Origin of the sequence: Acinetobacter sp. ME22 (assembly GCF_022012315.1) — a bacterium.
GTDB lineage: Bacteria > Pseudomonadota > Gammaproteobacteria > Pseudomonadales > Moraxellaceae > Acinetobacter > Acinetobacter brisouii_A.
Genome location: NZ_JAKLTL010000002.1, coordinates 288,358 through 346,028, shown reverse-complemented (window position 1 = coordinate 346,028; position 57,671 = coordinate 288,358). Strand labels below are relative to the sequence as shown.

General features: G+C 40.6%; 58 protein-coding genes and 1 tRNA gene (2 of these 59 only partly in view). 28 read left to right on the top strand and 31 right to left on the bottom strand.

The annotated features are described in order from the left end of the window. The 5 genes from LVY74_RS04355 to LVY74_RS04335 all read left to right on the top strand — a co-directional run. Nucleotides 1-1,058, top strand: partial view of a TonB-dependent siderophore receptor gene (locus LVY74_RS04355; protein WP_237813988.1) — the end only. It extends 1,177 nt beyond the left edge of the window; only the last 1,058 of its 2,235 coding nucleotides appear in the window; its start codon lies off the left edge, out of view; it ends in the stop codon at nt 1,056-1,058. 49 nt (nt 1,059-1,107) lie between these two features. Further along, entirely contained in the window at nt 1,108-1,395 is a 288-nt protein-coding gene (locus LVY74_RS04350) for a hypothetical protein (RefSeq protein WP_237813987.1), read from the top strand. After that, nucleotides 1,392-1,688 (top strand): hypothetical protein, encoded by a 297-nt coding sequence (locus LVY74_RS04345; protein ID WP_237813986.1) that lies wholly within the window; start codon nt 1,392-1,394, stop codon nt 1,686-1,688. The genes LVY74_RS04350 and LVY74_RS04345 overlap by 4 nt, the downstream gene beginning before the upstream one ends. Next, on the top strand, nt 1,685-3,322 hold the full coding sequence (locus tag LVY74_RS04340; protein WP_237813985.1) for a PepSY-associated TM helix domain-containing protein: 1,638 nt from the start codon (nt 1,685-1,687) through the stop codon (nt 3,320-3,322). Before LVY74_RS04345 ends, LVY74_RS04340 begins: the two co-directional genes overlap by 4 nt. Nucleotides 3,323-3,574: 252 nt before the next feature. Next, nucleotides 3,575-5,038, top strand: a complete 1,464-nt coding sequence (locus tag LVY74_RS04335; protein ID WP_237813984.1) for a SulP family inorganic anion transporter — start codon at nt 3,575-3,577, stop codon at nt 5,036-5,038. Nucleotides 5,039-5,093: 55 nt separating this feature from the next. On the opposite strand, the gene LVY74_RS04330 is transcribed toward LVY74_RS04335, so the two are convergent. The 3 genes from LVY74_RS04330 to LVY74_RS04320 all read right to left on the bottom strand — a co-directional run bounded on the left by LVY74_RS04330 (nt 5,094) and on the right by LVY74_RS04320 (nt 8,669). Next, nucleotides 5,094-6,608 carry an APC family permease gene (locus LVY74_RS04330; RefSeq protein ID WP_237813983.1) on the bottom strand — a complete coding sequence of 505 codons (1,515 nt, stop codon included), beginning with the start codon at nt 6,606-6,608 and terminating at the stop codon, nt 5,094-5,096. A gap of 114 nt (nt 6,609-6,722) precedes the next feature. Then, nucleotides 6,723-7,202 carry an ester cyclase gene (locus LVY74_RS04325; RefSeq protein ID WP_237813982.1) on the bottom strand — a complete coding sequence of 160 codons (480 nt, stop codon included), beginning with the start codon at nt 7,200-7,202 and terminating at the stop codon, nt 6,723-6,725. Nucleotides 7,203-7,235: 33 nt separating this feature from the next. Continuing rightward, entirely contained in the window at nt 7,236-8,669 is a 1,434-nt protein-coding gene (locus tag LVY74_RS04320; RefSeq protein ID WP_237813981.1) for a gamma-aminobutyraldehyde dehydrogenase, read from the bottom strand. Between the two features lie 246 nt (nt 8,670-8,915). Here LVY74_RS04320 and LVY74_RS04315 point away from each other — a divergent pair, with 246 nt between their 5' ends. The 3 genes from LVY74_RS04315 to yddG (LVY74_RS04305) all read left to right on the top strand — a co-directional run bounded on the left by LVY74_RS04315 (nt 8,916) and on the right by yddG (LVY74_RS04305) (nt 12,885). Further along, complete coding sequence (locus tag LVY74_RS04315) at nt 8,916-10,742, top strand: TerD family protein (RefSeq protein WP_237813980.1); 1,827 nt, start codon at nt 8,916-8,918, stop codon at nt 10,740-10,742. 57 nt (nt 10,743-10,799) lie between these two features. Continuing rightward, a complete protein-coding gene (locus LVY74_RS04310; protein WP_237813979.1) occupies nt 10,800-11,855 on the top strand; it encodes a GlxA family transcriptional regulator in 1,056 nt (351 codons plus the stop codon). Nucleotides 11,856-11,949: 94 nt separating this feature from the next. Continuing rightward, nucleotides 11,950-12,885, top strand: a complete 936-nt coding sequence (gene yddG / locus LVY74_RS04305; protein ID WP_237813978.1) for an aromatic amino acid DMT transporter YddG — start codon at nt 11,950-11,952, stop codon at nt 12,883-12,885. A gap of 9 nt (nt 12,886-12,894) precedes the next feature. Here the strand turns inward: yddG (LVY74_RS04305) and yddG (LVY74_RS04300) are convergent, their stop codons facing one another. From yddG (LVY74_RS04300) to pepN, 13 genes are all read right to left on the bottom strand, one after another. Continuing rightward, nucleotides 12,895-13,815: an aromatic amino acid DMT transporter YddG gene (gene yddG / locus LVY74_RS04300; RefSeq protein ID WP_237813977.1), complete on the bottom strand. Its 921-nt coding sequence runs from the start codon at nt 13,813-13,815 to the stop codon at nt 12,895-12,897. Between the two features lie 149 nt (nt 13,816-13,964). Beyond that, nucleotides 13,965-15,137, bottom strand: coding sequence for a hypothetical protein (locus LVY74_RS04295; protein WP_237813976.1), 1,173 nt, complete (start codon nt 15,135-15,137; stop codon nt 13,965-13,967). A gap of 162 nt (nt 15,138-15,299) precedes the next feature. Next, nucleotides 15,300-16,799, bottom strand: a complete 1,500-nt coding sequence (locus LVY74_RS04290; protein WP_237813975.1) for an aldehyde dehydrogenase — start codon at nt 16,797-16,799, stop codon at nt 15,300-15,302. Continuing rightward, nucleotides 16,799-17,704 carry a dihydrodipicolinate synthase family protein gene (locus LVY74_RS04285; protein WP_237813974.1) on the bottom strand — a complete coding sequence of 302 codons (906 nt, stop codon included), beginning with the start codon at nt 17,702-17,704 and terminating at the stop codon, nt 16,799-16,801. The genes LVY74_RS04290 and LVY74_RS04285 overlap by 1 nt, the downstream gene beginning before the upstream one ends. A gap of 69 nt (nt 17,705-17,773) precedes the next feature. Continuing rightward, complete coding sequence (locus LVY74_RS04280) at nt 17,774-19,105, bottom strand: MFS transporter (protein WP_237813973.1); 1,332 nt, start codon at nt 19,103-19,105, stop codon at nt 17,774-17,776. Between the two features lie 192 nt (nt 19,106-19,297). Continuing rightward, entirely contained in the window at nt 19,298-20,617 is a 1,320-nt protein-coding gene (locus LVY74_RS04275) for an NAD(P)/FAD-dependent oxidoreductase (RefSeq protein ID WP_237813972.1), read from the bottom strand. Nucleotides 20,618-20,678: 61 nt separating this feature from the next. After that, nucleotides 20,679-21,374, bottom strand: coding sequence for a GntR family transcriptional regulator (locus LVY74_RS04270; protein ID WP_237813971.1), 696 nt, complete (start codon nt 21,372-21,374; stop codon nt 20,679-20,681). A 321-nt stretch (nt 21,375-21,695) separates the two neighbouring features. Then, nucleotides 21,696-21,845: a hypothetical protein gene (locus LVY74_RS04265; protein ID WP_237813970.1), complete on the bottom strand. Its 150-nt coding sequence runs from the start codon at nt 21,843-21,845 to the stop codon at nt 21,696-21,698. A gap of 24 nt (nt 21,846-21,869) precedes the next feature. Continuing rightward, nucleotides 21,870-22,106 (bottom strand): hypothetical protein, encoded by a 237-nt coding sequence (locus tag LVY74_RS04260; protein ID WP_237813969.1) that lies wholly within the window; start codon nt 22,104-22,106, stop codon nt 21,870-21,872. Nucleotides 22,107-22,298: 192 nt separating this feature from the next. Then, nucleotides 22,299-22,514 (bottom strand): cold-shock protein, encoded by a 216-nt coding sequence (locus LVY74_RS04255; protein WP_151710846.1) that lies wholly within the window; start codon nt 22,512-22,514, stop codon nt 22,299-22,301. 177 nt (nt 22,515-22,691) lie between these two features. Then, nucleotides 22,692-22,910, bottom strand: a complete 219-nt coding sequence (locus LVY74_RS04250; protein ID WP_151710845.1) for a transposase — start codon at nt 22,908-22,910, stop codon at nt 22,692-22,694. Nucleotides 22,911-23,086: 176 nt separating this feature from the next. Next, nucleotides 23,087-23,163, bottom strand: a tRNA-Met gene (locus LVY74_RS04245). 489 nt (nt 23,164-23,652) lie between these two features. Next, nucleotides 23,653-26,259, bottom strand: coding sequence for an aminopeptidase N (pepN, locus tag LVY74_RS04240; protein WP_237813968.1), 2,607 nt, complete (start codon nt 26,257-26,259; stop codon nt 23,653-23,655). A gap of 260 nt (nt 26,260-26,519) precedes the next feature. Here pepN and LVY74_RS04235 point away from each other — a divergent pair, with 260 nt between their 5' ends. Then, nucleotides 26,520-26,945, top strand: a complete 426-nt coding sequence (locus tag LVY74_RS04235; protein WP_237813967.1) for a hypothetical protein — start codon at nt 26,520-26,522, stop codon at nt 26,943-26,945. 28 nt (nt 26,946-26,973) lie between these two features. Continuing rightward, entirely contained in the window at nt 26,974-27,399 is a 426-nt protein-coding gene (locus LVY74_RS04230) for a hypothetical protein (RefSeq protein WP_237813966.1), read from the top strand. Between the two features lie 74 nt (nt 27,400-27,473). On the opposite strand, the gene LVY74_RS04225 is transcribed toward LVY74_RS04230, so the two are convergent. Both LVY74_RS04225 and alr read right to left on the bottom strand, forming a co-directional pair. Further along, on the bottom strand, nt 27,474-27,833 hold the full coding sequence (locus LVY74_RS04225) for a RidA family protein (RefSeq protein ID WP_151778064.1): 360 nt from the start codon (nt 27,831-27,833) through the stop codon (nt 27,474-27,476). A gap of 11 nt (nt 27,834-27,844) precedes the next feature. Then, complete coding sequence (gene alr, locus LVY74_RS04220; RefSeq protein WP_237813965.1) at nt 27,845-28,942, bottom strand: alanine racemase; 1,098 nt, start codon at nt 28,940-28,942, stop codon at nt 27,845-27,847. A 657-nt stretch (nt 28,943-29,599) separates the two neighbouring features. On the opposite strand from alr, the gene LVY74_RS04215 reads away from it, so the two are divergent. Further along, nucleotides 29,600-30,163: an undecaprenyl-diphosphatase gene (locus LVY74_RS04215; protein ID WP_237813964.1), complete on the top strand. Its 564-nt coding sequence runs from the start codon at nt 29,600-29,602 to the stop codon at nt 30,161-30,163. Between the two features lie 61 nt (nt 30,164-30,224). Here LVY74_RS04215 and LVY74_RS04210 read toward each other — a convergent pair whose 3' ends face one another. Further along, nucleotides 30,225-31,580 carry a nucleobase:cation symporter-2 family protein gene (locus LVY74_RS04210; protein WP_237813963.1) on the bottom strand — a complete coding sequence of 452 codons (1,356 nt, stop codon included), beginning with the start codon at nt 31,578-31,580 and terminating at the stop codon, nt 30,225-30,227. 201 nt (nt 31,581-31,781) lie between these two features. Between LVY74_RS04210 and LVY74_RS04205 the strand changes: the two genes are divergently transcribed. Then, nucleotides 31,782-32,321 (top strand): lecithin retinol acyltransferase family protein, encoded by a 540-nt coding sequence (locus tag LVY74_RS04205; RefSeq protein WP_237813962.1) that lies wholly within the window; start codon nt 31,782-31,784, stop codon nt 32,319-32,321. A gap of 51 nt (nt 32,322-32,372) precedes the next feature. Here the strand turns inward: LVY74_RS04205 and LVY74_RS04200 are convergent, their stop codons facing one another. Beyond that, nucleotides 32,373-33,122 (bottom strand): glutathione S-transferase family protein, encoded by a 750-nt coding sequence (locus LVY74_RS04200; RefSeq protein WP_237813961.1) that lies wholly within the window; start codon nt 33,120-33,122, stop codon nt 32,373-32,375. A 223-nt stretch (nt 33,123-33,345) separates the two neighbouring features. Between LVY74_RS04200 and ychF the strand changes: the two genes are divergently transcribed. Continuing rightward, nucleotides 33,346-34,437, top strand: a complete 1,092-nt coding sequence (ychF, locus tag LVY74_RS04195; RefSeq protein WP_237813960.1) for a redox-regulated ATPase YchF — start codon at nt 33,346-33,348, stop codon at nt 34,435-34,437. Nucleotides 34,438-34,672: 235 nt separating this feature from the next. Beyond that, on the top strand, nt 34,673-35,137 hold the full coding sequence (locus LVY74_RS04190) for a MarR family winged helix-turn-helix transcriptional regulator (RefSeq protein ID WP_237813959.1): 465 nt from the start codon (nt 34,673-34,675) through the stop codon (nt 35,135-35,137). A 42-nt stretch (nt 35,138-35,179) separates the two neighbouring features. On the opposite strand, the gene LVY74_RS04185 is transcribed toward LVY74_RS04190, so the two are convergent. Then, nucleotides 35,180-35,482, bottom strand: coding sequence for a hypothetical protein (locus LVY74_RS04185; protein WP_151710565.1), 303 nt, complete (start codon nt 35,480-35,482; stop codon nt 35,180-35,182). A 187-nt stretch (nt 35,483-35,669) separates the two neighbouring features. On the opposite strand from LVY74_RS04185, the gene LVY74_RS04180 reads away from it, so the two are divergent. Beyond that, a complete protein-coding gene (locus LVY74_RS04180; RefSeq protein WP_237813958.1) occupies nt 35,670-37,064 on the top strand; it encodes an ABC1 kinase family protein in 1,395 nt (464 codons plus the stop codon). A gap of 36 nt (nt 37,065-37,100) precedes the next feature. On the opposite strand, the gene LVY74_RS04175 is transcribed toward LVY74_RS04180, so the two are convergent. After that, on the bottom strand, nt 37,101-38,210 hold the full coding sequence (locus tag LVY74_RS04175; protein ID WP_237813957.1) for an S-(hydroxymethyl)glutathione dehydrogenase/class III alcohol dehydrogenase: 1,110 nt from the start codon (nt 38,208-38,210) through the stop codon (nt 37,101-37,103). Nucleotides 38,211-38,948: 738 nt separating this feature from the next. Here LVY74_RS04175 and LVY74_RS04170 point away from each other — a divergent pair. Then, entirely contained in the window at nt 38,949-40,253 is a 1,305-nt protein-coding gene (locus tag LVY74_RS04170) for a dicarboxylate/amino acid:cation symporter (protein ID WP_237813956.1), read from the top strand. A 54-nt stretch (nt 40,254-40,307) separates the two neighbouring features. Here the strand turns inward: LVY74_RS04170 and LVY74_RS04165 are convergent, their stop codons facing one another. The 3 genes from LVY74_RS04165 to LVY74_RS04155 all read right to left on the bottom strand — a co-directional run bounded on the left by LVY74_RS04165 (nt 40,308) and on the right by LVY74_RS04155 (nt 43,388). Further along, nucleotides 40,308-40,799, bottom strand: a complete 492-nt coding sequence (locus LVY74_RS04165) for a hypothetical protein (protein ID WP_151710568.1) — start codon at nt 40,797-40,799, stop codon at nt 40,308-40,310. 85 nt (nt 40,800-40,884) lie between these two features. Beyond that, nucleotides 40,885-42,279, bottom strand: a complete 1,395-nt coding sequence (gene fumC, locus LVY74_RS04160) for a class II fumarate hydratase (RefSeq protein ID WP_237813955.1) — start codon at nt 42,277-42,279, stop codon at nt 40,885-40,887. A 107-nt stretch (nt 42,280-42,386) separates the two neighbouring features. Continuing rightward, nucleotides 42,387-43,388 carry an SDR family NAD(P)-dependent oxidoreductase gene (locus LVY74_RS04155; RefSeq protein ID WP_237813954.1) on the bottom strand — a complete coding sequence of 334 codons (1,002 nt, stop codon included), beginning with the start codon at nt 43,386-43,388 and terminating at the stop codon, nt 42,387-42,389. Between the two features lie 90 nt (nt 43,389-43,478). Between LVY74_RS04155 and tusD the strand changes: the two genes are divergently transcribed. From tusD to LVY74_RS04135, 4 genes are read left to right on the top strand one after another with little or no spacing between them, the layout of a single operon-like run. Further along, on the top strand, nt 43,479-43,847 hold the full coding sequence (gene tusD, locus LVY74_RS04150) for a sulfurtransferase complex subunit TusD (RefSeq protein ID WP_151777119.1): 369 nt from the start codon (nt 43,479-43,481) through the stop codon (nt 43,845-43,847). A gap of 42 nt (nt 43,848-43,889) precedes the next feature. After that, nucleotides 43,890-44,240, top strand: a complete 351-nt coding sequence (locus LVY74_RS04145) for a hypothetical protein (protein WP_151709154.1) — start codon at nt 43,890-43,892, stop codon at nt 44,238-44,240. A 6-nt stretch (nt 44,241-44,246) separates the two neighbouring features. Next, entirely contained in the window at nt 44,247-44,531 is a 285-nt protein-coding gene (locus LVY74_RS04140) for a hypothetical protein (protein ID WP_237813953.1), read from the top strand. A 9-nt stretch (nt 44,532-44,540) separates the two neighbouring features. Then, nucleotides 44,541-44,852, top strand: a complete 312-nt coding sequence (locus LVY74_RS04135; protein WP_151777121.1) for a TusE/DsrC/DsvC family sulfur relay protein — start codon at nt 44,541-44,543, stop codon at nt 44,850-44,852. Nucleotides 44,853-44,880: 28 nt separating this feature from the next. On the opposite strand, the gene LVY74_RS04130 is transcribed toward LVY74_RS04135, so the two are convergent. From LVY74_RS04130 to LVY74_RS04120, 3 genes are all read right to left on the bottom strand, one after another. Then, nucleotides 44,881-46,749: a SurA N-terminal domain-containing protein gene (locus LVY74_RS04130; protein ID WP_237813952.1), complete on the bottom strand. Its 1,869-nt coding sequence runs from the start codon at nt 46,747-46,749 to the stop codon at nt 44,881-44,883. A 130-nt stretch (nt 46,750-46,879) separates the two neighbouring features. After that, nucleotides 46,880-47,152 (bottom strand): HU family DNA-binding protein, encoded by a 273-nt coding sequence (locus LVY74_RS04125; RefSeq protein WP_151709158.1) that lies wholly within the window; start codon nt 47,150-47,152, stop codon nt 46,880-46,882. A gap of 150 nt (nt 47,153-47,302) precedes the next feature. Next, a complete protein-coding gene (locus LVY74_RS04120; protein WP_228271203.1) occupies nt 47,303-47,731 on the bottom strand; it encodes a phasin family protein in 429 nt (142 codons plus the stop codon). Nucleotides 47,732-47,955: 224 nt separating this feature from the next. On the opposite strand from LVY74_RS04120, the gene LVY74_RS04115 reads away from it, so the two are divergent. The 8 genes from LVY74_RS04115 (at nt 47,956) to fdx (ending at nt 54,063) form a co-directional block, all read left to right on the top strand. Further along, a complete protein-coding gene (locus LVY74_RS04115) occupies nt 47,956-48,603 on the top strand; it encodes a hypothetical protein (protein WP_237813951.1) in 648 nt (215 codons plus the stop codon). A 114-nt stretch (nt 48,604-48,717) separates the two neighbouring features. Next, a complete protein-coding gene (locus tag LVY74_RS04110) occupies nt 48,718-49,191 on the top strand; it encodes an Rrf2 family transcriptional regulator (RefSeq protein ID WP_151709161.1) in 474 nt (157 codons plus the stop codon). Nucleotide 49,192: 1 nt separating this feature from the next. After that, on the top strand, nt 49,193-50,410 hold the full coding sequence (locus LVY74_RS04105; RefSeq protein WP_237813950.1) for an IscS subfamily cysteine desulfurase: 1,218 nt from the start codon (nt 49,193-49,195) through the stop codon (nt 50,408-50,410). 77 nt (nt 50,411-50,487) lie between these two features. After that, the gene (gene iscU, locus LVY74_RS04100) at nt 50,488-50,874 is read left to right on the top strand and encodes a Fe-S cluster assembly scaffold IscU (RefSeq protein ID WP_151709163.1); all 387 of its coding nucleotides are present in this window, start codon (nt 50,488-50,490) and stop codon (nt 50,872-50,874) included. A 31-nt stretch (nt 50,875-50,905) separates the two neighbouring features. Beyond that, nucleotides 50,906-51,226 carry an iron-sulfur cluster assembly protein IscA gene (gene iscA, locus LVY74_RS04095; protein ID WP_004751838.1) on the top strand — a complete coding sequence of 107 codons (321 nt, stop codon included), beginning with the start codon at nt 50,906-50,908 and terminating at the stop codon, nt 51,224-51,226. A gap of 82 nt (nt 51,227-51,308) precedes the next feature. Next, a complete protein-coding gene (gene hscB, locus LVY74_RS04090; RefSeq protein WP_151709164.1) occupies nt 51,309-51,824 on the top strand; it encodes a Fe-S protein assembly co-chaperone HscB in 516 nt (171 codons plus the stop codon). A gap of 25 nt (nt 51,825-51,849) precedes the next feature. Continuing rightward, nucleotides 51,850-53,715, top strand: coding sequence for a Fe-S protein assembly chaperone HscA (gene hscA / locus LVY74_RS04085; protein ID WP_237813949.1), 1,866 nt, complete (start codon nt 51,850-51,852; stop codon nt 53,713-53,715). A 9-nt stretch (nt 53,716-53,724) separates the two neighbouring features. Next, entirely contained in the window at nt 53,725-54,063 is a 339-nt protein-coding gene (gene fdx, locus LVY74_RS04080; RefSeq protein WP_151709166.1) for an ISC system 2Fe-2S type ferredoxin, read from the top strand. Between the two features lie 3 nt (nt 54,064-54,066). On the opposite strand, the gene LVY74_RS04075 is transcribed toward fdx, so the two are convergent. From LVY74_RS04075 to mfd, 3 genes are all read right to left on the bottom strand, one after another. Continuing rightward, the gene (locus LVY74_RS04075; protein ID WP_237813948.1) at nt 54,067-55,476 is read right to left on the bottom strand and encodes an adenylate/guanylate cyclase domain-containing protein; all 1,410 of its coding nucleotides are present in this window, start codon (nt 55,474-55,476) and stop codon (nt 54,067-54,069) included. A 101-nt stretch (nt 55,477-55,577) separates the two neighbouring features. Beyond that, nucleotides 55,578-56,012, bottom strand: a complete 435-nt coding sequence (locus LVY74_RS04070) for an HIT domain-containing protein (protein ID WP_004751830.1) — start codon at nt 56,010-56,012, stop codon at nt 55,578-55,580. A 142-nt stretch (nt 56,013-56,154) separates the two neighbouring features. Further along, on the bottom strand, nt 56,155-57,671 hold the end of the coding sequence (gene mfd / locus LVY74_RS04065; protein ID WP_237814106.1) for a transcription-repair coupling factor. It continues 1,948 nt past the right edge of the window; the window shows 1,517 of its 3,465 coding nt (coding positions 1,949-3,465); its start codon lies beyond the right edge, outside the window — the gene reads right to left on this strand; its stop codon occupies nt 56,155-56,157.

Below are 57,671 nucleotides of genomic sequence, written 5' to 3'. Positions count from 1 at the left end.
AACTTATGCTTGGTGCAAGCTATCAATATGTACGCAATAACAATGACAACTTTAATGGCTGTGACTCAAGCACCGATACCTGTACGGTAGATTTATCGACATGGAATGGTAATGTTGCCGTACCATCAGGAGCAACCCGTGTCATTGGGGTCAATAATAAAGAATATCAACAAGTGGGGTACTATGCGGCAACTCGCTTGAACCCGACTGATCGCTTGCATGTGATTTTGGGTTCACGTTTATCTGACTATACCTATCGTTCACATGTTACCACCACGACCAAAACCACTGACTCACGCATGAGTGCTTATGCCAAGTTAACACCTTATGCAGGTATTACCTATGACATTTCGCCAAATGTCACGGCGTATGCGAGCTATACCAATATTTTCATGCCGCAAACCTATCGGGATTACAACTACAACCTACTTGATCCCCAAGAAGGTAACAACTATGAGGCAGGTTTAAAAGCAGCTTTCTTAGATAACCGAATCAACCTCAGTGCAGCATATTTCCAATCTAAAATGGACAATGTTGCCAACAGTGGGACGGTTTATGGCTCAAATATTCCAAGCAGCCTAACAGGTGTTGTTAGTTCAACCAGTAGTTATTACAGTGCTATTGATGGCGTAATTACCAAAGGTTATGAACTTGAAGCCTCAGGTGAGATTCTCGACGGTTGGAATGTACAAGCAGGTTATAGCCATGCCAAATCCACCAAAAGCGGAATTAAACAAAACACCACCATTCCTGAAGATCAGTTCAAATTGTTTACCACCTACAATTTACCGATTTGGGATAAAAAGCTGACCATTGGCGGTGGAGTAAACTGGCAAAGTGCATTTTATAGCAGCAGTGTTTCAGGCACCAAATATATTGCCTATAAACAAGACGGCTACGCATTGGTCAATTTAATGGCGAAATATCAGCTTACGCCAGCATTAAGCGTTGCTTTAAATGTTGACAATGTCACCAATGAGAAATATCGCCTGAATTATTGGGCAGCCACTTATGGAGATCCGACCAGTTATACCGCATCTCTCAGCTATAAATTTTAATTGAAGTTCCTTAAACGCCCCTGAGCTTATGCTTGGGGGCTTTTTTTAAATGTTAGACCATAATTATCCGAGTATCTTTATGAAAATTCTTGGACTGCTGTTGATTGTGATCGGTTGTGGCGTGCTGTATTGTTGCCACCCAAATCAATCTTTACTCAAGCAACCACTTGCCAAAACATATCGTGGTTTAGGCATTATTTTTTCTGTCAGTAGCCTATTGATTTTGTGGTGGGTTCTACCCAAAGTCGTGGCTGTTTTATCGTGGCTGATCTGTATCACTGTCGTGTGGAGTTTCTTGCCGTTTGTTCCTCTATTTAAGCAAACAGGTCGCTCATGAAAGCTAAAATTCAACACCCGATTCAACCTGATTGGTGGAGCAAAACCATCGCTGGCGGAGTCTTGGGATTTACTCTTGCACTGATGGTCGGTTGTTTGGTTTTTCTGATCGGTCGACCATTTCTTGATGCCAGTGTTTTACCACAAATTGCCATGTGGAGTATTCCGTGGAGTTGGCTCCCGATTTTTTTTGCCTGTTATTTCATTCCTAGAGGTTGGCAAGCCATATTGATGATGCTGTTTGCCAATCTGATTGCGGGTTTAGCTGTGTTCTTACTCAGAGGTGCTGTATGAAAGTCCGTGCAGATATCATGAAGCTTTCAAAAAGCATGCATACATGGGTAGGGATTTTTGCAGGAATTCTGCTCTTTATCTGCTTTTTTGCAGGCGGCTTAAGCATGTTTCAGCATCAGCTGAGCCAGTGGGCAACGCCTCCTAATCAAGTCCTACCCGCCGTACAAGTTCAGCAACTCAATCAGTTAATTGCCAATGTCCAACAGCAACATCCCGCAGCGCAAAAGAGTTTTACCTTAAATTTAAACTCGACTGAATTTCATTATGCCCCCATGATGTGGACAGAAGGTCGCAGTGGTGGACGCCATGCGGTCGATGCAACTCAAAAAACATGGCTTGCCAGCTTAGATGAACACGGTCAGACCCTCATCAAACAAGAACCTTTGGCGCAACCGGGACATTTGATTGAGCAATTACATGAAACCGCAGGCATTCCTGGAACACTTGGACATGACAGTTTAGGGGTGACCTTAATGGGTGTGGTGTGCGTGTTGTATTTTCTCGCCTTATTTTCAGGTTTGATTTTACTACTACCCACTTTGGTCAAAGACTTTTTTGCCATTCGTGCGGGAAAAAATAAAAAACGCTTCTGGCTCGACACTCACAATGTGATTGGAATTACCAGTTTGCCTTTTCATGTCATCATTAGTGTAACTGTGGTGGTTTTTGCATTTCATGATATTTTTTATGACACGCTACAGTTTGCATCTAAACAGAAAAAATCATTTTTCCCGCCCCCAGCAGAACAGGTCGTTGATCAAGCTGTACCAAAATTAGATATCAATCAGATTTTAGCTCAAGTCAAAAAAGTTTCACCTGAGTATTCCGTAAGTTATATTCAATTCAATAACTTGAACCAACCTGAAAAAGCCAATGCACGTATTGCAGTTTATAGTAGTGATCAAATGCTACGCGGTGCAACACAAGACTTTATGACCATGAACCCCTATAAAGTCAGTGAATACAACAACAAATTTCTAAATACTGAAACAGGTGCTTGGAATAAACTCGTTAATTCGATGTTCAGCCTACACTTTGGTAGTTTTGGTGGTATAGGGATTCGCTGGATGTATGTTTTACTGGGCTTGGCGGGCGCATTTTTGTTTTACTCAGGCAATATTTTATGGGTAGAAACTCGTGCTCGTAAACGCAAAAATCCGAATGATGCGATTCCTGAGCAGCGTAAAGATGTTCGTTTATTAGCCAGTTTAACCATTGGCAGTTGCTTAGGTTGTGTCTTGGCGATTTTTAGTAGTATGTTAATCGGTAAATGGAGTTATGCCCTCTTTAATCCATTATCGGTCACTTTAAATCAACTGTTTATTTATATTTATTATGTGGTGTTCTTAGGCAGTATTGGCTATGCATTTGCAATTGGTGCAGCCAAAGCATTACCGCAGTTTTTACTGGCGATTGCAGTAGTTTTGCTCGCAATTCCACTGACTGCAATTGTGTCCTATCTCATGCCAAGTTTAGGGTTGTGGCACTACACAGGTGATCTGATTTGGATTGATATTATTGCCTTACTGATCGGTTTCGTGTTTTTACGTTTTTATCGACAAGCCAAACGGCGCTCTAAAACAGCCGATCAAGGCTCATTATGGGCGGTTTCTGCTTCGACAAGCCTGTCATAAGCATACGCTTTAGATTTGGTAGAAGTTAAGCCAAATCTAAAGCTACCTTTAATCCGACAGATTTGCTATGCTTTACATTCTCTAGAATTGTTCTTCTTTATCTACATGCAAGTTACGCCACCTTAATTTCTCGTTTTCTGCCTGAGTAATTTTTCCATCATTGGCTATTCGGCTCATGATGTGGTGTCGTCTGTGTGTCTATATATCACATCACGAGCCTAATGATTTTTTCTTTTGAATTAGGTTTTTTCTATGTTTTCAACATATCGACAGCAATGGTTCGGTCATATTCGTGCCGATATTTTGTCGGGTCTTGTCGTCGGCTTGGCACTGATTCCTGAAGCAATTGCATTCTCGATTATTGCTGGGGTTGACCCGAAAATCGGTTTGTATGCTTCATTTTCAATGGCAGTCGTGATTGCGATTGTCGGTGGTCGACCTGCCATGATTTCTGCGGCTACAGGGGCAATGGCGCTCCTCATGGTCACGTTAGTCAAAGAGCATGGTTTACAATATTTATTTGCCACCACCATTTTGACAGGGCTTTTACAGATCATCGCAGGGAAAATTCGTCTTGCCAATCTGATGCGTTTTGTCTCTAAGTCCGTAGTGATTGGCTTTGTAAATGCCCTCGCTATTTTGATTTTTATGGCGCAGCTTCCTGCTTTATACAACGTCAGTGCTTGGGTCTATGTCTTTGTTGCACTGGGTCTTGCGATTATTTATCTGTTCCCTTACGTGCCTAAAATTGGCAAGCAAATTCCATCACCACTGGTTTGTATTATTGTGATTACTGCTTTGGCTTTGCTGTTCAATGTACATATTCCAACAGTCGGTGACATGGGTAAACTGCCTGACACACTGCCGATGTTTCTGATTCCAAATATTCCTTTGAACTTGGAAACCTTACAGATCATCTTCCCTTATGCAGCAGCCATGGCAGCCGTGGGCTTACTTGAGTCGATGATGACCGCAACCATTGTCGATGACATGACCCATACCAGCAGTAACAAACATCAAGAATGTGTGGGACAAGGCGTTGCCAACATCGTGACAGGTTTCATGGGCGGCATGGCAGGATGTGCCATGATTGGACAGTCCATGATTAATATTAAATCAGGGGGTCGTGGACGTTTATCAACATTCTTTGCGGGCGTGTTCTTGTTTATTTTGGTGGTGTTTATTCACGACTGGCTGAAAGTCATCCCAATGGCAGCACTCGTCGCAGTCATGATTATGGTGTCCATCAGTACCTTTGAATGGAAATCGCTCACCCAATTTCATAAAAATCCAAGTAGCAGCAATGTGGTGATGATTGCCACCGTGATTGTAGTTTTAGCCACGCATAATTTGGCGCTCGGTGTAATTACAGGTGTCTTGTTATCTTCAGTATTTCTTGCAAACAAACTGGAAAAACAGTTGCAGTGTCAAATTACCGATACGGATGAGCAGCGCATCTATCAAATTCAGGGGCAAGTGTTTTTTAGCTCAGCGAAGAAGTTTGCTCAATTATTTGAATATCAACATAGTCAAAATCGAATTGTGATTGATTTGGAACAGGCATACCTTTGGGATGTAACGTCAATTGAAACGCTAGATCAGGTGATTGGCAAATTTAAACGTAATGGAATGGACTGTGAAATTCGCGGATTGAATGCTGCCAGTGTGCAGTTGCTACAACAACATGCCACACAGGCGCAGTTACATTTGAGTTAAGCTAAATTCAAAACTTAAAATCGAAAATTGCAGGCATTTCCGCCTGCAATTTTTTTTATGAATGAGATTTAGCACGAAGCTGAGCAGCATATTCTACTGCATCACCTTCAGGCGCTTGTGATTTGTTATAAGGTTTTGCCACAAACATATAGACCAAACCACTGCCAATCACAAAACCAAGACCAATCAAGACAATCCAGCGGTCGACAAATGAATTACCCGTTGCTGGTTGAGCCAGTAAGTAAATCGCAAAGATGCCGTATGCCAGTGCCAAGATGTTGATGATCATCCCCCAAGCACCAACAGTCCACTCACCTGCGGGTTTCCAGCCTTTGAAACGTTGACGCAGTGCAGCTAAAACCACCATTTGGAATGAGCAATAAATCCCGATTACAGCAAAGGCAGTAATACGTGCCAAGCTGTCTGGTTGGAAGTAGACCAAGAAACATAGCAAAATCGGCAGGATACAGCTTACAATCATGGCATTGTCAGGGACACCTTGTTTTGACAATTTTGCCATCCAGTGACTATTTGGCAACATTTCATCACGTGCAAATGAGAACACCAAACGGCTTAAAGCTGCTTGTAATGACAAGATACAAGACAGCATCGCGACAATTGCGATCACAATAAAGATATTCGCACCAGTTGTGCCGAGTGCTTCATTTAAAATCGCAGGAATCGGGTCAGTAATTTTACCTGATACGATTTGCAGCAAATTTGGAGATGCCATCAAATAACCAAGTACCGATAAAATTGCAGATACCGCACCGAACACGATACTTAAAATCATGGCGACAGGAATCTGACGGCTTGGGTTTTGTACTTCTTCTGCCACGTTACCGCAAGCTTCAAAACCGAAGAACATGAACAAGCCCAACAAAGATGCTGACATGAAAGCGCTAAAGTAAGAACCATTGCTTGCCAACACGCCCATCGAATCAAATACCACAGAGAATGGTTGTGCGCGGTGGAAAATCAGCAAGTATAAACCTAAGCCAATCACGCTCAAGATTTCACACCAAAACCCGATCCGTGCAACACGTGCCAAGTTCTTTGTGCCTGACATGTTCACCACCATAATCACCAGCAGTAAAATCACTGAAGTGACAAGGTTATTCATTGCGGTTGGAGCTAAATGTAGTAATGACAATACAAAGCCGCTACTGTATTCCACAATCGAAGTGACTGTGACTACCAAAGCCCAGAGATAAATCCATGCTGCCATCCACGCGTATTTACGCCCCCATAAACGCCGCGCCCACGGATACAATCCACCTGTAATTGGATACTGCGATGCGGTTTCCCCAAACACCATCGCCACCAATAACTGTCCAATTGCAACAATTAAAATCCACCAAATCGATGGTGGCCCCGCCAGAGTAATCGCCAGTGCAAACAGTGAATACACGGCGGTCAATGGTGATAAATAGGTAAAGCCCAACGAAAAATTTGAAATCAGACCAATCGAGCGTTCAAACTGGGTGGCTTCTTGATCTACTGCATGTGCGATGTGTTTGACTTCATCGACCACCAGTCCCACATCTTCTTTAATCGAATGTTTTGTCATGTTATTTCCTTATATTGCCCTTATTCTTTGCTCAAAAGCAGACCAGAACAAGTATGCTCGGAATTGCCAAAATGGGAATTGAGTATGCCCCAACCCAATTCCCATATGGCGATCTTACCAACCCAATTGTTTGTTAAAGCCTAAAGCGTCGTAGTAATCGCCCTGATAGGTAATTTTGCCATTATGAACACGGACAAAGCTCACCCCTTCAAAGGATAACGGCTTGCCTGTTGCAGGGGTTTCTTTACTCCATGCCCCTGTATTGATTCCGCTAAAACGCCATTGAAACGAAATACCATCTTTACTGACCAGTGGTTTACTGGTCATTTCCCATTTCAAGTTAGGTACAGCACCCACAAAAACTTTAATGACATTATCGCGTGCGGCTACACGTCCTTTTTGCGGTGTGCCAACGGTGACATCGTAGTACACGGCATCTTGTGCCAAATATTTCGATGCTTTTTCAGCATCGTGTGCATTCCACGCTGCCATATACGCTTTAATGACTTTTTGCGGATCTTCTTGTGCGGCATGTGCTGCGCCAACCAATGCCATTAAGGTCATAAAACTAAACGCACGAACGGTCTGTTGCATATTCCTCTCCCCGATTGGAATGTATTTTTAAAATTAATCTTCGTAAGCACTCATGACATGTTTAATACGGGTATATTCCTCGAAGCCGTAGCCCGATAAATCTTTGCCGTAACCTGATTTTTTAAAGCCGCCGTGTGGCATTTCTGCAGTCAATGGAATGTGGGTATTGATCCACACCGTACCAAAATCCAAATCACGAGATAGGCGCATGGCACGTGAGTGATCTTTCGTCCAGACACTCGATGCCAAGCCATATTCCACATCATTGGCTTTGTCTAAAGCATCAGCTTCGTCGCTAAATTTCTGTACGGTAATGATTGGCCCAAAGATTTCGGTTTGTACCACTTCATCATGCTGCGCCAAACCTGTGATGACCGTCGGCTCAAAATAGAAGCCTGCTTGCTCGGCTTTTTTGCCACCTGTTTCAACTTTGGCATGTGCTGGCAAACGCTCAATAAAACCTTGAATACGTTGAAGTTGCCCTGCATTATTCAGCGCACCATATAAAGCATCTTGATCATCTGGCAAACCAAACTGGGTATTTTTAGCAGCATTCACCAGTTTTTCTACAAACTGATCATGCACCTGATCGGCAACCAAAACACGGGTTGCTGCGGTACAGTCTTGACCCGCATTGAAGTAGCCAGCGAGTGCAATGTGTTCAGCAGCTTTGTCCAAATCGGCATCTTCAAAAATTAATACAGGGGCTTTACCGCCAAGTTCCAAATGCGCTTTGGCAAGATTGGCTGCAGCTGATGCCGCCACTTGCAAACCTGCACGAACTGAACCTGTAATTGACACCAGTGCAGGCACACGATGCGATACCACCAAAGAACCTGCTTCAGCATTGCCGAGTACCACGTTAAATACGCCTTTTGGAAATAATGGCGCTGCCAGTTCTGCCAATAACAAGGTACTTTCTGGTGTGGTATCACTTGGTTTAAGCACCACGGTATTGCCTGCGGCTAAAGCAGGTGCAATTTTCCATACTGCCATTAAAAATGGATAATTCCACGGTGCAACCTGCCCGACCACACCCAACGGTTCACGGCGAATGCTTGAAGTGGTTCCCTGTAAATATTCACCTGTCGATTTGCCTTCCAAGCAGCGTGCTGCACCCGCAAAGAAGCGAATTTGATCTGCTGCGGCAGCCACTTCTTCAGAAGCAATCAAATGTTTGAGCTGTCCTGTATTACGGCTTTGGGCTTCAACTAAACGTTCTGAATGTTGTTCAATCGTATCTGCAAGGGCTAACAGTGCGTTTTGACGAACCGATGGCGTTGCTTTTCCCCACACTGCAAACGCTGATTTTGCCGCCTGATATGCCGCGTTGACTTCGGCTTCTGTGGCATTCGGTGATTGGGCATACACCTCACCTGTCACTGGACTGACAAGGTCAAAGTATGTTCCACCCAGCGATTCAACATATTCCCCATTAATAAAATGTTTTAACTTTTGCATGCTCATTGCGTGTCGTATTCCCTATGTACAGTTATTTAAAATAATACCTATAATGTTATATGTATTATGTTTGAAAATTCCTGTCAATCTCTTTTAGCAAAAATATTTGTTTAAGAAAAAACCATTTTCAACAAGAAAAGCAGCAAAAAAGATTGAAAAATACGCTATCTATGTTTTTATTTTCGCCAAAGCTCGGTAGATTGTGTAAAGAACACAATAACTAGATGACACACTTTCTGACAAGGTAACCCAATGATAGAACTGACGCTTGGCGCCAATACTGCCCTAAATACCACTCAACTGACGGTAGACATCCAAGTGTTTGGTTTAAGTGCGGCAGAATTGGATTTTAGCGTCTATCGCCTTGCTCAGCAGAGCCAGAAAGTCCGTGGTGACGATGACATGATTTTTTACGGACAACCGCAAGATCAAGCCCGTAGTTTAAGTTTGTCTTCAAGCGCAGTGGGTGCATGTTTAATGGTGGATTTATCGCGCCAAGCCCCTGAAATTGAAAAAATTGCGATTTGCGCCACGCTCGCCGATGCTACACGTAATTTCTCAGCGATGAACTTCTTGAAAATTCGATTACTCAATCAAAATGAAGTGCTGGCTCAGGGCAAAATTTTAGGTGAATACCGACAAGAAGCAGCTCTGATTTTAGGAGAAATTTACCGCTATAAAGGTCAGTGGAAATTTCGTTTGGTGGGGCAAGGTTTTAATGGTGGGCTCAAACCGTTGGCAGAGCATTTCGGGGTAGAAATTGTAGAAGAATCCGAACCAAGCTTTGCAACGCCAACGCCAACGCCAACGCCAACGCCAACGCCAACGCCAACGCCAACGCCAACGCCAACGCCAACGCCAACGCCAACGCCAACGCCAACGCCAACGCCAACGCCAACATCCAACTTTTTTACGGATATTTTGTCAAATCCACTCAAGATTTTTGAGAAACGTAAGCATCTCAAAGCCTTTCAACAACTCATTGGCAACCTATTTCAAACTCAAGATCTGTCCGAAAAAACCCAACAACAACTGATTCAGTTTTGTCAGCAGCATCAGCTTGATCTCAAAGAAGCTTTGGAATTTTCTCAACAAGAAACCCATTTATTTTTAATTACCGCGACCAGCAAACAGTCTAAAGTGACCTTAGACCGCTGGATGGCTTTTTTACACCCTGCCGAAAAAACCCGAAACCAAGTCTATGCTTTGCTGAAACAAAGCTCGGAACAGCAATTTCGACAAAAACTGCAACACGCACTTCACTCACGTCAGCTCACTTTGCAGAATATGCAGGCGCTCGATCAACTTTGTCACAGTCAGCAATTAGCGAAAGCACAGCTCATGCAAAGCATGCACAAAGATATCCAAAACTTTTTGCAGTTTCAATTGGCTAGTATGAGCGCTGATGGTTTTGTCGATCAGACTGAACAACAGGAATTACAGCAACTGTGCCAATTTTTACAGGTCAGCGCCCAACTTGAACGTGACTTGCAAGCACGCATTCACAAGGTGAATCAGATTTATCAGATTCGTCAGGGGCAAGTACAACCGATACAAACTAATGAGGTCATTTTAAAAAATCTGGAAATTTGTTATCTGCATCAAACACAAGTCAAAAAATTACATGCCAAAAAAGAACCGCTCATCGGTGATCTGTTTGTGACCAGTGAACGTCTGATTTATATGTCCAACTCAGCGCTCGAAATTCCGATTACACAGATTATGGGGATTGAATGCCATGCTGCTACCATTTACATTACCGCGAAAACCAACAAAGCTTCGGGTGAATTCTGGATTGGGCAAGATGCCGATTTGGTTGAAGCATATATAGATCAAGCAATTAAACGTTTCCATCGTCAACTGGACTTTCAGCAAACCTATGGCAACACACGGCACATCGCTCAGCAGGTGAAAAATGCGGTGTGGGAACGCTGTCAGGGAAAATGTGTCGAATGTGGCGCATCGTCTTATTTGGAGTTTGATCACATTATTCCTTTTTCCAAAGGCGGCTCGAACTCGGAACGCAACATTCAACTGTTATGCCGTTCCTGTAATTTGGCGAAAAGTGATCGTTTATAAGACTGTATTTCACGATATATCGCTATAATAATTTGACCTAGCTTTAGGATAAATGCCATGACCTATTCGACCCAAAATACTTATGATGACATTTCTCCTTCCGCAGAAAGTCTGGCGCAGATCCATCCAGATCTGCGCGTCGCATTTATTCTCATGAATCAGTTTACCCTCGCCCCCGTTGCAGGATTGGTTGAATCTTTACGTTTTGCAGCAGACAAGTCTTTTCGCAGCTTACAAATTTACTGTAAATGGGACTGGATTACCTTTTCAAATCAATCGGTTACTGCAAGCTGTGGTTTATCGGTCAATCCAACAAAAGAATTTAACTTACAAGAACTTAAAGAAAATTATGACTATGTGGTGATCGCGGGTGGCTTACTGACTGAAACGCGTGAACCTTCTCCTGAATTACTAGAAGCCCTCAGAGAGATTCATGCCGCCAAAGTACCGATTATTGCCTTATGTTCAGGCTGCTTTGTCTTGGGCAATGCAGGCTTACTCGATGGTCTAAAGTGTGCCATTCACTTTACCACCCGAGATGAGTTTGCTACACGCTTTCCTCAAGTTATCACCATTGTTGACCAGAGCTATGTGGAAGACCGAGGCATTTTGACTTGCCCAGGGGGAACAGCCATTGATTTGGCAGCACATCTGATACGTCAGCACTGCGGTGATATTCGGGCTCATAAAACTCTGGAATATTTATTGGTCAATAGTGTAAAACCACGTGAACAAAAAGCTGAGAAAATTGCTTTAAACCAACCCAATACTTATGAAAATATCATGCTTCATCAAGCAATTGACTATATGCGTGACAATCTTGCATCACACATCACCTTAAAAGAAGTGGCTGAGCATGTAAAAACCAATCCACGCCAACTGCATCGTATTTTTGTGAGCAATACCAATGAATCTCCCGCACATTACTGGCGAAAACTGCGTCTTGATCATTCTAAAAAGCTGCTTGCCAATACCAATGACTACATCACCAATATCGCCATTGAGTGTGGTTTTTCAGATGCCTCTCATTTTATTTTATGGTTTAAAAAACAATATGGAGAAACACCTTTTTCTTATCGTAAACGCCGCCATGAAGCCGAACGTTTGCAATAATTTAGCTAAACTATTCTATGAATTGTCCTAAAAACACTATTGAATCCCTGTATATTTCTTTATCATATTTCGCCCGTTTTATTGACACTCCCCCATGTCCAGACATCTTGCAACCCTGATTGGTCTGAGCGCCATCATCATGTGGGGGTCTATGGTTGGGCTGATTAAACATATCAGTTCAGCGATTGGCCCACATTTAGGGGTAACGCTCATTTATACATTCAGCGCAATTTTATTGCTGATTGTATTTAAAGTTCCCAACCTTCGTGCCATTCCCAAAAAATACCTGATTCTGTCCACCTTGTTATTTGTTGCCTATGAGCTGTGCTTTTCTTTTGCGATTGCTTTATCTCAAAATGGACAACAAGCCATCGAAGTCAGTATTGTGAATTATCTATGGCCGAGCCTGACCATTGTGGCATTTGTCATATTTAAAGAATTACGCTTTCAGTTCCTCATTGTCTTGGGTTTCTTACTCTCCATCACGGGCATTGTGTTTATTCAAACAGGAGATGGTGCTTTTAGCTTGGCAGAAGTCATGGCACATGTTTCAAGTAATCCGCTGTGTTATCTGCTTGCATTTTTGGGTGCAGTGATTTGGGCTTTTTATTGTGTGATCACCAAGAAAATGAGTCAGGGGCACAATCCTGTTTCAATCTTCTTTGTAGTAATGACCCTGATTTTATGGTTAAAGTTGTTTATTCAGCATGATATCCATATTCCCGCAATGGATTGGTCGGTCTGGCTATCGATTGTTGTTGCCGCCTGTGCGATTGGCTTAGGCTATGCCGCGTGGAATATCGGGATGATTCAAGGCAACATCACGATTTTAGTGATTGCGTCTTACTTCACCCCAATTATTTCTTCACTGATTGCAATGTTTGTATTGCACTCTCCACTCTCTACAACTTTCTGGCAAGGTGCAGCAATGGTCACCTTAGGGTCATTTATTTGCTGGATTTCAACCAACTGGATTGCCATTCGCCCACTTGCCAAAAAGATTTTTCTCAAATTTAAATATGGTTTTTAAATGCTGATCTCATTCGGCAACTGTCGCTTGTTTAACGGATTTACTTTTAGTATTTCGTGTTGCAAACCAACAGAGGATTGAACCTAGACAGACCATCGCAGCCCCTTGCCAAAAGGACATCGTCAAGGGTGTACGCAGCACCAATGCTGCCAGCGCTGCCGAAAACACAGGAATAAAATACGATGCTCCCGCAAGAATCGTCACATTGCCGTGTAATATTCCGACATTCCATGCCGCATATCCAAAACCCATTGCTGCTGCTGCCAATAACAAATAAATAATGGCATGCAAATCAAAATGCATTGGACTCCCGCCCACAAAAAAATATTTACACCAAAGGACTACGGCTGTCAGCATAAAAAATAAAGTGACGCCATTTTTACCTTTCGCAATTCGTGCCGTCACAGTGCAGTAAGCTGCCCAAATCAGCGCACCTGAAAATGCCAAACCATAACTGAGCGGGTTGTCCTGAATATTGTGCCACATGCCTTGTAAATCAAAACCTTGATCGCCGCCCAATACCCAGCAAATTCCCCCAATGGCAATCACAAAACCGGGAATAATCAGAAAATTAGCTTTTTGTTGATTAAAAATAATTGCGGCAACCATAGTCAGCGCAGGCCATAAATAGTTCACCATACCCACTTCAATCGCCTGTCGGTTAGTATTGGCATAACCAATCGACAGGGACAAACACAACTCATAAGATACAAACAGTAAACTTCCCCAAATCAAATACTGTTTTGGAAACTCAGCCAAACGACGCCAACCAACGCTCAGCAGTAAAAATAGTGCCGCAACGCTATACATCATTGCAGCCCCGCCTGTTGCCCCCAGACTTTCACTGACACTACGAATCAACCCAACAATTGAACTCCATAACAGGACTGCAATCAGCCCAATTAAGGTTGCACTTCTTTTATTTTCCATACGATTGGTCACTTACTAGATTGATAATAATTTCTTTTTGCTAAATACGGAGATCGTAAGCCTCAGCCCATTTAAATCAGGCTCAAGAAGCTTGTCAAACCATTTTTTCATAGCGTCAGTCTGGGAAATCTTTTAAATATAGTCAGACTTTAAAAGTTATAAACCAGCATCACGTTCACTAGCTTGTTCCACTTCCCATCGTCCCCCGCAGCCAGCGAACTTGCTGTGCCGCCAACAAAGGGATCGTTTTTACCCATGACATATTCGGTGTATAACGAAACATTTTTATAGTCGAAAGACACCCCGACAATGTTTCGCTGTGAATTTGCAAAGCCTTTGTCTTTTTTGTCATAACCGCTTAAGACAAAGTACGGCGTAATGTTGACTAAACCTTTGACATTGTTAAAGGTATAACGGGTATCGACACTATAAAAATAGCCCGTGTTTGCCATGTCATATTCACTGTCAAATGAACCAATGGTCGAGATGCTTGGACTTAGAATGTCTTGGTTATGAATCGACTGTTTGCCGCCTGTCATCATAATATTCAAATTTTTATAACGGATTTTGTTAAACAGCGCCCAGACTTGGCGTGAACCTGTTGCGGAGGTTTTACGATTGTCGATGTCGGAGTACCAATAGCTTCCTCCCACCGAAACATTCAGATCATCTGTTCTTAAAAATTTTAAATCCTGATCAACTCGCGCCATCCACATGTTCTTTTCTTGTAGATTGGTTTTTAGCGGATCAGATGTTCCGACCATATTTGCGGTATAACGTGCCGAATCTTTACTGATTCCCTTATAGTTGCCACCATCCGTTGCAAAATAGGCAAGATCAACTTTGGTTGCCGATGACAGTTCGGTGTGATAATTCACGCCCAAATCATGCGCATCTTGCAGCCCCATAGTGTTGTTAATACCCGCATAAAAACTGCTGTCCCAAAAACGTGATGGGCCAAATGGAATCGGTTGTAAACCGACTGTAATGTTATCGGTACTATTAAGTTTATAGCCCGCATAAGCATCAACAAGGGTTGAAAAATCACACAGCGTATCGTACTGGTAACAACGATATTCAGCATGTCCAAAGACATTTTTCGCTTGATAATCCAGTTTTAAAATGGCGGCATCAAATTTGATTTTTTGGTCAGATGCTGCTTGTCCATAGTCTTTATCTTGATAATTGGCACGTAAAGCCCCTGAAATGGTCAGTGCGCCCAAATCGCTATTGGCATCTCCCAAGCTAATACCTGCCAAAGCAGGAACACTTAAACCCGTAGTCAATAGACCTGTCATTAATCGAAAATAGAGTGGCTTCATTTACATATCCTTATTTAAATGAATTTTTGACAAAATAATGCCCTTTAAAAGCACATGGCTTTCGAATTCTTATGCTGTGATTGGGTATTTCCTTTGACTCATTCAGAGCCAAAGGAAGATGGAGGCTGATTTATTATTTATATTGAATAGATACCACTGCCCTTATGCAGGTTCAGAAACATCAATCCAGATGGTTTTAAGTTCAGTGTACTGATCATGTGCCCAAACTGACTTGTCACGACCACCAAAACCTGATTCTTTGTAGCCACCAAATGGCGTGGTAATGTCACCCTCACCAAAACAGTTCACCGTCACAACACCTGCACGAATGGCACGCGAAAGTTTGATTGCATGACGCAAATTGCTGGTATACACAGAAGCAGCAAGCCCATAGACTGAATCATTGGCAAGTTCAATCGCTTCATCTAGCGTATTAAAGGTGGTGACTGATAAAATTGGCCCAAACACTTCTTCTTTAAAGAGCGTGTCAGATGCACTGATTCCATCAACAATGGTTGGCTCAACAAACATATCCTGTTCAGTATTGCCACCACACACGATTTTGCGCTGCTCAGCTTTTGCCTGCTCGATATAAGATTTCACCTTTTCAAAATGAGCACGGCTGACCAGCGAACCCAGTTTATGATCTGGATCGAGCGGATTGCCCATTTTCCATTCAGCAAGATGTACAGCAACTTTTTCCAAAAGCTGATCTTTGACATCGGCATGCACAATCAGGCGTGAAGATGCAGAGCAGTTCTCACCCATATTCCAGAATGCACCATTGACAATATGCTGAGCGACATGGTCGATATCTTCGACATCATTCATGACCACCGCAGGGTTTTTACCGCCACATTCCAATACAATGCGTTTCAGGTTGGATTCAGCGGCATAGTTCAAGAACAGTCGACCTGTCTCAGTTGAACCTGTGAAGCTGACCATGGAAACATCCATATGTTTACCAAGCGGCTCACCGACTTCACGCCCACCACCTGGCAAAATGTTCAACACGCCCGCAGGAATGCCCGCTTCTGCTGCCAGTTCCGCCACGCGAAGTGCGCTCAGTGTGGTTTCTTTGGCAGGCTTGATCACTACCGAACAGCCCGCTGCCAATGCTGGCGCAATTTTCCAAGCCAGCATCAGCAATGGGAAATTCCACGGCAAGACCAGACCCACGACACCAATTGCTTCACGTACCACCAAGGACAACGTATCTGAACCGACAGGTGCAGTATTGTCATAGATTTTGTCAATCAGTTCAGCATGCCAGCGAATGGTATGAATCATTTCAGGTACGTCAGTCAGTTGACACTCACTCACAGGTTTACCGCTGTCCAAGCTTTCAATGACAGCCAGTTCAACCGTATGTGCTTCAAGTAAATCTGCAAATTTGAGTAAGGTATGCTTACGCTCGTTTGGAGATAACTTGTGCCAGCGCCCATCTTCAAATGCGGCTTTGGCAATGGCGACTGCGTTATCGACATCTTGGGTATTACACGCAGTAATTTCTGCCAGTAATTCACCCGTTGCAGGGTTGGTTGTCTGAAAGGTTTTACCCGAAACTGAAGCCTGAAACTTGCCATCAATAAATGCCAAAGTTTGAAATTTCAGATTTTTCGCGATCGCAGTATATTCTGCTGTCGTCAAAAGCCCTGACATTAAGCACCTCCAGTGATGGCAGCAACATCTTGTTTTAACTGTTGAACAATTTCCGCAAATGCCTGTTTTTTATCTTCAGGTAATGCTTGTAATGGTGCACGTACACTGCCAGTGCGCAGGCCATTCAACTCACAGCCGTATTTGATACATTGAATGAAATGACCCGTTTCCAAGTAATCCATCAATGGCATCATTGCAGCCATAATGCGGCGACCTTTGTCGAAATCTTTTTCAAGTACACAGGCTTCATACAAGGCAATGTGTTCACGTGGTACAAAGTTGGAACCCGCACACACCCAGCTACGCGCGCCCCATGCAAAGAATTCCAGTGCCTGATCATCCCAACCACATGAAATGTTTAAGTTTGGATAATGACGTGCCAGCATGTGTAACTGGTTCATATCACCCGAACTTTCTTTCAGACCAACAAAGTTTTTTGACTGAGCAAATACCGTATCGAAAAATTCCTTGCCCATCGACACACCCATACGTGCTGGGTAGTTATAGAACATCACGGGTAAATCAGCAGCCTGATCAATCGTCAAGGCATGTACTGCGGTTTCTTGTTCTGTCGGTAAAGCATAAGGTGGTGTAGTCACTAAAATGCTGTCTGCCTTGATGGCTTTGGCAACTTTGGCATATTCCACCGAATCTTCTGTACGGATTGCGCCAGTACCCAACATCAGTGCAACACGTGTACCAATTACATCTTTGGCAAACTTCGCCAAGTCATAGCGCTCTTGAGCGGTATGTGCGTAATATTCACCTGTAGTTGCTGCCACGATAATGCCATGGACTTTAGCATCAATCAGATACTCTAAAACCTCAGCAAAACCTGCCTGATCAATTGAACCATCCGCAGCCAATGGGGTAATTACTGGGGTATAAATGCCGTCAAAATTCATTGTATTTTCTCCACAAAAAACGTTTTTTCCTTGAGTGCCATGAGATCAGCCCATGGCATACCACTCATCTTAAGAATTTAAAGAGGTTGCTTCTTCCAAGCTCATTGCACGTGTTTCTGGTGCTAAAGCCACGGAGACAATCAAACCTAAAAGTGTCACGCCTGCCGCAACAAACATGGTGTTGCCAATTCCAATCGTGTCTAAAGACATCGGGACTAACCATGTGCCAATCGCAGCGCCAATACGGGAGAATGAAGTCCCCATACCCACGCCAATCGCACGAATTTCAGTTGGGAATAACTCGTTTGGATACACCAGTTGCAAGACTTGAGCACCACCGATAAACAGCGCATACAAGCTGAACAGCACCACAATCAGAATTTGTGAGCTATCTGAAAACATACCTAAACCGAGCAATGCCAAACCTGACCACAAGAAACTTTGAATGACCATTTTGCGACGACCCATGCTGTTAATCAGACGAGTTGCAATCACACAGCCCACCACAAACATCATGGTAATAATCACTGAACCTAAAGATGCCCATTCACCTTTTAAGTGCAGCGCAGCCAATACTTTTGGTGCAAAGGCATACACGGCAAAGACAGGAATCACTGAGCACGCCCAGAACATTGAACAGAAGAACACCCGTTTGCCATAACCAGAAGCCAAGACCTGAGTGAAAGACAACTGTTTTTCAGGGGCTTGTGCAGGTACATTCGCCAATGAGAAATTTGCGCCGTAGACTTGTTTAATAATTGCTTCTGCCTCAGCCGTACGTCCTTTACTAATCAACCAGCGCGGTGATTCAGGTGTACCGATTCGCATAATAATTAAAATAATGCCAATGACTGCAGGGCTGACAAGCACCCAACGCCATGCATGGTCATATCCAAAACCGAGTAATGCATTACCCACGATGTATGCCAACGCTGCACCGACAAACCACATAATGGTGAGCATCGCTAAACGTGGACCACGCGCCTGTTTTGGTAAAAACTCAGCCAGTAATGAACCACCTGCGGTGTACTCAAAACCCACACCAACACCAATAATGAAACGACACAGGAAAATCGCAATACCCGACTCAACCCAAAGCTGAGTCAACGAACACAAGGTGAATAGCACAGGGGCAACAAAATACAGCTTCTTGCGCCCCAAAAAGCCCCCCATCCAGCCGCCGAGGAATCCGCCAAAGAAGATTCCGATCAGTGCAGATGCAGCGATCATGCCTTGCCAAAAATTGCTTAGATGCAAATCTGCCGATAACTGCATCAGTGCCACGCCAATAATGCTCAACACATAACCGTCAAGTAGCCATCCACCACCTGTACGAATGCTGAGTAATCGATGGAAGCCATTGAGTGACACATCATCAATTGATACATCATTTTTTGTCATTGTTTTCTCCAGTCCTTAACCACCGAAGTGGATGTGTTTCCTACACATTTGTATAAATTTAGGGTGCACAAACCCTGCAAAATTAAAGGATTAATTTTGCTCATTTATTGAGTTAAAGATTTTGTGATGTTTGGGGTCAATCAACCGTCCTGTTGACGACCTTCTATCACACTGTATTTCGATGTCACAGGATTAACTTTCTAGTCCTGCTTTCATTTGCCCCCACCACAGTGTGGCATTGACACCTATGGATAAAAATGGTTCTGGTGGAACTCGGTTCGGCCCAGAGCTTGAGAGTAGAAAATCAATCAATTCATTACGTTCACCCGAAATCCAGTCTGCAAGTAATGTTCCTGTCACCGTACCACGAGTAATCCCTAGACCGTTACAGCACAGAGCGCCATAAACATTCGGTGCGAGCTGTCCAAAAAAGCCTTTATGGTTTTGGGACAACGCCAGCGAACCGCTCCACGTATATTCAAAATCAACTTTGGGCAACATTGGAAAACGGCGCTCAAAAGATTTTTTATGGCGATGTACAAACTTGTCTAAACAATGCTGTTTTGGCTGTTGATTCGGGTTAAAACTAAAACTGTTGCGCATCAAAATTCGGTTGTCATGGGTGCGGCGTACCGTACTACCAAATGGGTCAGATGGAATCACCCCCCAAAATGACTTTCCGCCTAAATCAGCTTGCTCTTGTTCAGTCAATGGTCGAGATAAACTGGCATACAAAAACACAGGTAACATGGTGTGTTTCAGAAAACCAAAACGTTGACCAAAGGCGTTGTTAGCCAAAATCAATTTATCTGCCGTGATCTGTCCAGACTCATGTTTTAAAATGACTTTCTCGCCATATTCAACTTCAATAATCGGGGTATTTTCATATAAGGTGACATTGGACGGTAAACTGTCCGCCAAGCCTTTTACCAATGCTGATGGTTGAAGCAACATAGTTCCTGGGGTAAATAAACCTCGTTTGTAAAATGAAGTCCCAATGTGATTTGGCAAATCTTGCCCACTAATCACTTCATAAGGTTGACCCAGTTTATCTAGCCCGCGCTGATACGCTTCCAACACCGCAATCCCGCGAGTTTCAACGGCTGCCTGATATTTACCACTAGCACGCATATGACAGTCAATGCCGTGTTCTTGAACCAAGGAATGAAGAATCGACTGTCCAAGCAAGTTGAGTTTGAGTGTGGTTTTGGCAATTTCAATATCACCAATATAGTCTTCAGCACCAATATCGTGTGGCAAGTCAATCGCAAAGCCTGCATTACGACCTGCTGTACCAAAACCAACTTCTTGTGCTTCAACCAGTACCACTTCATCATCTGGATAACGTACAGCCAGTTGTCTAGCAGCCGCCAAACCTGTATAACCTGCACCAATAATCACCCAACGCGCATGGCTGTTGCCCACATGCTTTGCTTTCACTTGTCGTTTTGGACTGGTATGATACCAACCGCAATTTTTATCATCGGCAGGTAATGCTGCAACCTTAAGCATCTTCTAAACTCCATTTTTATTGATCTTTCAGCGACTTGTCCTATCGCTGAATTCAACTATTTCAGCCTGTGGAAATTTCTTCATAACTTAAAGGCACTTCCACAGCTGCTGGTACTACATATTCCGTCATGCGACGACGTGACAGATCCATATGTACGCGAACAAGCTCACCGGCTGCGCCTGCATCATGTCGTTCAATCGCTTCAATAATTTGATCATGCTGAATCACAGCTAAATCTAAATCCTCTTGCATATCTACGGTATTCGGCTCTCGATAAAAGATTTTTCCTAATCGCGCATGATCAATCAGAAGTCGCTGCAAACTTGGCATCAAGTAAGCATTTTCCGCAATTCTTCCAATTTCAAAATGAAACTGGTTGTTGTAATAAACACGACCTTCTAGATCATTTTGCTCAATGGCTTGCCGAAACAACCGTTGTACTTCTTTTAAAGTTTCAATATCCTTTTGTGCTGCATTGATTGCTGCCAACTGAGTTGTCGAAATATAAATCAGTGGCGCCGCCAAGAAAAAATTCCGCAAAGCCTGATGACTCATAGATGACACACGTGCCGCCCGATTTGCTTCAAGCTCGATATAACCTTCTGCCGCCATCTGCCGAATCAATTCACGAACAGGCGGACGCGAAAGACCGAATTCTTCACTTAATGCCACCTCATCAACCACCGCACCCGGCGCAAGTTCCATGCTGATGATTCGGCGTTTCAACGTCTCTGCAAGTAAGACTTTCTTATCCATGAGAATTCCTCCGTTTTGAGTTTTTTCCATTGTATGGAGCAACTCAAATCGTGTCTACAAATTGTCTAATCTGTATTTTTCCAAATAATACAATTTGTAGACATTCTCAAATATAATAAAAAGGACAAGTTATAGAATGTTTTGTCATATTTTTTGATATCAAGTTTTTAAAACTTAAATGTGATTATAAAAGAATCACCATATTCGGTATGGCATCATTAAACTATTGAAATTTATATTTTTATAAAAAATTTATCCGCTATTTATAGTCTTCTTTATGCTTAATAATGTTCTTAAGGTAATACACCTGCTCATCTTCAATTAATCATCATCAATATAATTCACCATGACAGCTTTCCCATCTGCTAAACGCTGAGCATCTTCAAGGGTTTTAACTGTCATAAATGAGTACGTTAGCTGCGCACCATCTGTTGGGTTATCGGCATTGCCTTCTTGATTGAAAATATTCATAACTTTTCGAACACCAACACAATATTATTTAGCATCCAAATCATAATATGTAACGCCCGTTGCACCCGCAGCATTCTTTACTTCAATTTCAGCTTCAATCTTCTCCGCAAGCTCTTCATCTGAACGAACGTTATAGAGAATCATATCTTCATCTATAGGGAATTCAGTTTGTATTCCATCAGGAAATGCTGTTTGATCAGTCTTTAAGGCTTCAGGTAAGACTTCAGTAACCGTTATATAATGTACAACAACCCATGTCATTTTTTATTTCTCTTATAGTTAAAGCCAAAGAGAGTTTAACATCATTATTCATATCATTATAAAAACAAAAACCGCACCACCTTTCTCAAGCAGTGCGGTTCATTGATTAAAAATAATCAGCAATAAAAAAGCCTCATTCCCAAACTATTGGATATGAGGCTCTAAACTTATAAAAAAGTTTTAGGTCGTTTATTAAACTTTAAGAATCGTGATGTTAGATGCTTGAAAACCTTTTTTACCGTTTACAACAACAAATTCTACACGCTGACCTTCAAGAAGTGTCTTGAAGCCACTGTTTGAAATTTCACTATAATGTGCAAAGACATCTTCACCAGAATCTGAAGCGATAAAACCAAAACCTTTAGTTTCGTTAAACCACTTTACTGTACCTTGAACTGTATTACTCATTTGATAATCCTCTCAATAAATTTATTCAAAAAATAGACAATGAAAATTATAAATATCTTTACAAAACGGAGGATTACAAAAATAAAACTACGACGAAAAAGAATTTACTACAACATGAATATTTTTTAATTTGTATCCACTATACATATTTAAAAAGCATTTACAACATCTTTTTAATCAAGATAGTCTATACAGCTGATTATGTGATATATAAAAACTTTTACGATCTAAATTGAATTCAATTTCTTGACCACACTCAAGTTGAATCTTTTTACCGACTTCAACCCATTTATGTCCTTCTATAGAATTTTGCATACGCTTTAAGGGTATGATTTTAACAGAAATTTCATTTCCACTAATTGATTTGGCAATACGCCATTCACTTAATTTTTTCATAATTACATCGACTCATTGAATGAGCTCATGCGATTTAACAGTTTTGATTGAATCTATAAACTAGGCTTACAACTATAATTCTAGGTTTTGATAATAATCAGCTTTTTTATTGAATTAAAGCTAACTTCTTTTCTCATATCAGAAAAGTTTCGATTTCACAGAGCATAAAATAAATATGGTAGCGGGAGCTGGATTTGAACCAACGACCTTCGGGTTATGAGCCCGACGAGCTACCAGACTGCTCCATCCCGCAATAGAGAGTGTGCTTTATACGCTGTTTATTTGAATAAAGCAAATTATAAAAAATAAATCTTTCATGTCAGATCTTGATTTTTGAATGAATCCTATCTTTTCAGTCACTACGATTAGAAAATATGACTCTCGTATCGATAAATATATTCCCAAATCATCAAACCTAAAAACCGCACTTACTCTTGCAAGTAGTACGGTTTTTTATGCCTTAATCCATTCGGCTAGTCTTCATCAATCCAGAATAAACGCTTTAGAAATCCGAACATAACCATCTCCTTGGTCATTAAATGTGGGGGAATACCGCTCAAAAACTTATCTAAAGCTTTCAGACTAAATTCACCAGTATATTAAGTTTTAATCAAGCAAAATAAATGACTGGATATATCATCGTAAGTCATTGTTTTCTATAACTTCAAAAAGTGCTATTTTTCCATCGAAATTTAGAAAAATAGCACCCTTTTCTATTTAAAAATCAATAAGTTGTTAAATATCAAACACTTAACATACTATTCAGTGTTTCAGCGACATTCTTCGATTTCACTTGGGCTTTGAGTGCTAACAATGCCTGTTGTACTTCTGAACGCTGTGGCTCAGCCAAAGTGTACCAACGTGACAACACTTGCAACATACGAGAACCCACAATCGGGTTTTTCTCATCCAAATACTGAGCAAGCTCAATGAAGTGCTGTACACCAAAACTCCATGTATTTACAGGATTGGCATTTAAACCACCACTGACTGCACGAATACGATTGGGTGTTCCCAAATCATAATCTGCATGTGAAGTTAAATACTGAATGGTTTGGGAAGTTGCTTTTGGATGCGCTGCCTGCAACATAAACCACTGATCCAATGCCAACGGCTCATCGTTGAAACGGTTATAGAAATCATCCAGACATGCTTTGGCTTGTGGCGCATCATTCCAGACCAATACTTTCAAAGCGCCTAAGCGCTCAGACATATTACCAGTACTTTGATACTGCTGTTCAGCCCATGCAAATGTATCCGTATCGCCCTGACGTGCCATATAGCTCAGTGCAATATTTTTGAGTGCACGCTCACCCATCGCCTGTGAAAACTCATTTTGTAACTCAGGGTCAAGCGACTGATAGGTTTCTTTCCAAAAAGTTCCCATCTCTTTGGCTAAAGCATCAGTTAAAGCATGGCGCTTTTCATGAATCACTTGTGGCTGATAATCTTGATCAATACGGCTACCCAAATAACCCTCAGCAGGCACATCCAGTAAACGCGAAGCCAGTAATGGATCTTTTTGTACCAGTTCAGGCAGGGTATTTTTCAGTGCTTGGATATAAGCTTGAGCAGCATGATCTTGCAGTAAAATACGTTCAAGCAGTGTTTGAGTCGCTTGCCACTGGTTAAAACTATTGGTTTCATGCTGAATTAAAAATGCCAACTCATCATCTGAATAGTTAAAGTCTAAATTCACAGGTGCAGAGAAATTACGCAGTAATGACACCACAGGTTGTTCAGTTACCCCTGTAAATTCAATGATTGCCTGATCTTGATCAAACAGATACACACCATCTTTCACTTCATTCACAAACAAATCTGGTGAATGCAACGTGTATTGTTCACCTGTTTTGGCATTAAACAGTGCCAAAGCCACAGGAATGGGTACGGCTTTCAGGTTTGGATATTTAGCATGTGCTTTTAAACTTTGCTTGAAGCTGACGCGATAAGTCTGAGCAGCATCATCATACTCGCCTTTTGCTTCGAGTTTTGGTGTGCCCGGTTGATTGTACCAGTTTAAAAATGCTGATAAATCGACACCCGAACCTGCTGAAAGTGCTGCCACCCAGTCTTCTACGGTGACTGCTTGACCATCGTGACGGCGGAAATATTCATCTGTGCCCTGACGGTATTTTTCTTTACCGAGCAAGGTCGACATCATACGGTTAATTTCCGCACCTTTTTCATAAACCGTTGCAGTATAGAAGTTGTTGATTTCAACAAAATGATCAGGACGTGGTGGATGTGACAATGGACCTGCATCTTCAGGGAATTGATGCGACTTGAGCACCGCAACATCATCAATACGCTGTACCGCAGCCGATTGTAAATCTTCCGAGAAAGACTGATCACGGAATACCGTTAAACCTTCTTTTAAGCACAACTGAAACCAGTCACGGCAGGTAATACGATTGCCTGTCCAGTTATGAAAATATTCATGTGCAATAACCGACTGCACACGCATAATCGCAGCATCGGTGGTGTATTCTTCATCAGCAAGCACACAAGAGGTATTAAAGATATTTAAACCTTTATTCTCCATTGCGCCCATATTGAACTGGCTGACCGCAACAATCATATAGTTATCAAGATCGTAAGCACGACCATAATGTTCTTCATCCCAACGCATGGAATGTTTTAAGGCTTCCATCGCGATGTGACATTTTGGAATATCTTTTTCAATCGCATAAATTTCTAAAGCAACATCACGCCCTTCTGAAGTCACATAACGATCTTTCAATACAGCCAAATGACCAATCACACAAGCAAACAGATAACTTGGTTTTTTGGTTGGATCTTGCCAAATCGCATAGTGACGACCATCGCCCGCTTCACCTGTTTCTAGTAAGTTACCATTAGCCAGTAACACAGGATATTTTTTATCGGCTTCAACGCGTGTGGTAAAGACGGATAAAATATCTGGACGGTCAGGATAGAAGGTAATTTTACGGAAACCTTCTGGCTCGTTTTGCGTAACGAATAAATCCCCAGCCTGATACAAGCCTTCTAACATGGTATTGCTTTCAGGGTGAATAATCACTTGGGTCTGAATTATTGCCTGATCAGGCACATTGGACAGCACCAACTGCTCAACATCAAGCTGATATTCAGCTTCAGATAGCAAATCACCATTTAAACGAATACTTTTCAGTTCCAAATCGCGCCCTAAAAGCACCAAATCCCCTGCTGTTTGACGTTGTACCTTCAAAGTTGCATCAACAATCGTATGATCAGCATAGACCTGAATATTGAGATCGACCGAATCCACTAAAAAGCTGGGCTTTTGGTAATCTTTTAAATAAACGGTTTGATCGGTTTCTACCACTGGATTTGCTGCAATATTCATAGATCTTCCTAATTTTATTCTGAACTTGAGACCACATGATTTGATCATACGTGGAGTTGTTTCAGTTGTCTTTAGCGGTTATTTGTTAATATTGGGCAATTTGCTGTATTTTCAATTGAATTATGTTTTAGTGATGAAATCACAGACAATTTTACTGGTTAGAAATCTTCATAGAGCGCTTTTATATCTATTTAAAAGCGATTTGTTGAGTCTAGAAGGTACATATCAAAAAGCCCAATCACATAAAAATGGAGCAAAAAATGGGTTTTATTAACGCAAAAATTACTGAACAAGACCGTTTAGATTATGGGTTAGATGACTATGCTATTCCATATTTTCAAAGTGCAAGAGATTGGACAATTGACCGAGAAAACAAGATGTTCTTATTCCGTTATTGGGAGGGGCATGAGTTAGGCGTGGATACCCATATTTCGGTTTGGTTATTTGGTGTTAATGGGGGATTAGTGAAATTCACCAAATATATTTTAAAATATAAAAAAATAGAAGATGGACATTATTATTCCCAACAAAAACTGACAGATCTTCGAATCATTGAAGAAGTGAATGTGGATCGGCAGCAACTATTACAGCAGATTGTTGAGGCAATGGAAGTATGTCAAGAAATGGGACTATTTTCTTCCATGAAAAGTTATGATCTTTGGGTTGACGTAAACGAGGTGCTTTAACAGGCTTAATGCAAAATGGAGCAAAACAATGGGTTTTATTAACGCAAAAATTACTGAGCAAGACCGTTTAGATTATGGACTCGATGATTATGCTATTCCATATTTTCAAAGTGCAAGAGATTGGACAATTGACCGAGAAAACAAGATGTTCTTATTTCGTTATTGGGTGGGGCATGAGTTAGGTGTAGATACTCATATTTCAATATGGGTCTTTGGTATTAATGGTGGGCTGTTGAAATTCACCAAAGAAATTTTAAAATATAAAAAAATAGAAGATGGACATTATTATTCCCAACAAAAACTGACCGACCTTCGAATCATTGAAGAGGTAAATATGGATCGGCAGCCACTGTTACAGCAGATTGTTGAGGCAATGGAAGTGTGTAAGGAAAGAGGAATATTTTCTTCCATGAAAAGTTATGACCTTTGGGTTGACGTAAATGAGGTGCTTTAAAGCGATCAATTTTGATCTAGATATGTCCCAATTTGATCCAATCAGGACATATTTAGATTGTACAACTAACGAACTCAGATTTGAGCTGCTGTAACCGCAATTTCAATTAACCAGTTTGGGTTAACTAAATCTGCTTGAATGGTCGCGCGCGCAGGCGTTGCACTGCCTTTTAACCAATCTACCCAAATTGCATTAAATTTCGGGAAATCTTCTAGGTTTTTGATGAAAACCTGAGCTGAAATCAATTTAGTTTTATCGGTGTTTGCCAAAGCCAACAACTCATCAATGGTTGCCAAAATTTCTTTGGTTTGACCTTCAATATCCAAGTCAGTGTTTTTAGGTACTTGACCAGATAAATAAACAACGCTGTTGAATACAGTCACTGCACTCATAACTTCCGTTGTTTTAAAATGCTCAATGCTAGAATTTGACATGTATGATTTCTCTACGGTTGATTTAAAAAAGTAACTCGTGATGTGACAGCGCACATCAGTTCATAGCCGACTGTTCCAGATGCGCTTGCGACGTCATCAATCGGTAAAATTGTGCCTGAAGAAGATTTACCCCAAAGTACAACTTCACTGCCCACTTGTGCATCGCTAATATCGGTGACATCGACAGCCAGCATATCCATACTGACTCGCCCAATCAATTGAGTTCGAACCCCATTCACCAAAACTGGCGTACCTGTTGGAGATACACGTTGATATCCATCGGCATAACCACAAGCCACGATGCCGATTTTCATTGGGCCTTGTGTAGTAAATGTTGAACCATAGCCAATGGTTTCATGATCTTGCAAATCCTGAATTGCGATTAATTCACTTTTCAGCGTCATGGTTGGTTGTAGGTTCCAGTCTTGGATGGTGTGTGTTGGATAATCTGGTGAACTGCCATAAAGCACAATGCCACTACGCACATAATCTGAATGAAGCTTATAGCGAAGAATAGCCGCACTATTACTGATTGAGCGTTTACCAGGTAAATCTTTGACAGTTTCTTCAAAAGTTTCTAATTGATAGTTAATGCCTGGTTGTCCTAAACGCTCACCATCTGCATCGGAAAAATGCATCATATGCGTGATGCTTTTGATTGCAGGATTTGAGTTGAGTTGATTCCAAGTACTGATATATTCGCTCGGTTTAAAGCCTAAACGATTCATCCCGCTATTCATTTTTAAAAATACATCAAATTGAGCAGGATATTGATGCTGCTGAACCCATTTCACTTGTGTTTCATTATGAATCGCAAAACTCAAGTTATATTGCGTGCAATCAAAAAGGTCTTGAGGTGAGAATATCCCTTCGAGCAATATAATCGGTCCTTCCCATCCTAAAGCACGTAACTTCTTCGCTTCAGCAATATCGAGTAGCGCGAAGCCATCCGCTGTTTTAAATGCATTGTAAACATTTTCAATGCGATGACCATATGCATTTGCTTTGACTACGGCAAAGACCTGACTATTTTCAACGGTACTGCGAACCATAGCCAAGTTATGTGCTAATGCTTCATGATGAATAATTGCCGTAATTGGACGTGACATCGTTTATTCCCAACCTATATTTGAAATCTTGATGAATGACGGTTTAGCCTTTTCACCAATTTCTAGATATTGCTCTCTAAATAGATAACTTAAAGAAGAAGGGATGACATATTGAAAGGATCAGTTTATTTTCATCGTGTCTACGACCAAAAAATGCATAGAAAATACGAGTATATTTTCATTGCTTGACCTTCAAGATGATGTAAATCGTTGGCTGTATGACAGATAAATTTGAGAGATTCGCCCTCAAAATCTATTTTGATTCATCCAATGAATCCACCCGTTAAACCCATCTAACTCTAGTTAATTCAACCAGTATATTTTTAAATAACTAGGTGATTTCACTATTTTTATGATTTATTTATAGATTATTTATTTATTTTTCTCGTCTTTATTAGAAAAAAGCCAATAATTTTTTATCGCTCTGATGCAATCAGATCAAGACTCTTCAATTAAGCACTGCGCTTTATACAAAGACAATCTGATTGAGCTTATAGTGTTGGTGATGTGAATACACTCTACTAAAAAACCACAATAAAGATGAACTCACTATTCTTGTTGTTTTCATTCACATGCAACCTAAGCAAGGCTTAATGTTCAAATTATTCAATCATGACTAATTTAAATTTAAAGCGCTGTTGCTTTGCTGAGGTCAGAATGTCACTTGAGATGCTGAATTTCCGATTATTTGAGTTATTCAATGCATCGGCAAATCCTAATCCTATCTTAGTTAAATTTGCGATCTTTGTTTCACATGACCTTGTCACTATTTTTGCAATTGGATTAGTTGCTTTAGCGCTGTTTAGACCTAAACGCTTTAAATTTATTGCAATTAAAGCAGCCGTATTTACAGCAATCACCTCCATCATCGCAGCAATTATTGACAAGTTGTACTACCACCCTCGCCCATTTGTGTTGGATATGGGGCATACCCTGATTCATCACGGTGCAACCAACTCTTTTCCAAGCCACCACATGCTTGCCATGAGTAGTATGGCATTGGCAGTTTTCTTGTTTAGCCGTGAAAAATTGATGGGGACAATCTGTGTCATTTTGGCTTGGGTTGTAGGTTGGTCACGAGTTTATCTTGGCGTACATTTTCCTATTGATATTGTAGGCGCTTTTTTGATTGCGTTATTTATTAATATTTTGGGTCACTTGGTTTTATACAAATATCTCGAATTTCGTGAAGCACGCAAGAAACTTTCTGTTCAAATTTAAGCGACTTAACTTCGTTCATCATTAGCACATAAACATTGATGAACGAAGTCTATCATTTTGATTAATGCTGTACCGAAGAGATTGGTAACGCTGCTGTTTTTTCAGATTTTTTATTTAAAAATAAATGATTAAAGAAAATATTCAAAGTCACAGCAACCACACAAGTTGAACTGATTCCAGAATGAAAGAGGGTTTGTACCCATTGTGGGAAATGAGCAAAAAAATCATGACTTATGATTGGAATCATTCCCGCAGCAATCGCCACAGCAACTATAATCAAGTTCTTTTGATCCTGATAATTCACTTGTCCCAAAGCACGAATTCCACTCGCAGCAACTGTACCAAACAAAACTAAACCTGCTCCACCTAAAACAGGAGTCGGAATCGCGGCAATAAAGCGCCCCATCACAGGCAATAAGCCCAATACCACCAAAATTGCTCCGCCTGCTGCTACAACAAAGCGGCTTTTTACTCCCGTAATTGCCACCAAACCTACATTCTGCGCAAAAGCACTTTGCATAAATGTTCCAAAAAATGGCGCAATCGCAGAAGATAACATATCGGCACGAAGTCCATTTGCAATCCGTTTTTGATCAATCGGTGTTCCAATAATTTCTCCAACTGCCAAAATATCGGCTGTGGTTTCTGTCAAGGTTACAATCATAACAATAGACATGGCAATAATCGCAGGAACTTCAAATACAGGGAAGCCAAAAGCCAAGAAATTCGGCACGGCAAACCAATCTCCTACTGCCACTTTGGAAAAATCTGTAAAACCCAGTACATAAGCACATACTGTCCCAAGCACAATTGAAAGTAAAACAGCCAGACGGCGAATTGCTTCATTTCCGATTTTGCTTAAGACCAGTAAAATCAGCAATGTCAGTCCTGCAAGTCCAATATTTTCTAAAGATCCCCAATTTGGTGCTTTATCGTTGCCACCCATTGTCCAGCGTAGTGCAACAGGCAACAATGACAGCCCAATAACGGTAATGACCGAACCTGTGACCACAGGCGGAAAGAAATGTACAATTTTGGCGAAAAATGGTGCTATGAGAAGACCAATCACCGCACTGGCAAAGACCGCACCTAGAATTGCAGGAAAACCGCCACCCGATGTTCCAATCGCAATCATGCTCGCAACACCTGCAAAAGAAACACCTTGAACTAGTGGTAATTGAGCACCGAACCAACGCATTCCTAAAGTTTGCAATAAAGTTGCAAGACCACCAACAAAGAGTGACGCTGTAATGAGCATCCCGATTTGTGCAGCTGTTAGCCCCACTGCTGCCCCTACAATTAAGGGTGGAGCAACAATGCCACCATACATGGTCAATACATGTTGCAAGCCATAAGCCAAGCTCTTACCTACACCTAAAAACTCATGCTCTGGAGAGATCTGATTGGTAGATGCCATTATTGATTGTCCTTTTTTGCATCGATAAATTTACCTAACGATAAAAAGAGCAATTAATATGCCAACCAACATCCTGAATATCATGCAACAAAGCTTATACTGAACGTTCACAGCAAACCCGAGTGCTACAATCTACTTTATGTTATGCTGCGACATGTTTTGGATTTGGCGTAATTAAGCTTTGTAGTGTAAAGACATAAAATGGCGAAAGTTCCTTTTAGTATTGGCACACATCTGGTTGTGAAACATTTGGGCTATACTCATCATGGTATTTATGCGGGGCGTGGTCGTGTGATTCACTACTCAGGTTTTGCCCATCTTTTTAAAAAGCATCCCATTGAAATTACGAGCCTTGAGCAATTTTCTCATGGCAAAAAAATTGTTGTTCGACGTTATCCTAACCCCAAATACAAGGGTCGAGCCGTGATTCGTCGCATGCGTTCACGCATTAACGAAAACCATTATGATCTCATTATTAATAATTGCGAACACTTGTGTAGCTGGGCAATTACGGGGATTGAAAGTAGTCCACAAGTTATCAAAATGATGAATAGACTTACAACGATTGGCTATGTTAGTTCAATCATGAGTTATATGAATAGTTTATTTTTAACAATTGCAACCACCAGTTTTGCACTCGTGCTGTATATTAAAAAGAAATTACGCGATAAAGCCAGAATGCAAATGCCTAGCTATTTATTTTATAAGCAAGACAATAAAAACAAGCCACCGAAAGTTTAAATCGCTTGGATGATTCCTAAAAATATTAAAAAACAAGCTGATTAAAACTGTCTAAATGCCACGCCAATCCACACGAGCCTGACGTTCTTCCGCATAAATCTGTTGTACATATTGCCCAACAGCTAAAGCTTGCAGTTGACTTGAAAATGCATAGGCTTGCTCTGACACACTATCAAAGGTTTCCAACTCCCACGGTGTCCCTGCAATATTTAACAAAGGTGCAAACATTGAACACACCGCAATATCTGCGAGCGTCAGCCGTTCTGCAACCAAATAACGAGAGGGCAACTTAAACTGTTCTGCAAAGCTTAAAATTGCCCGCTGCGACTCAGCAACTTTTTCTGCTTCCAACTGAAAACTACGATTGACCAAAGTTTTTAAGACAGGTTTAGAATACTTCTCAAATTTGCGTAAATATCCTGTTTCACCTAGCAATACATCCAGCGAATGATTATTACGGATGATCATTTGTGACCACACCCACTGCCGCACATGTGTTCCAAGGATATTCGCCTGATGATTGATTTGGAGTACTGCTTCACGTTGTCCAAAACGATTTGGCAATAGACCATGCTCTGGGTAACAATCATCTAAATAATGTGCAATCTGGGTTGAATCTGCAATCCAGTGCGTCCCCTCTTTTAAAATTGGTAAATGATTTTGCCCTGTTTTTAAGCGCGCAAATGCACGATGAAAACCTGGCACTAAATTATGTGCAACAAAATCTAATTCTTTATGATCAAGTAACCAACGTGCTTTTTCGCAAAAATGGGACAATGGAAATTGGTATAAAGTACGCATAATGCCCCCATATTCATCACAATTTTAGCTAGCAACCCACCCATACCCTATTACTTTAGTCAGGAAAGCGTTGAAACTCAATGCTCATTTCTACCGAGATGTTGTCGTAAAATTAGTAAAATAAAAACTTTCACAGATGCAATCCACGATCATGACCTGACTTTAGACTGGCTTTGTTGTAAAATCATCGGCAATTTTACATAACAACTTTTGTGAGTCTTGCATGGGTTTTAACTGTGGTATTGTTGGTCTACCAAACGTCGGCAAATCAACGCTTTTTAATGCATTAACCAAAGCTGCAATTGCTGCGGAAAATTTCCCATTTTGTACAATTGAACCGAATACAGGGATTGTACCCGTTCCCGATGCACGTCTAGACAAACTAGCCGCGATTGTGAATCCACAACGTATTTTACCCACCACAATGGAATTTGTAGACATTGCAGGTCTTGTGGCTGGTGCATCTAAAGGTGAAGGCTTAGGTAACCAATTCTTGGCCAATATTCGCGAAACTGATGCGATTGCACATGTAGTACGCTGTTTTGAAGATGAAAATGTCATTCACGTCAATGGTAAAATCGATCCACTCGATGACATTGCGACCATTAATACAGAACTTGCACTTGCTGACTTGGAAACAGTCAACAAATCATTGGTTCGTTTAACCAAAGTTGCAAAAGGCGGCGACAAAGAAGCCGTTGCAACCAAAGCCGTACTTGAACGCATTTTACCATTGCTCGATGAAGGTAAACCTGCTCGTGCAGCTGACTTGTCCGATGATGATCGTAAACTATTGCGTGGTTACGGTTTATTGACGCTTAAACCGACCATGTATATTGCCAACGTTGCAGAAGAGGGATTTGAAAACAACCCTCATCTAGAAGCTGTTCGCAAGCTTGCTGAAGAAGAAAATGCGATTGTTGTTCCATTGTGCAATCAAATTGAAGCTGAAATTTCATTGCTTGAAGATGATGAACGTGCTGAATTCCTCGAAGCAATGGGCATGGAAGAGCCGGGTCTAAACGTGGTTATCCGTGCAGGTTATCGCCTACTTGGCTTACAAACTTACTTTACTGCGGGTGTACAAGAAGTTCGTGCATGGACGGTTAAAGTCGGTGCAACTGCGCCACAAGCGGCTGGCGTAATTCACACTGACTTTGAAAAAGGCTTTATTCGTGCTGAAGTTGTCGCATATAACGACTTTGTTCAATACAACGGTGAAGCAGGTGCTAAAGAAGCTGGTAAATGGCGCTTAGAAGGTAAAACTTACATTGTTCAAGATGGCGATGTCATGCATTTCCGTTTCAATGTTTAAATAAAATACCACGTAGGTCAGGAAACCTTTTTCCTGACCTCTTTTTGATCAAATTGGTGGCATTATTTTTTTAAATGTTTCTCATTTCTTTTTAGGGATGAAAAAATATTCCTTTTATTTACAAGCGTTTATGCTAAAGATATATAAAAATTACACTTTTTAGATAAGATGCACTTTTTACGTGATTTTTTTCGCAATATAATCCTAGTAAATACAAAAACAGGCTTGCAACAACATGACTAAAAAGTATGCAAAATATTTACCCGCTTCGGATAATATTCAGATTAACAACTTTCCATTTTATTGGATTACCCAGATTCATCAAAAATACGTTGAAAATGTCGATCACGTATTAAAAAAATACGGTATGGACAACTCTCGCCGCCGTGTTCTAGGTGCATTATTACTTAAACAAAATGCGAGTGTTTCTGAACTTTCAGAAATGTTGATTTCTAAAATGTCGACCACAACCAAATTGGTTTATCGCCTTAAAGATGAAGGCTATGTCAACACCTATTCATGCCCAGAAGATGCACGTATTACCCGTGTTGTGCTCACCGAAAAAGGTCAAGAAATTCTAAAAAAAGTCAATGACTTAACTGGAATTGTACTTGAACAGGCTTTTACAGGTTTAACACCACTACAAATCGAAAAGCTATTAACACAGTTACAGCATATTTTTAAAAACCTGTCACGCTAATGCCTATATAAAAGGCAGACTCATGCGTTTATGTTTGCTGCTTTACATTCTGTATTTGATTTTAAATAACTCACGCCGCTCTAGGCGTGATTTATTTTCAGTGATGTGCTGTCGCATCATGCTTTGTACACGTTGATGCTCAAAGCCAAGTGCATAACCTTTAACAATCACTTCACTGGGTAAAGTAAAGAAAAAATACTTCACATCATCTTCATGCAATGTGGCAAAAAGCTGCTGTTGTTGCAACAACTGCCATAATGCCTGTTTTTCTTGTTGTACTTTTACTGAAGTGTCATTCCAATAATGTTTACGCATTGCCATGAGATTATTATGCTTATAACTCACATTGACTCCCATACTCATTGATTAGGCGATAAACCATTATAGAAGATCGCCTGAGAAACGGCGTAAAAGACTGCAAAATCCTACAACAATATCCGTATTAAACCGTTTTAATACGCACGAAGCACTTTTTTTTCGTTACAATAAATCCATTATGCCCAAATCTTCCGTTTTTTAAGGATTGTGTTCAATGTCAGGTCAGAAAGATAAATTAAAGAATTTAAAAACATCTTCCATAGATCGACGTTTATCCATTGTAAAAGCATCTTTATTGGCAGGAACGCGTTGGGCAACTTCCAATGCCACGACAATTTTTTCCAACGAAGAAGAAAAAGAACGTAAGCGCAAAAAAGCCCTCAAAGAACAAGCTGATTATTTAGTATCAGAAATTGGCAAACTTAAAGGCTCGATTGTCAAAATTGGGCAAATGATGGCGTTATATGGTGAACATTTTTTACCTGAAGAAATTACACAAGCCTTAAATACCTTAAATAATCAAACTGTTGCACTAGAATGGCTCGCCATTGAACCTCATTTAAAACAGGAATTAGGCAATCGCTTTTATGACTTAGAGATTAACCCTGAACCCATTGGTACAGCCTCTTTAGCACAGGTACATCGTGCTAAGCGTAAATCAGATGGCTTAGATATTGTTTTAAAAATTCAATACCCAGGTGTTGCAGATGCCATAGATTCCGACATGAATCTATTTCGCAGCATGATTCGTCTGACCAATATGGTGCCACAAACCCGTGAGTTTGATCAGTGGTTTGATGAAGTCCGTGAAATGATGCATCGTGAAGTCAACTACCAAGTTGAAGCCGCTACAACCCAACGCTTTGCAAACTACCTACGAGATGATTCTCGCTATATTGTTCCCCAAATTATTGATGAATATTGCACAAAACAAGTGCTATGTATGACCTTTGAACAGGGTGTTCCCGTCAATAGTCCTGTCATGTTGTCATTACCACAACAACGCCGAAACCTGCTAGGTGAAGCTTCTCTTGAAATCGCCATTCGTGAATTATTTGAATGGGGAGAAATGCAAACTGATCCAAACTTTGGCAATTATCTTGTTCGTTTAGGCAATGGACAAGATGTACAAGACCAAATTGTATTACTAGATTTTGGGGCAATTCGCCAATTTGATCAGACTTTATTGACTGTTGCGCATAATCTGATTCATGCAGGCTATGAACACGACTTAGCGCATATGGTCGATGCCATGACAGGCTATGACTTCTTTGACAATATTCCTGCTAGCATTAAACCCGATATGGCAAAAGTTTTTTTATTGGCAACTGAACCATTTAGCAGTTTACACAATAACCCTGACCTTCCTGCTGGCATCATGGATGAACAGAACCGTTATAACTGGAAAGCTAGCCAATTGCATAGCCGCGTGATGCAACGTGCAAGTAAATCAATGGCTTCACGCTATTTTAGTGTGCCACCTAAAGAATTTATGTTTATTAGCAGAAAATTTATTGGCGCCTATACCTTTATGACCGTTTTAGATGCGCAAACCAATATCCGAAAAATGGTTACGCCATTTCTCAAAAAAACCTCAGCTTTAGGCTGAGGTTTTTTATATACAACAAAAATCTATCGTGATGCCTTAATAATGCACAACACTACGAATTGATTTACCTTCATGCATTAAATCAAATGCTTCATTGATCTGTTCAAGTGGCATGGTGTGTGTCACAAATGGCTCAAGCTGAATTTCACCTTTCATTGCATCTTCAACCATAGTCGGCAATTGTGAACGACCTTTTACACCACCAAATGCTGTTCCCATCCATTTACGACCTGTGACCAATTGAAATGGGCGAGTCGAAATTTCCTGACCTGAACCTGCAACCCCAATAATCACAGACTGTCCCCAACCACGATGTGCACACTCTAAAGCTGAACGCATTACATTGACATTACCAATACATTCAAAAGAATGATCAACGCCCCAACCTGTCATTTCAACAATCACCTGCTGAACAGGTTGCTCATAATCTTTTGGATTAACAAAATCAGTCGCTCCAAATTGTTCAGCCAGTTTAAATTTTTCAGGGTTGGTATCGACCACAATAATACGACCTGCCTTGGCTTGACGTGCGCCCTGTACAACAGCCAAACCAATTCCACCTAAGCCAAAGACAGCAACACTATCACCCTCTTGAACTTTCGCAGTGTTGTGTACTGCGCCAATACCTGTTGTTACACCACAGCCTAATAAACAGACTTGCTCAGGATTGGCTTCAGGATTGATTTTTGCGAGAGATACTTCAGCTACAACAGTATATTCACTAAAGGTTGAGCAACCCATATAATGATAAATTGGCTCACCATTGTATGAAAAACGGGTTGTTCCATCTGGCATGACCCCTTTACCTTGAGTGGCACGCACTGCAACACAGAGGTTAGTTTTGCCAGATTTACAGAATAGACATTCGCCACATTCAGCTGTATATAATGGAATAACATGATCACCAGCTTGCACGCTAGTTACACCCTCGCCCACTTGTACAACAATACCCGCACCTTCATGCCCTAAAATTGCAGGAAAGATACCTTCTGGGTCATCACCAGATAAAGTAAATGCGTCTGTATGACAAACGCCTGTATGGGTAATTTTAATCAGAACCTCACCAGCTTTTGGTGGTGCAACATCGACTTCTACAATCTGTAAGGGTTGACCTGGGCCAAATGCAACGGCAGCACGTGATTTCATTCTTTCTATTCCTTAAATCTAAATCATCTTAATCATGATGATGCTTTTATGGTTACAGTTTCTTTTAAAGCAAATTTAATGCCTAATGAGAAATTTTAACACATGAGTCAAATGATATTTTTCTGTTTTTTGACCTTAAGACATTTCGTAAATAAATACAAATACGGATCGTCAGATCAAAAATATACTTAAGATTTTCTTATTGAAATTATGCATTTTTTGCACTATTTGGATGCATTTTTTGCATATTTAACAAGCATATTGATTATTTAAATTAAAAAAACTGATATGTATTTATTTAAATATTGGTGAGTTTTCTAAATATAACAGCCCATATTTCAAGTAAAACTTAACAATTCCGCCTTAAAAGCTCTCTTACCCATACCATCACTAAAAGCCATTCAATGTAATTTTTCTTAAAAATTTTTCAATTTATTTGCTGAATATTTAATCTGTTCGACTAAAGTATAACTTAATGCTTTTGGCTATTTTTTGCCTAATAAATCGTTTTTTCGACTAAGAGAAATTTAAAAAATAATCTAATATATTGTTTTTATTTGTTTTTTACAATATTTCCAACTTTTATTTTATTTTTTTAAATTATTTGTTTTATTTTATCATTTCGAAATTTTATGGCTACATTTTAACTTCAAATATTTTTTTAAAGTAAAATTCGCCTTGCAAGTAAGCAACAAAATTGGCACCCACTTTTTTGGAATATCTATAGGATTTTTATTAATGGACATTCATGCACATCAAACCAAAGTTCCAGGGGAAAAGCCGAAGTTTTACCAAGTACTTTATGTTCAGGTAATTTTCGCCATCACCTTAGGTATTATACTTGGTCACTTCTTTCCAAGCGTTGGTGAGAGCTTAAAACCTCTAGGCGATGCATTTATTAGCATTGTCAAAATGATTATTGCGCCTGTTATTTTCCTCACGGTTGTAACTGGTATTGCTGGCATGAACAATATGGGCAGTGTTGGACGTGTAACAGGTAAGGCGATGCTTTACTTCATCACATTCTCAACATTAGCCCTATTCGTAGGGATGATTGTTGCCAATGTTATTCAGCCGGGTCATGGTTTAAATATTGACCCTGCAACATTACATGGCGACAAAGTTTCTGAATATGTAGAAAAAGCTCACGATTCGACTATCGTTGGCTTCTTAATGAACATTATTCCAAAAACACTCATTAGCCCTTTGGTTGGCGGTGAAATTTTACAAGTTCTTTTTGTTGCCATCCTATTTGGTATTGCTTTAGCAACAACAAGTGCTCAATCTAAACCAATCATTGATTTCTTAAACAACTTGACTACACCAGTTTTTAAACTTGTAGGCATGTTGATGAAACTCGCGCCAATTGGTGCATTTGGCGCAATGGCATTTACAATTGGTAAATATGGTATTGGCTCAATTGGTAACTTGGCGTTATTGATTGTGACTTTCTATATCACTGCTGTGCTCTTTGTTGTGATTATTCTTGGTGCTGTAGCGAAATATAATGGTTTCTCTATCATTGATCTCGTTCGCTACATTAAAGAAGAATTATGGTTGGTTTTGGGTACAAGTTCTTCAGAAGCTGCTTTACCATCTTTAATGGAAAAAATGGAACAAGCGGGCTGTGAAAAATCAGTTGTTGGTTTGGTTATTCCAACAGGTTACTCATTTAACCTTGATGGTACCAACATCTATATGACGATGGCAGCACTGTTTATTGCTCAAGCGTGTAATATCGATTTAACGATTGGTCAACAGTTAACGCTGTTACTTGTTGCGATGATCAGCTCTAAAGGTGCAGCAGGTGTAACAGGTGCAGGCTTTATTACACTTGCAGCAACATTATCGGTTGTTCCAGATGTTCCAGTTGCGGGTATGGCTTTAATCCTTGGTATTGACCGTTTCATGTCTGAATGCCGTGCATTAACCAACCTTGTAGGCAATGCCTGCGCAACTGTTGTTGTTGCACGTTGGGACAAAGCATTAGACAAAGAAAAATTTGATGCCACAATGAAAGCACACAAAGCTAAAAAAGCTTAATGTTTAAAAATAAAAAAACCGCATCATGATGCGGTTTTTTTATATCAGTCAACTTTAGATTTGACCTTGTAAGATGCTTGCAGAAATTTGATTTTTCCATTGATCACGCAATGTTGGTAAATAGAATTTCTCACCTATCTCAATTAAATCCGCATCAATTAATGCATGTAAATCTTGCAGGAATAAATAGTCCAGTTCCACACTCGATAACTTCGTATTCTTCTTACTATATTCTTGGCGTTTTGCTTGAGCTTTTTTAACAAACTGATCTGCATAAGCACGATCTTTATATTGAGCCACAGCCGTTAAACGTAATTCAACCACTCCCCAACCACTGAGCAATAGTTTAAAGACTTCAAAATCTCGTGCGGTAGATTCCCATGTCATTTCTTCCAAATTTTCATCTGAAGGCAGTACTGGAAGTAAAAGCTCCATCACACTTGGAAAAATTTTCTTAAAGTTAAGAATAAACTTAACAGGATGATCACCCGGATAATCTTGAAACTGAACGTGTTGTTGCGTATCGGTTAAATATATATCGAGCATAAAAAAGATCATCAGCAGTAAATAGAAGCGCTATATTGTACGCATAACTCACGCCAATACAAACTGCTGATGTTCAGCATGTGGATTATTTCACATTTGGAGCAACCATTTTTTCAGGGCGTACCACTTCATCAAACTGCTCAGGTGTCACCAGTGCCAGTTCTACCGCCACTTGCTTTAAGGTTTTATTTTCTTTATAAGCTGTTTTTGCGACTTTTGCTGCATTTTCATATCCAATAACAGGGTTTAATGCCGTGACTAGCATTAAAGAGTTATGTAGAAAATGATCAATTTTTTCACGATTTGGCTCAATTCCTACCGCACAATGGTCATTAAAGCTATTACATGCATCACCCAACAATTGAATCGACTGCAACAAGTTAAATGCAATGACAGGCATAAATACATTCAACTCAAAATTACCTGATGCTCCCGCAACATTGATGGTCGTGTCGTTCCCTAAAACTTGCGCTACAACCATCGTCATCGCTTCACTTTGAGTTGGATTGACTTTCCCTGGCATAATGCTTGAGCCTGGCTCATTTTCAGGAATTCTTAACTCACCAAAACCACAACGTGGACCACTTGCCAACCAACGAATATCATTGGCAATTTTATTCAAACTCGTTGCCAAAGTTTTTAATGCACCCGATGCAAATACCGCAGCATCACGCCCTGCCAAAGCTTCAAATTTATTTGGTGCAGTCACAAAAGGTAAACCAGTCAATTGCGCCAATTGCTGCGCTGCATTTACCGCATAATCAGGATGCGCATTTAAACCTGTACCTACAGCCGTACCACCGAGCGGCAACTCATACAAGCCTTCTAATGCCTGATTTAAACGCTTTAAACCATGATCCAATTGTGAGACATAACCGCTAAATTCCTGTCCTAAAGTGAGTGGCGTTGCATCTTGTAAATGCGTCCGTCCAATTTTCACAATCTCTTGAAATTCATCTGATTTTTTTTGTAAAGTATCACGTAATTGTTTCACCGCAGGAATCAATAACTCATTGATTTGGACACTTGCCGCCACATGAATTGCCGTTGGAAATGAGTCATTGGTGGATTGGGCACGATTCACATGATCATTGGGGTGCACAGGCTTTTGTGAACCTAAAGGGTTTCCTAATTTTTGATTCGCAATGTTTGCAATGACTTCATTGCAGTTCATATTACTTTGTGTACCTGAACCCGTTTGCCAAACCACCAATGGAAATTGAGAGTCCCATTGTCCTGCAATGACTTCTTCAGCTGCATCTACAATATAATTTGCTAGCTCTTGAGGGATTTGTTTTAACTCTGCGTTGGTCAATGCGGCTGCCTTTTTTACCAAGCCCATACCTCTAATCATGGCACGAGGTAAACGCTCTTGACCGATCTTAAAATTCTGTAAGCTACGTTGAGTTTGTGCGCCCCATAGTGCTTCATTTGGAACCTCAACATCACCCATCGTGTCATGTTCTATACGCATTGTCATAATTTCCTCAATTTCATTATCATTCAATTTATAATGACTAGATCTACGCTCTAGCTAAACAACATCATACGTAGCAAACACCATTTAGTAAATAATTATCATTTACTTTATGCCCCTCGATAAAAGCGCCACTGATCTTTGAGCATTTGCTCAACAGTTCGGGTTGCTACCCAACCTAGTTGTTGTTTTGCTTTACTCACATCAGCGCCCACTTGATCTAGCAGAGGTAAATGTAAATCTGTAGAAGAAGTGATTTTGGTAATACGACTTTGTATCAATTTCTCAGTCGTGTCTAATAGCTGATTCATACTAATGACATCAGGGCGCGAAATATTTAATACTTCATATCGATGATGTTGCGGCACTAGCCATGTCAAAGTTTTTTCCAATGCATCACAAACATCAAGAATATGTACAAAACTCCGTTCAGGACTACGATCCTGTGTGTCTTGCGTCGTATATATTTCTATGCTTTCTCGCTCATGATTCGCGATTTGCATCAACAAACCCACAATGCTCTTTGGTAGCTTTGGAATAAACTCGCCCCAAAAACCCTGTTCAAATGCGCCCGCAACATTTCCCATACGTAAGACAGCGATATTCCATTCATTATCATGCTGAAATACATCAGCAAGGATGCGCTCCATCATTTGCTGAGACTGTATATAGGGGTTGATATAATCATGATTCAATGCTGTCTGCTCAGTGAGCTGACTGCCTGATTGAGCATAAACCATCAAACTTGAAACATGGATAAATTGCCGACAACCAATGCGTTGCATCATGCGTACAACACTCATCAGTGCACTTAAGTTATTGTTATAATACTCAATCGGCTTTAATGCTGACTCTTGCACAGACTTAAATCCAGCACAATGAATCACAGAATCAATTGGATACTGCTCAACAAATTTGGTCAATGCAGGTGTATTACGCACATCGACCTGTAAAAAAGGAATATACTGCCGTGCAATATACTGCAGACGATCCAAAGTATGCAGATGACTATTGACCAAATTATCAACCAGCACAACTTGCTGTCCTTTAGACAATAAGTGCAACGCAATATGTGAACCAATAAAGCCTAAACCACCTGTAATCAAAATCATTGTATACTCTTACCTATTGTTCATTTTCCATGGTTTACCATTCCAGTTTCAAGTGAGTGCACAACCATATTCTTTGTAAAGTGATTTGTTATGAGCACCCTAATTCTCGTCACCGCTCCTCCACACTCCGTGTTGGCTTGGCATGCGCTAGGAATAGCACAAGCATTACAAGCAGCTCAACAAGAGTTTCGGGTATTTTTCTATCAAGATGCGGTTATGGTCGCAAATACCCTCAACTGGTGCCCTGATGATCAACGTCAACTCTCTCAGGAATGGCAAAAACTGGGTATTCGGTTACCTGTCTGTGTAAGTGCGGCATTGGCTCGTGGCATTACAGACCAAGACAATGCTGAGCGCCATCAACTCTCACAATTTAATCTAGCATCGGGCTTTGAGTTGGTTGGTCTAGGGGAATTTGCCGATGCCGTTCAAAATACCACGCGTTTAGTTCAATTTTAGAGCCTTTACACATGTGCTTTGTTGTTTTTAAAAGGTAGTTCTGTGAAAACTGTTCTTGTTATTTTAACCCAAGCCAATCTTATGCATACACAGAGCAATGAAAGTCTGTCTGCAACTATGGTACTTGCTACATTTGGCTGTCAGGTCAAAGTGCTACTGAAAGATGCCGCTTTAAGCTTACTCAAAAATGATGTCGCTTTTGATGCCTTAAATCATCCTTTTAAACTCGCGTCAAATATGGTTGATAGTTTTGAGTTTTATGACCTTAGCCCTATTTATATTGAACGCCATCAACAGCAACATGCTTTTGTTTTGCAAACACAGCACGAACTTGAATTTGTAGAATTAAATTCTGAATTTTTAAGAAATTTTGAACATGTGCTTTACTGGTAAACCAATATGTCAAATTCGACTCTTTTTTTAATGCAAGCTGAGTACAGCAAATCTGCTTATTTACTCGAACAATTGCAGCATATGGCAGATCCCTCTACCGATCAGATTGTGCTAATGGCAGAATCCGTACTTCTTTATAATGATCCAAGTTTAAACAATTATCATTGCTATATATTGAAAAATGATGCGGATATATTGCCTGAAAGCATAGGTTCCCGCATTCAAATCATTGACTATAGCGAATTCAGTCAAATTCTTTTACAGCATACACGTTGTATCAGTTTAAAATAGTTGAAAATTATGACTTTAGAACTCGATCAAGATGGTCACTTAGTTGACTATCAAATCTGGAATGAACAAGTGGCTCAAGAACTCGCAAATAGTCTTGAAATTGAGCTTAGCGCATGGCATTTCGAAATTTTACATGCTGTTCGACAGTTTTATCAGCAGTTTGGTCACTCACCTGCAACACGACCACTGATTAAGTACCTGATGAAAACTGTAAGTCCTGAAATTAATAATGCCGTATTACAACAACAATTTAATACAGGACTGGTTGCACGTCATTTAAGCCGCTTGGCAGGTATTCCCAAACCTGCCAACTGCTTATAAAAAAAAGCGCCGAAGCGCTTTTTTTTATTTATTTAATTTTTGCTTTTGATTTCAGATATTCAACATAATCTGCAAGCTCCTGCTCACTACGACTTTGTTGATACCAGTTTTGTAATTGTTGCATTTGTTCAGCACTAATTGCTTTGGGATCCATTGGCTCAACTTTAGATACCGCAATCACCACCATTTCATTTGGTAAAGTTGTTGTCCCAACTGACCACATTCCTGCTTTTGGTGTCGGCAAAGTAAATGCGATATTAGACACTTCTTTTTTCAAGCCCTGACGCGGGAATACTCCAGCTTTTTCAAACTTAATGCTTGATTGTGCTAAAACTTGCTCAGCAGGTTTCGATTTAAAGCCATTGAATGTTGTCGCTAGACGTTGCTTCGCAATCACTTCAGCTTTTTGATCCAATACTTTATTACGAATCGCTGCTGTTGCTTGAGCAAGTGTTTGTGTACCTGCCGCGCGGTAATTACGAACTTTTACCCAGATCACATCACCATTAGCCAATTGTACGCTGCTTGATGCATTACGATCACCAGTTTTAACATCATCACTAAATAGCTTTGCTTTTACTGATGCATCAGCTAAATATGGATCTTTTGTCCAAACAGTCACTGCTTTAGCAGATTGGACTTTCGCTGTTTTTACCTGTTGAGTAACCACATCCAAAGCATCGTTACTAATAACACTATCGTTGAGCTTATTGACAATATTACTGAGTGCATTGGCTTTTTGGTTTTTCTGCAAATCTGCAATTAACTGTGGTTTTACTGCATCGAGTGATGCAATTTTTTGTGCAGGTGTTTGTACTTCAATGATGTGATAACCAAACTGTGTTTTTACAGGTTGTGAAATTTGCTGATCTTTTAGACCAACCACAGCATTATCAAATTCTTTTGAACCTAACAAACCTGCTTTATAACCTTGTATTAAACCGCCATTTTCTTTTGAAGTTGGATCTTCAGAGAATTGTTTTGCTGCTTCTGCAAATGACAATCCTGCTTTGATTTTGGCTTCAACATCTTGAGCAAGTTTCAATGCTGCTGCATCACCACGACTATCTTTAGTGATTAAAATATGATGCACTTCTTTTGCAACATTTTTCTTCTGTGCCTCAACATAACTTGCATATGCTTGTTGAATTTCTGCAGCAGTTGGTGCTGTAGTTGTGACATTAATCATTGCTGGAGTCACGACCACATAATCGACATCAACATTGGCATTTTGTTTAAAGCTAGCCTTGTGCTGATTATAGTAATTGGCAATTTCTTGTGGGCTAACAGTTAAACCTTTTTTATATTCATCAAGTTTTACACTTGCCAAATAGATTTCACGTTGCTCAGTTTGAATATTTGCCAAACGCTGAATGTCCGCCTTATCCAGTAAGGTATAATTAGAAATCGTTCCTGAAAGCATTTTTAATGCTTGATCTTTACGCAAGTTTTCGATCAGCATTTCCTTGGTCATATTATTGCTACGCAAGTAATTACCAAAAGCTTGATCGCTGAATTTTCCATTGACTTGAAATTCAGGGACTTGTGATAGCATTGTCACAAATTGCGCATCACTTAAAGTCAAGCCCAGTTTCTGTGCTTGTTGAAGTAATAATTGACGAGCAATTAGGGTATCTAGTGCATTATTACGAATTGCATCCATATTAAGTAAAGATGCATCACCTTGAACATATTGCAAATATTGCTGCTGATAAGCCTTCACTAAATCATCAAGATCTTTATTTGCGATATCTTGACCATTCACAGTTTTTGCTACATCGGTTTTTTTCGAGCCACTAAAATATCCTTCAATACCTACTAACGCTAAAGGAGCTAGGAACAACACCAGCAATGCGATGCCTAACCAACCTTTGATCAGTTTACGAAACGATTCCATAAGTATTCCAATATTTTATTTGTGTGCGATTTTAACTGAAATCAAAAGGCGAATGAACGCATTTGCCTTGTTTATTTCGCCAATTCAATAAAAAACGCGCCTTGAGGCGCGCTTAAGTTGCTGTTTTGTCTTACGCTACAGCATCTTTCAAGCCTTTGCCCGCTTTAAAACTTGGGACTTTGCTTGCTTCAATTTGTAATTCTGCACCAGTTTTCGGATTACGACCTGTACGTGCGCTGCGCTCTTTCACGCTGAATGTACCAAAACCAACTAAAGTTACAGTATCGCCTGCTTTTAACGCTTCAGTAATTGAAGCAATTGTCGCATCCAACGCTTTTCCTGCATCAGTTTTAGACAAACCCCCTTTTGTTGCAATCGCATCAATTAATTCTGATTTATTCATGAAGATGACGTCCTCTTAATTTGGTTGTTTAAGATCCAAGGCTTTCGTATATAACCATACCGCCTTTATAGCAATGCTTGAGGTCAAAAGGCAATACTCCACAAATGCTTTTATGAGGATTTCATGACAAAAACCTATGAAAATGCACAATTATTGAGAGCTTTGTGACAACTTTTGGCGCAGGGTCTGATTTTCTTCAATCAACTGATCAACTTTGGTATGTAACGATAAAATCAACTGTTCCAAATATTGCACATCTTTGCTGGTTGCCAGACCAAGACGATTTAAAGAAGTATTTACTCCCTGATCGAGAATTTTTTCGACTTTGTCTTTGGTTTCAACCACCGATTCACGTGCTTTATCTGTAACCTTGGTTACGGTCTGGTCAGCAAAACCGAGGGTCTTAGATTCTAGCTCTTCACCAACTTTGACTAACGAGTCAAAGAGTTTTGTGCCTTCTTCTTCAGCACGTGAAAATGCACCTAATCCCGCCAACCAGATTTGCTGAGTATACTTACGAAAATCTAAAGCAGTTTTTTGATTCTGCTTATTTTTTTTATCTTGTGAGGCTTGTGTCATATCATCGACTTCATTTTGCTGATTTATTATCCTTTTACTCATAGTTGTAACCTCTTCTATATATGACAACAACGGTCTTTGCGCATAATCACGTTATAATAACAAAGATATGACTTGAACATTTTCCTAAACTGTTCTACAAAACTACTTCATTTTTGCGACCATTTTCATCGTTCGAGGACAATCAATGAAATCTTCGATTTTCATTGAGGAATTTTAACTTTATGAGTGAATCTCAACAGACACAAGAACAACCCAAGCTATTGTTAAATTTGGGCATGATTGCATTGGAAACTTTTTATAGTTTCATTTTTAAACACGATGATGTGGTTCAATTACATGCAAAAGAATTTTTGGAGCAACAATTAACAGTTAAGGTAAATTGCTATATTCCTTATATAGACTTTTACGTCCGCTTTACCCGAAAAGGCATTTTATTTGACTTACAAGCTCCCGATAGTCCTGTTGATTTAGAAATTAGCAGTACCGTTTTTGGCTATGTTCAAACTTTAGTCTTAGGCAATAAAAAAAGTGTGCGTGGAATTCGCATGTATGGACACGATCAACTCAAAGATCCATTTCGTGATTTGTTAACTCAACTCGCATTACCTAAACTTGCTGCTGACTGGAAAAAATGGCTATTCCGCTCTGAATCAGAGCATGATGTTGTCGCATCCAAAAAGCGGATCGCGCCACTTTTAGAAAAAATTGAATATCAACGCTCAAAAATCAATAGCTTACAAGTCGAGGTTAAGCAGTACAAAAATCGTTTAAGACATGTTCAAAAAAAACAACAGCGTTTAAATGGCTTTTTTATTACGGTAATCGTCATACTTTTATGTACTTTGTTATATAATAGTTGGACTGTTTAAAATAATAATAAGCAAACCGTGAATTAGGTCTGCTTTTTTATCATCAAAAAACTTGACTATTTTAGTCAGGATTCTTAAAATTTAAACATCTAGTCTAAACATGTGTATCGAATTATGCGTCTAACCACTCGCGGTCGCTACGCAGTGACTGCTCTACTCGACTTAGCCTTGCAGCCATCTGAACAAACGATCACGCTTGCAGAAATTGCAGCACGCCAAACAATATCAGTCGCCTATCTTGAGCAGTTATTTGCGAAGCTTAAACGTCATGGTTTAGTTTCTAGCGTTCGCGGAGCAAATGGTGGTTACCATTTAGCAAGAAGCGCAAATGAAATTACTGTTTTAGAAATTATTGAAGCTGTCAATGAAACAGTGGATGCAACCCGTTGTGACCACAAAGGTAACTGCCAAAATGGTGCAATGTGTTTAACTCACGACCTATGGCAAGATCTTTCTCACCATATCGCCGATTATCTCGCAAAAATTTCCTTATCTGACCTCATTTCTCGTGACAACGTACAAACTGTTGCGATTCGCCAAAATTCAGCACCTTATGAGTCAGACCTATTATCGGGTACAGGTATTTAACATGAAACGTCCTATTTATCTTGACTATGCAGCAACAACTCCAGTTGACCCTCAAGTTGCTGAACGCATGATGGAATGCTTAACCTTTGATGGTACTTTTGGTAATGCAGCTTCGCGTTCTCATGCTTACGGTTGGCAAGCAGAAGAAAAAGTGGAGTATGCACGCGAGCAAGTTGCGAATCTAGTTAAAGCCGATCCGCGTGAAATTGTTTGGACTTCTGGTGCAACTGAATCTGACAACCTCGCACTTAAAGGTGTTGCTCAGTTTTATGCATCGAAAGGCAAACACATCATTACCAGTAAAATTGAACACAAAGCAATTTTAGATACTTGCCGTGAGCTTGAAGCTGAAGGCTTTGAAATTACCTATATCGAGCCACAACCACAAACAGGTTTGATTACACCTGAAATGGTGGCGGCTGAGCTTCGTCCAGACACCATTTTAGTGTCGCTAATGATGGTCAACAACGAAATCGGTACTGTAACTGATGTTGCTGCAATCGGTGAATTGACTCGTGCCAATAAAACATTCTTCCATGTCGATGCTGCTCAAGCTGCTGGAAAAATTGAAATTGACCTCAGTCAAATCAAAGTCGACCTCATGAGTTTCTCTGGTCATAAAATCTATGGCCCCAAAGGTATTGGTGCACTATTTGTACGCCGTAGCCCACGTGTTCGCCTAAAAGCACAAATTCACGGTGGTGGTCATGAACGTGGTATGCGTTCAGGGACTCTTGCAACGCATCAAATCGTCGGTATGGGTGAAGCATTTGAACTTGCAGGTAAAAATCTTCAAGCAGAACAAACCCGTTTACGTGTACTTCGTGACAAATTATGGAATGGCTTGCAAAGTTTAGAGCAAGTTTTCCTGAACGGTCACCCTACACAAAACGTTGCCAACTACCTAAATGTCAGCTTCAACTTTGTTGAAGGTGAATCTTTAATGATGGCGCTTAAAGACGTTGCTGTTTCAAGTGGCTCTGCTTGTACATCTGCAACCTTAGAACCATCTTACGTATTACGTGCGCTTGGCTTGTCTGATGAACTTGCACACAGCTCAATCCGTTTCAGCTTCGGTAAATACACCACTGAAGAAGATATTGACCACGTAATCAGCATTACTCAAGCTGCTGTCGAAAAACTCCGTGAGCTTTCACCGCTTTGGGATATGTATAAAGAAGGCATCGACCTTTCAACAGTTGAATGGGCTGAACATTAATCCTTGAGATTGATGTTTTTACCCCCATATTAAATTTAAGGAAACTCAGGCTAACCCCCTAGGTTCGGAGAAAGACCATGGCATATAGCGAAAAAGTCATCGACCATTATGAAAACCCACGTAACGTTGGTGTGCTTGACAAAAATGCAGAAAATGTGGGTACAGGCATGGTGGGTGCACCTGCATGTGGCGATGTAATGCGTTTACAAATTCAAGTCAACAACGACGGTATCATTGAAGAAGCACGCTTCAAAACTTACGGTTGCGGCTCAGCAATTGCATCAAGCTCTTTAGTAACTGAATGGTTAAAAGGCAAAACACTTGATGAAGCTCAAGCCATCAAAAACATTGATATTGCAACTGAACTTGCTTTACCGCCAGTGAAAGTTCACTGTTCAGTATTGGCAGAAGATGCCATTAAAGCTGCGATTGAAGATTATCGCAGCAAAAAATCAAATGTATAATTGTTTGGCAAGATAAATTCACGGAGTTTTCATGATCCATTTAACTGAAAATGCAGCCACTCATATCAGCAATTACCTAAAAAATCGCGGTAAGGGTGAAGGCATTCGCGTTGGGGTGAAAACTTCAGGCTGTTCAGGTTTAGCGTATGTACTTGAGTTTGTCGATGAAGTCGATACTCATGATCAAATCTTTGAACAGTTTGGTGTAAAAGTTTTTGTTGATCCAAAGAGCTTAGTTTACCTCGAAGGATTGGAAATGGACTATGTAAAAAATGGTCTAAATGAAGGCTTTGAATTTAATAACCCAAACAAAAAAGGTGAATGTGGTTGCGGTGAGTCTTTCACTGTTTAATTCTCCCATTCATCTTCACTATCAATAAAACAGTGTATAATTCACTGTTTTATTGACATTTACCTCGTGGAAATCATCCCCCATGAATCATTTTGAGTTGTTCGGATTACCTATTGCTCTCGATATTGATTTAGCAGCTTTAAAAAATAGCTTTTTGAAATTGCAACAACAATATCATCCTGATAAAGCACAAGATAAAGATCAAGCACTCATCAAATCGAGTGAAATTAACCAAGCTTATAAGGTGTTATCACATGTTGATAGCCGTGCAGGTTATTTGCTATCACTGCAAAAACAAGATCATGGTCTAGACCAATCTATTCACGACTTTGAATTTTTACAGTCAGCACTCGAAATTCGTGAGCAACTCGATGAAGCCCAAGATCCAGAACAACTTCACACTTTAAAAGATGAAGTGAATCAATGGATTGCTGGTTTAGTGCGCGAGTTCAAAATCGACTATGACGATAAAGACTGGGGCGAAGCACGTGATACTGTTCGTAAGTTACGCTTTTTCCAACGTGTCATGAATGACATTGACAAAGCTGAAGATCGCTTACTAGATGATGAACAGTACGATTTGGATGATGATTTTTAATTTTTATATTCAAGGATTTTAACAGATGGCTCTCTTGCAAATTGCTGAACCAGGTCAGTCAAGTGCGCCGCACGAACATCGTGTTGCGATTGGGATTGACTTAGGTACGACGCACTCTTTGGTTGCCACTGTACGCTCAGGTCAAGCTAAAGTTTTAGAAGATGAACATGGCCGAGTGTTATTACCATCGATTGTGCATTATGCCAAGCAGCAAAATGCGTATGGTGAAGAAGCAAAACCATTCATTACCCGTGATCCGAAAAATACCATTGTTTCGGTTAAACGTTTCATGGGACGTTCAAAAGCGGATATTAAATTTCAACATCCCTATGAACTGGTTGGTGCAGATAATCAAATGCCTGCATTCCAAACCAATGCTGGGCCAAAAACACCTGTTGAAATCTCTGCTGATATTTTAAAACAACTCAAACTTCGCGCTGAAGACAGTATTCAACAGCCACTCACTGGTGCTGTGATTACTGTTCCTGCTTATTTTGATGAAGCCCAACGTCAAGCAACACGTGATGCTGCTCAGCTTGCAGGTTTAAATGTATTACGTTTATTGAATGAGCCTACCGCTGCGGCTGTTGCTTATGGCTTAGATCAAGAAACCAATTTATCGACTGACCGTAACTATGTCATTTACGACTTGGGTGGCGGTACATTTGACGTGTCGATTTTACGTTTCTCGCAAGGCGTATTTGAAGTACTTGCTACGGGTGGACACACTGCCCTTGGTGGTGATGACCTTGACCGTCTTATTGTAAAATGGGCAAAAAAACAGCTTAATCTTGATGAACTCGATGATGCTGAATATGCTCACTTTATGGTGACTGCACGTAAAGCCAAAGAACAACTTTCTGAGCAGCAAAACGTTCAATTGCACTTGCTTGATCAGGTAGTTACCTTAGATCGACCAACATTTGAATCGATTATCCAAGTGGCACTTGACCGCACCATTACCGTCTGCAAACGTGTTTTACGTGATGCCAAACTTGAGCTTAACGACATTCAAAATGTCGTATTAGTCGGCGGTTCAACGCGCTCGTATGCAGTTCAAAAAGTCGTCGCGGATGTTTTTCAACAAGAGCCTCTATGTACCATCAACCCAGATGAAGTGGTTGCAATTGGTGCAGCGATTACTGCAAACCAGTTGGTTGGTAACAGCCAAGATGGTTCATTATTGCTTGATGTAACGCCACTGTCTTTAGGTTTAGAGACTATGGGCGGACTGGTTGAACGTCTAATTTCACGTAACACCGCCATTCCTGTAGCACGTCGCCAAGAGTTCACGACCTATCAAGATGGTCAATCTGCCATGCTGATTCATGTGGTACAAGGTGAGCGAGATCTGGTTGAACATTGCCGTTCTTTGGGACGCTTTGTGCTGCGTGGTATTCCACCAATGACTGCAGGTCAGGCACGGATTGAAGTCACTTTCCAAGTCGATGCCGATGGTCTTTTAGCAGTTTCTGCACGTGAAACAACTTCAGGTGTTGAAGCGCATATCGACATTAAACCCTCTTATGGTTTATCTGATACCGACATGGAGCGCTTACTGCTTGAAGGCTTCCAATATGCCGAAGAAGACAAACAACTTCGCCATTTGCAAGAAACCAAAGTTGAAGCACAACGTGAACTTGAAGCCCTAACACAAGCACTGAAAGCTGATGCAGGTTTGCTCAGTGAGTCGCAGTTAAGTGCTTTACAGCAAGCACAGCAGCAGCTTGATACTCAATTGCAAGGTCAAGATATTCAAGCCATTGAACATGCTGTTCATCAGCTTAAAGTACACAGTGATGCTTTTGCTGCATTGCGTATGAATCGCCATATTGACCATGCGCTCAAAGGTACCAAATTAGACGACTGGTCAAACTCAACTTCTGAATAGGTAAAGACTATGCCACGTATTAAAGTTCTTCCACATCCCCAAATTTGCCCTGAAGGTGCAGAGTTTGAAGTGGAAAACAACACCAACTTATGTGAAAGCCTACTCAAAAATGGCATTAAAATTGAACATGCATGTGACATGTCTTGTGCATGTACCACTTGTCATGTGATTGTACGTCGTGGTTTTGACAGCTTAGACGAAATGAATGATGTCGAAGCTGATTTGCTTGACCGTGCATGGGGCTTAGAGCCAGATTCGCGTTTGTCGTGTCAGGTAAATGTTGAAAATGAAGATTTGGAAGTCGAAATTCCAAAATATACAATCAACCACGCTTCAGAAAATCACTAAATCCTAGACTTTATCGGACTCAAAGTCTTTGAGCTTTGCGTCCGAATCAGGAACTTCATCCCGCTCATCTAAACGCGCAATTCCCTGTTCTGTTGTCAAATCCTGCTGTGTTTGAATACGCTGTTTCATTTGCTCCAATACATCAAGCAATTGTTGATATTCATAATGCTGAGCTTCATCTAAATTTAACAATAAATGAAAGCCTTTATATTCATAATCAAACCATTGCTGTAGATCTGAACGAATACCTGTATATTTATCAATAATTTGCCAAGTTTGAATCGGCTCACTCAAACCTTTTAGCTGCATCGGCTCTTTGGGCACACAAACAAATTCATCTTTAATCAAACGATAAGTTTCATCTGCAATCAGAATTTCATCGGGATGCGCCGCAGCCTGTAAGCGTGCTGCCAAATTTACATCATGACCAATCAGTGTATAAGACATCCGATAATCTGAACCATAGTTCCCAACGTGACAGTAACCTGTACTGATGCCCATGCGAATATGTAGCTCAGGGAAACCCATTTTTAACCAGCGCTCACGCAAAACATGCATTTGCTGACGCATGGTAATTGCCATCTCTACGCAGCGTTTTGCATCTGCTTCAGCACCGTGTGATTGCGGATCACCAAAGAAAATCAGCATACCATCGCCAATAAACTTATCTAATGTACCTTCATAGCGTTTAGCAATTTCTGCCATATGACTTAAATAATCATTTAAAACAAAGGCGAGATCATCAGGAATCAATCGTTCTGCAAGTTGGGTAAAACCGATGACATCGGAGAAAAATACCGTCATCTTTTTACGTTTATAGTCAATTTTCGCCTGTGTATCGCCACGCATAATCGATTGCCATAATTGTAATGGCGCATAACGACTGAGCTGATTTGAAAATTGAATATAGCGGTTCATCTGTTCTTGATAATAATCTTTGGTTGCAATCAAGTTTTGCAGCTCTTTTCGATTAAAATAATTGGTCACACCAAAACAGGCGCAAAAACAGATAAAACTATAAACTGTCAAATAAATACTGGTATCTTCAAAATAATTTTCGAAACCAAAAAATAAGAATGAATTGACATAAAATGTCATGACTGCACATAAAAAGCCCAGACTATAGCCTACAAACGATACTTTATTAAATGTTGTTGAAAAGTACCAAAATGAAGCTAAAGTCAGACTACTAAAAACAAAAGATAAATGTACAGCAGACAAAACTGCCGCCATCACAGATAAATCTAGAACAAAAATAATTTGCTTGATTTGGCGGCGGGTAAATTTATGTTTCGCAAGAAAAAATACACAAAGTGTCGCAATAAAAACGCAAGCCGAAAAAATGGCAACCACATAATGTTGAAACTGTAGAGGCGTTGGAAAATAGTAAAGTAATACACCAAACGAAAGCATGATATAGGAAACTCCCCTATACACACTTTGTAGCACAAACTTATTTTTTCGCTCAAATGGCACGTTCGCCTCACCTAGACAACAGAATGTGGGTCAATAAATTAGTCCATTCTCCAGTCAAATGGCATTTCACCTTGACCACGCAGTGCCAACATCAGGGTTTGACGCATATGAGCCAAAACATCATTACTATAAGGAACTGCTGGCAAACCCCATACAGGTTTTGGCCAAGCAACGTCATTTTGGTAACGAACGATATGGTGAAAATGTAATTGCGGTACCATATTGCCAAGCGCTGCGACATTCATCTTATCAGCACGGAATACACGTGATAGTTGGCTCGACAACCAGCTTGATTCACGTAGGAATTGTTCCTGATCAGCTTGGCTCAGTTCATATAATTCGGTAATTCCTGGAACACGTGGAACCAAGATTAACCAAGGGAATTGCATATCATTCATTAAACGGCATGTTGATAATGGAAAATCACCAACGAGAAACGTATCTTGCGCAAGTTGCGGATGTAAACTAAACATATCTTTATAAGTGGTAAAAATAACGAAAAGTGGTTCAATACTACCATATCCATGTTGCCATGAATATCAACTGATTGTGCTTTATCGCTCGAATTACAAGGTTTACAGAGCATCTCCTCGCACTCGAGCGATATTGTCCAGTTTAGTTTGTTGGTAGCTCTCGAATCAGTTCTGCCAAAAGCTCTTTCATAAAACCAATACGTTTTTCATAGTCTTCAAGCATCACCATAATTTTCAGGCGTTGCCCGCCTTCCATACGGAAATACGTCGGCTGACGCTGCATCATTTGAATAATACTAATCGCTTGCACAGGCGTATCTGGCGCAAACTCAATATAACCACCATTGCTGTTAATATCGATTTTGACTATACCGAGTTGCTCTGCCTGTATCCGAATCTCATGCACACTAAACAGTTGCTTCACAGCGACTGGTAAAATTCCAAAACGGTCAATTAATTCCATACGGATATTGTCGAGTTTTTCTTGGGCATTGGTATTACTAATGCGCTTATAGAACAACAAGCGCTGATGTACATCACCCAAATATTCATCTGGAATCAAGGCAGGCATGTGTAAATTGATTTCCGCAGTCAAGCTGAGCGGCGCATCAAAGTTCGGTGTTCGACCCATTTGAATGGCCTTGGTCGCTTTTTCGAGCATTTCCATATACAGGCTAAAACCAATCGCCTGCATTGAACCACTTTGTTTTTCACCCAGTAACTCGCCTGCTCCGCGAATTTCCAAGTCTTCAGTGGCAAGCATAAAACCTGCACCTAAAGTGGATGCTCGTTGAATGGCATCTAGGCGTTTTTCTGCATCGCCTTTCAGACCTTTGAGTGAAGGCACCATGAGATAAGCATAGGCCTGATGGTGTGAACGTCCGACGCGACCACGTAGCTGATGTAACTGAGCCAGTCCCAGTTTGTCAGCACGTTCAATAATCATGGTATTGGCATTCGGGACATCAATCCCTGTTTCCACAATGGTTGAACAGACTAAAACGTTGTATTCCTTGTGGTAGAACTGCTGCATGACTTGTTCAAGTTCACGTTCACGCATTTGTCCATGCGCGACTGCCACCCGTGCTTCTGGCACAAGTACACGAATATTTTCTGCAGCACGTTCAATGGTATCGACTTCATTATGTAGAAAATACACCTGACCACCACGCAGCAATTCCCGCAAAATCGCTTCTTTAATGGTGGCATCGGTGTGTTCTTGCACAAAGGTTTTTACAGCTAAACGGCGTGCAGGTGGCGTGGCAATAATCGAAAGATCACGCATACCACTGAACGACATATTCAAGGTTCGTGGAATTGGCGTTGCGGTCAAAGTCAGCATATCGACATCAGCACGCAAGGCTTTAATTCGCTCTTTATCGCGTACACCGAAACGATGCTCTTCATCGACAATCATCAAGCCCAATTCTTTGAACTGAATATTTTCCTGCAAGATTTTGTGCGTACCAATCACAATATCGACCTTGCCTTGTGCCAAATCTTCAATGACTTTTTGATGCGTCTTACTTGAACCAAAGCGTGATAATACTTCAACCCGAATCGGCCAGTCAGCGAAACGGTCTTTGAACGATTCATAATGCTGCTGTGCCAAAAGTGTCGTAGGTACGAGCACTGCAACCTGTTTTGAGTTTTGCACAG

Bases quoted from the DNA above. Each gene is read 5' to 3' on its own strand.
- LVY74_RS04350 (WP_237813987.1), top strand. From the start codon at position 1,108: ATGTTAGACCATAATTATCCGAGTATCTTTATGAAAATTCTTGGACTG.
- LVY74_RS04345 (WP_237813986.1), top strand. From the start codon at position 1,392: ATGAAAGCTAAAATTCAACACCCGATTCAACCTGATTGGTGGAGCAAA.
- LVY74_RS04340 (WP_237813985.1), top strand. From the start codon at position 1,685: ATGAAAGTCCGTGCAGATATCATGAAGCTTTCAAAAAGCATGCATACA.
- LVY74_RS04335 (WP_237813984.1), top strand. From the start codon at position 3,575: ATGTTTTCAACATATCGACAGCAATGGTTCGGTCATATTCGTGCCGAT.
- LVY74_RS04330 (WP_237813983.1), bottom strand. From the start codon at position 6,608: ATGACAAAACATTCGATTAAAGAAGATGTGGGACTGGTGGTCGATGAA.
- LVY74_RS04325 (WP_237813982.1), bottom strand. From the start codon at position 7,202: ATGCAACAGACCGTTCGTGCGTTTAGTTTTATGACCTTAATGGCATTG.
- LVY74_RS04320 (WP_237813981.1), bottom strand. From the start codon at position 8,669: ATGAGCATGCAAAAGTTAAAACATTTTATTAATGGGGAATATGTTGAA.
- LVY74_RS04315 (WP_237813980.1), top strand. From the start codon at position 8,916: ATGATAGAACTGACGCTTGGCGCCAATACTGCCCTAAATACCACTCAA.
- LVY74_RS04310 (WP_237813979.1), top strand. From the start codon at position 10,800: ATGACCTATTCGACCCAAAATACTTATGATGACATTTCTCCTTCCGCA.
- yddG (WP_237813978.1), top strand. From the start codon at position 11,950: ATGTCCAGACATCTTGCAACCCTGATTGGTCTGAGCGCCATCATCATG.
- yddG (WP_237813977.1), bottom strand. From the start codon at position 13,815: ATGGAAAATAAAAGAAGTGCAACCTTAATTGGGCTGATTGCAGTCCTG.
- LVY74_RS04295 (WP_237813976.1), bottom strand. From the start codon at position 15,137: ATGAAGCCACTCTATTTTCGATTAATGACAGGTCTATTGACTACGGGT.
- LVY74_RS04290 (WP_237813975.1), bottom strand. From the start codon at position 16,799: ATGTCAGGGCTTTTGACGACAGCAGAATATACTGCGATCGCGAAAAAT.
- LVY74_RS04285 (WP_237813974.1), bottom strand. From the start codon at position 17,704: ATGAATTTTGACGGCATTTATACCCCAGTAATTACCCCATTGGCTGCG.
- LVY74_RS04280 (WP_237813973.1), bottom strand. From the start codon at position 19,105: ATGACAAAAAATGATGTATCAATTGATGATGTGTCACTCAATGGCTTC.
- LVY74_RS04275 (WP_237813972.1), bottom strand. From the start codon at position 20,617: ATGCTTAAGGTTGCAGCATTACCTGCCGATGATAAAAATTGCGGTTGG.
- LVY74_RS04270 (WP_237813971.1), bottom strand. From the start codon at position 21,374: ATGGATAAGAAAGTCTTACTTGCAGAGACGTTGAAACGCCGAATCATC.
- LVY74_RS04265 (WP_237813970.1), bottom strand. From the start codon at position 21,845: ATGAATATTTTCAATCAAGAAGGCAATGCCGATAACCCAACAGATGGT.
- LVY74_RS04260 (WP_237813969.1), bottom strand. From the start codon at position 22,106: ATGACATGGGTTGTTGTACATTATATAACGGTTACTGAAGTCTTACCT.
- LVY74_RS04255 (WP_151710846.1), bottom strand. From the start codon at position 22,514: ATGAGTAATACAGTTCAAGGTACAGTAAAGTGGTTTAACGAAACTAAA.
- LVY74_RS04250 (WP_151710845.1), bottom strand. From the start codon at position 22,910: ATGAAAAAATTAAGTGAATGGCGTATTGCCAAATCAATTAGTGGAAAT.
- pepN (WP_237813968.1), bottom strand. From the start codon at position 26,259: ATGAATATTGCAGCAAATCCAGTGGTAGAAACCGATCAAACCGTTTAT.
- LVY74_RS04235 (WP_237813967.1), top strand. From the start codon at position 26,520: ATGGGTTTTATTAACGCAAAAATTACTGAACAAGACCGTTTAGATTAT.
- LVY74_RS04230 (WP_237813966.1), top strand. From the start codon at position 26,974: ATGGGTTTTATTAACGCAAAAATTACTGAGCAAGACCGTTTAGATTAT.
- LVY74_RS04225 (WP_151778064.1), bottom strand. From the start codon at position 27,833: ATGTCAAATTCTAGCATTGAGCATTTTAAAACAACGGAAGTTATGAGT.
- alr (WP_237813965.1), bottom strand. From the start codon at position 28,942: ATGTCACGTCCAATTACGGCAATTATTCATCATGAAGCATTAGCACAT.
- LVY74_RS04215 (WP_237813964.1), top strand. From the start codon at position 29,600: ATGTCACTTGAGATGCTGAATTTCCGATTATTTGAGTTATTCAATGCA.
- LVY74_RS04210 (WP_237813963.1), bottom strand. From the start codon at position 31,580: ATGGCATCTACCAATCAGATCTCTCCAGAGCATGAGTTTTTAGGTGTA.
- LVY74_RS04205 (WP_237813962.1), top strand. From the start codon at position 31,782: ATGGCGAAAGTTCCTTTTAGTATTGGCACACATCTGGTTGTGAAACAT.
- LVY74_RS04200 (WP_237813961.1), bottom strand. From the start codon at position 33,122: ATGCGTACTTTATACCAATTTCCATTGTCCCATTTTTGCGAAAAAGCA.
- ychF (WP_237813960.1), top strand. From the start codon at position 33,346: ATGGGTTTTAACTGTGGTATTGTTGGTCTACCAAACGTCGGCAAATCA.
- LVY74_RS04190 (WP_237813959.1), top strand. From the start codon at position 34,673: ATGACTAAAAAGTATGCAAAATATTTACCCGCTTCGGATAATATTCAG.
- LVY74_RS04180 (WP_237813958.1), top strand. From the start codon at position 35,670: ATGTCAGGTCAGAAAGATAAATTAAAGAATTTAAAAACATCTTCCATA.
- LVY74_RS04175 (WP_237813957.1), bottom strand. From the start codon at position 38,210: ATGAAATCACGTGCTGCCGTTGCATTTGGCCCAGGTCAACCCTTACAG.
- LVY74_RS04170 (WP_237813956.1), top strand. From the start codon at position 38,949: ATGGACATTCATGCACATCAAACCAAAGTTCCAGGGGAAAAGCCGAAG.
- LVY74_RS04165 (WP_151710568.1), bottom strand. From the start codon at position 40,799: ATGCTCGATATATATTTAACCGATACGCAACAACACGTTCAGTTTCAA.
- fumC (WP_237813955.1), bottom strand. From the start codon at position 42,279: ATGACAATGCGTATAGAACATGACACGATGGGTGATGTTGAGGTTCCA.
- LVY74_RS04155 (WP_237813954.1), bottom strand. From the start codon at position 43,388: ATGATTTTGATTACAGGTGGTTTAGGCTTTATTGGTTCACATATTGCG.
- tusD (WP_151777119.1), top strand. From the start codon at position 43,479: ATGAGCACCCTAATTCTCGTCACCGCTCCTCCACACTCCGTGTTGGCT.
- LVY74_RS04140 (WP_237813953.1), top strand. From the start codon at position 44,247: ATGTCAAATTCGACTCTTTTTTTAATGCAAGCTGAGTACAGCAAATCT.
- LVY74_RS04135 (WP_151777121.1), top strand. From the start codon at position 44,541: ATGACTTTAGAACTCGATCAAGATGGTCACTTAGTTGACTATCAAATC.
- LVY74_RS04130 (WP_237813952.1), bottom strand. From the start codon at position 46,749: ATGGAATCGTTTCGTAAACTGATCAAAGGTTGGTTAGGCATCGCATTG.
- LVY74_RS04125 (WP_151709158.1), bottom strand. From the start codon at position 47,152: ATGAATAAATCAGAATTAATTGATGCGATTGCAACAAAAGGGGGTTTG.
- LVY74_RS04120 (WP_228271203.1), bottom strand. From the start codon at position 47,731: ATGACACAAGCCTCACAAGATAAAAAAAATAAGCAGAATCAAAAAACT.
- LVY74_RS04115 (WP_237813951.1), top strand. From the start codon at position 47,956: ATGAGTGAATCTCAACAGACACAAGAACAACCCAAGCTATTGTTAAAT.
- LVY74_RS04110 (WP_151709161.1), top strand. From the start codon at position 48,718: ATGCGTCTAACCACTCGCGGTCGCTACGCAGTGACTGCTCTACTCGAC.
- LVY74_RS04105 (WP_237813950.1), top strand. From the start codon at position 49,193: ATGAAACGTCCTATTTATCTTGACTATGCAGCAACAACTCCAGTTGAC.
- iscU (WP_151709163.1), top strand. From the start codon at position 50,488: ATGGCATATAGCGAAAAAGTCATCGACCATTATGAAAACCCACGTAAC.
- iscA (WP_004751838.1), top strand. From the start codon at position 50,906: ATGATCCATTTAACTGAAAATGCAGCCACTCATATCAGCAATTACCTA.
- hscB (WP_151709164.1), top strand. From the start codon at position 51,309: ATGAATCATTTTGAGTTGTTCGGATTACCTATTGCTCTCGATATTGAT.
- hscA (WP_237813949.1), top strand. From the start codon at position 51,850: ATGGCTCTCTTGCAAATTGCTGAACCAGGTCAGTCAAGTGCGCCGCAC.
- fdx (WP_151709166.1), top strand. From the start codon at position 53,725: ATGCCACGTATTAAAGTTCTTCCACATCCCCAAATTTGCCCTGAAGGT.
- LVY74_RS04075 (WP_237813948.1), bottom strand. From the start codon at position 55,476: ATGCTTTCGTTTGGTGTATTACTTTACTATTTTCCAACGCCTCTACAG.
- LVY74_RS04070 (WP_004751830.1), bottom strand. From the start codon at position 56,012: ATGTTTAGTTTACATCCGCAACTTGCGCAAGATACGTTTCTCGTTGGT.